Source organism: Coprococcus hominis (ex Arizal et al. 2022), from assembly GCF_040094675.1.
GTDB classification, from domain to species: Bacteria; Bacillota; Clostridia; order Lachnospirales; family Lachnospiraceae; genus Coprococcus_C; species Coprococcus_C hominis.
In genome coordinates this window covers 115,343-160,987 of sequence record NZ_JBBNHG010000024.1, presented here as the reverse complement: position 1 = coordinate 160,987, position 45,645 = coordinate 115,343, and the positions used below count along the sequence as shown (strand labels likewise).

43 protein-coding genes and 1 riboswitch (1 of these 44 running past the window's edge) are annotated in these 45,645 nt (G+C 45.1%); of the genes, 40 read left to right on the top strand and 3 right to left on the bottom strand.

Features of this window, described 5'->3' with window-relative positions; translation table 11 throughout:
• The first annotated feature begins 100 nt into the window (after positions 1 to 100).
• Together AAAT93_RS03225 and AAAT93_RS03220 are read left to right on the top strand one after the other, a co-directional pair.
• Complete coding sequence (locus AAAT93_RS03225) at positions 101 to 733, top strand: hypothetical protein (protein ID WP_055264414.1); 633 nt, start codon at positions 101 to 103, stop codon at positions 731 to 733.
• A gap of 258 nt (positions 734 to 991) precedes the next feature.
• Positions 992 to 1,618: a DUF3879 family protein gene (locus AAAT93_RS03220; protein ID WP_008115691.1), complete on the top strand. Its 627-nt coding sequence runs from the start codon at positions 992 to 994 to the stop codon at positions 1,616 to 1,618.
• A gap of 370 nt (positions 1,619 to 1,988) precedes the next feature.
• On the opposite strand, the gene AAAT93_RS03215 is transcribed toward AAAT93_RS03220, so the two are convergent.
• Positions 1,989 to 2,228, bottom strand: a complete 240-nt coding sequence (locus AAAT93_RS03215; protein WP_008115692.1) for a DUF6061 family protein — start codon at positions 2,226 to 2,228, stop codon at positions 1,989 to 1,991.
• A gap of 325 nt (positions 2,229 to 2,553) precedes the next feature.
• On the opposite strand from AAAT93_RS03215, the gene AAAT93_RS03210 reads away from it, so the two are divergent.
• The 16 genes from AAAT93_RS03210 (at position 2,554) to AAAT93_RS03135 (ending at position 19,371) form a co-directional block, all read left to right on the top strand.
• Complete coding sequence (locus AAAT93_RS03210; RefSeq protein WP_012740435.1) at positions 2,554 to 3,177, top strand: class I SAM-dependent methyltransferase; 624 nt, start codon at positions 2,554 to 2,556, stop codon at positions 3,175 to 3,177.
• 150 nt (positions 3,178 to 3,327) lie between these two features.
• Positions 3,328 to 3,522 carry a hypothetical protein gene (locus AAAT93_RS03205; RefSeq protein ID WP_177980690.1) on the top strand — a complete coding sequence of 65 codons (195 nt, stop codon included), beginning with the start codon at positions 3,328 to 3,330 and terminating at the stop codon, positions 3,520 to 3,522.
• 101 nt (positions 3,523 to 3,623) lie between these two features.
• Positions 3,624 to 3,788, top strand: a complete 165-nt coding sequence (locus AAAT93_RS03200) for a hypothetical protein (RefSeq protein ID WP_177980689.1) — start codon at positions 3,624 to 3,626, stop codon at positions 3,786 to 3,788.
• A 185-nt stretch (positions 3,789 to 3,973) separates the two neighbouring features.
• Entirely contained in the window at positions 3,974 to 4,384 is a 411-nt protein-coding gene (locus AAAT93_RS03195) for a helix-turn-helix domain-containing protein (RefSeq protein ID WP_177980688.1), read from the top strand.
• Positions 4,385 to 4,468: 84 nt separating this feature from the next.
• Positions 4,469 to 4,954, top strand: coding sequence for a phage integrase N-terminal SAM-like domain-containing protein (locus AAAT93_RS03190; protein ID WP_227572710.1), 486 nt, complete (start codon positions 4,469 to 4,471; stop codon positions 4,952 to 4,954).
• A gap of 53 nt (positions 4,955 to 5,007) precedes the next feature.
• Positions 5,008 to 5,310 (top strand): type II toxin-antitoxin system RelB/DinJ family antitoxin, encoded by a 303-nt coding sequence (locus tag AAAT93_RS03185; protein WP_177981672.1) that lies wholly within the window; start codon positions 5,008 to 5,010, stop codon positions 5,308 to 5,310.
• The gene (locus tag AAAT93_RS03180) at positions 5,310 to 5,630 is read left to right on the top strand and encodes a type II toxin-antitoxin system RelE/ParE family toxin (protein ID WP_021984425.1); all 321 of its coding nucleotides are present in this window, start codon (positions 5,310 to 5,312) and stop codon (positions 5,628 to 5,630) included. The genes AAAT93_RS03185 and AAAT93_RS03180 overlap by 1 nt, the downstream gene beginning before the upstream one ends.
• Before the next feature lie 37 nt (positions 5,631 to 5,667).
• Positions 5,668 to 5,985, top strand: a complete 318-nt coding sequence (locus tag AAAT93_RS03175; RefSeq protein WP_021984426.1) for a hypothetical protein — start codon at positions 5,668 to 5,670, stop codon at positions 5,983 to 5,985.
• 184 nt (positions 5,986 to 6,169) lie between these two features.
• A complete protein-coding gene (locus AAAT93_RS03170; protein WP_227572712.1) occupies positions 6,170 to 9,235 on the top strand; it encodes a tetratricopeptide repeat protein in 3,066 nt (1,021 codons plus the stop codon).
• An 86-nt stretch (positions 9,236 to 9,321) separates the two neighbouring features.
• Positions 9,322 to 9,536, top strand: a riboswitch (cobalamin riboswitch).
• A 165-nt stretch (positions 9,537 to 9,701) separates the two neighbouring features.
• Positions 9,702 to 10,751 carry a sirohydrochlorin cobaltochelatase gene (locus AAAT93_RS03165; protein WP_227572714.1) on the top strand — a complete coding sequence of 350 codons (1,050 nt, stop codon included), beginning with the start codon at positions 9,702 to 9,704 and terminating at the stop codon, positions 10,749 to 10,751.
• Positions 10,752 to 10,778: 27 nt separating this feature from the next.
• Positions 10,779 to 11,699, top strand: coding sequence for a hypothetical protein (locus AAAT93_RS03160; protein ID WP_227572716.1), 921 nt, complete (start codon positions 10,779 to 10,781; stop codon positions 11,697 to 11,699).
• Between the two features lie 11 nt (positions 11,700 to 11,710).
• Complete coding sequence (locus AAAT93_RS03155; protein ID WP_420315029.1) at positions 11,711 to 12,910, top strand: ABC transporter substrate-binding protein; 1,200 nt, start codon at positions 11,711 to 11,713, stop codon at positions 12,908 to 12,910.
• Positions 12,911 to 12,970: 60 nt separating this feature from the next.
• The gene (locus AAAT93_RS03150) at positions 12,971 to 13,999 is read left to right on the top strand and encodes a FecCD family ABC transporter permease (protein WP_227572719.1); all 1,029 of its coding nucleotides are present in this window, start codon (positions 12,971 to 12,973) and stop codon (positions 13,997 to 13,999) included.
• The gene (locus AAAT93_RS03145) at positions 13,983 to 15,101 is read left to right on the top strand and encodes an ABC transporter ATP-binding protein (protein ID WP_227572721.1); all 1,119 of its coding nucleotides are present in this window, start codon (positions 13,983 to 13,985) and stop codon (positions 15,099 to 15,101) included. Before AAAT93_RS03150 ends, AAAT93_RS03145 begins: the two co-directional genes overlap by 17 nt.
• A 63-nt stretch (positions 15,102 to 15,164) precedes the next feature.
• Positions 15,165 to 16,760 carry a peptide chain release factor 3 gene (locus tag AAAT93_RS03140; protein ID WP_021984433.1) on the top strand — a complete coding sequence of 532 codons (1,596 nt, stop codon included), beginning with the start codon at positions 15,165 to 15,167 and terminating at the stop codon, positions 16,758 to 16,760.
• 79 nt (positions 16,761 to 16,839) lie between these two features.
• Positions 16,840 to 19,371 (top strand): tubulin-like doman-containing protein, encoded by a 2,532-nt coding sequence (locus AAAT93_RS03135; RefSeq protein WP_227572722.1) that lies wholly within the window; start codon positions 16,840 to 16,842, stop codon positions 19,369 to 19,371.
• A gap of 39 nt (positions 19,372 to 19,410) precedes the next feature.
• Here AAAT93_RS03135 and AAAT93_RS03130 read toward each other — a convergent pair whose 3' ends face one another.
• On the bottom strand, positions 19,411 to 20,769 hold the full coding sequence (locus tag AAAT93_RS03130; RefSeq protein ID WP_227572723.1) for an MATE family efflux transporter: 1,359 nt from the start codon (positions 20,767 to 20,769) through the stop codon (positions 19,411 to 19,413).
• A gap of 193 nt (positions 20,770 to 20,962) precedes the next feature.
• On the opposite strand from AAAT93_RS03130, the gene AAAT93_RS03125 reads away from it, so the two are divergent.
• The 19 genes from AAAT93_RS03125 (at position 20,963) to hemW (ending at position 39,035) form a co-directional block, all read left to right on the top strand.
• Positions 20,963 to 21,568, top strand: a complete 606-nt coding sequence (locus AAAT93_RS03125) for a viroplasmin family protein (RefSeq protein WP_227572724.1) — start codon at positions 20,963 to 20,965, stop codon at positions 21,566 to 21,568.
• Positions 21,569 to 21,615: 47 nt separating this feature from the next.
• Positions 21,616 to 22,533, top strand: coding sequence for an acetyl-CoA carboxylase, carboxyltransferase subunit beta (accD, locus tag AAAT93_RS03120; RefSeq protein ID WP_021984437.1), 918 nt, complete (start codon positions 21,616 to 21,618; stop codon positions 22,531 to 22,533).
• A gap of 2 nt (positions 22,534 to 22,535) precedes the next feature.
• On the top strand, positions 22,536 to 23,477 hold the full coding sequence (locus tag AAAT93_RS03115) for an acetyl-CoA carboxylase carboxyltransferase subunit alpha (protein WP_021984438.1): 942 nt from the start codon (positions 22,536 to 22,538) through the stop codon (positions 23,475 to 23,477).
• Positions 23,478 to 23,524: 47 nt separating this feature from the next.
• Positions 23,525 to 24,466 carry a beta-ketoacyl-ACP synthase III gene (locus tag AAAT93_RS03110; RefSeq protein WP_118373358.1) on the top strand — a complete coding sequence of 314 codons (942 nt, stop codon included), beginning with the start codon at positions 23,525 to 23,527 and terminating at the stop codon, positions 24,464 to 24,466.
• Between the two features lie 93 nt (positions 24,467 to 24,559).
• A complete protein-coding gene (locus tag AAAT93_RS03105) occupies positions 24,560 to 25,495 on the top strand; it encodes a DUF561 domain-containing protein (protein ID WP_227572725.1) in 936 nt (311 codons plus the stop codon).
• A gap of 70 nt (positions 25,496 to 25,565) precedes the next feature.
• On the top strand, positions 25,566 to 26,510 hold the full coding sequence (gene fabD, locus AAAT93_RS03100) for an ACP S-malonyltransferase (protein ID WP_118544924.1): 945 nt from the start codon (positions 25,566 to 25,568) through the stop codon (positions 26,508 to 26,510).
• A 15-nt stretch (positions 26,511 to 26,525) separates the two neighbouring features.
• Entirely contained in the window at positions 26,526 to 27,269 is a 744-nt protein-coding gene (fabG, locus tag AAAT93_RS03095; protein ID WP_118544925.1) for a 3-oxoacyl-[acyl-carrier-protein] reductase, read from the top strand.
• A gap of 10 nt (positions 27,270 to 27,279) precedes the next feature.
• Positions 27,280 to 28,518, top strand: coding sequence for a beta-ketoacyl-ACP synthase II (fabF, locus tag AAAT93_RS03090; RefSeq protein ID WP_021984443.1), 1,239 nt, complete (start codon positions 27,280 to 27,282; stop codon positions 28,516 to 28,518).
• 23 nt (positions 28,519 to 28,541) lie between these two features.
• Positions 28,542 to 28,970, top strand: a complete 429-nt coding sequence (gene fabZ / locus AAAT93_RS03085) for a 3-hydroxyacyl-ACP dehydratase FabZ (protein WP_021984444.1) — start codon at positions 28,542 to 28,544, stop codon at positions 28,968 to 28,970.
• Positions 28,971 to 29,031: 61 nt separating this feature from the next.
• Positions 29,032 to 29,859, top strand: a complete 828-nt coding sequence (thiD, locus tag AAAT93_RS03080) for a bifunctional hydroxymethylpyrimidine kinase/phosphomethylpyrimidine kinase (protein ID WP_021984445.1) — start codon at positions 29,032 to 29,034, stop codon at positions 29,857 to 29,859.
• Entirely contained in the window at positions 29,826 to 31,250 is a 1,425-nt protein-coding gene (gene thiE, locus AAAT93_RS03075) for a thiamine phosphate synthase (protein ID WP_331682209.1), read from the top strand. Before thiD ends, thiE begins: the two co-directional genes overlap by 34 nt.
• Positions 31,250 to 31,450: a DUF6472 family protein gene (locus AAAT93_RS03070; RefSeq protein WP_021984447.1), complete on the top strand. Its 201-nt coding sequence runs from the start codon at positions 31,250 to 31,252 to the stop codon at positions 31,448 to 31,450. Before thiE ends, AAAT93_RS03070 begins: the two co-directional genes overlap by 1 nt.
• Before the next feature lie 14 nt (positions 31,451 to 31,464).
• Entirely contained in the window at positions 31,465 to 31,980 is a 516-nt protein-coding gene (locus tag AAAT93_RS03065) for a shikimate kinase (RefSeq protein WP_021984448.1), read from the top strand.
• 58 nt (positions 31,981 to 32,038) lie between these two features.
• Positions 32,039 to 33,310 (top strand): GH25 family lysozyme, encoded by a 1,272-nt coding sequence (locus AAAT93_RS03060; protein ID WP_227572728.1) that lies wholly within the window; start codon positions 32,039 to 32,041, stop codon positions 33,308 to 33,310.
• Complete coding sequence (locus AAAT93_RS03055; RefSeq protein WP_227572729.1) at positions 33,268 to 33,771, top strand: hypothetical protein; 504 nt, start codon at positions 33,268 to 33,270, stop codon at positions 33,769 to 33,771. Before AAAT93_RS03060 ends, AAAT93_RS03055 begins: the two co-directional genes overlap by 43 nt.
• Before the next feature lie 56 nt (positions 33,772 to 33,827).
• Positions 33,828 to 34,715 (top strand): GPR endopeptidase, encoded by an 888-nt coding sequence (gene gpr / locus AAAT93_RS03050; RefSeq protein ID WP_021984450.1) that lies wholly within the window; start codon positions 33,828 to 33,830, stop codon positions 34,713 to 34,715.
• A 43-nt stretch (positions 34,716 to 34,758) separates the two neighbouring features.
• Positions 34,759 to 35,907 (top strand): stage II sporulation protein P, encoded by a 1,149-nt coding sequence (locus tag AAAT93_RS03045; protein WP_021984451.1) that lies wholly within the window; start codon positions 34,759 to 34,761, stop codon positions 35,905 to 35,907.
• A gap of 104 nt (positions 35,908 to 36,011) precedes the next feature.
• On the top strand, positions 36,012 to 37,826 hold the full coding sequence (lepA, locus tag AAAT93_RS03040) for a translation elongation factor 4 (protein WP_118544928.1): 1,815 nt from the start codon (positions 36,012 to 36,014) through the stop codon (positions 37,824 to 37,826).
• A 9-nt stretch (positions 37,827 to 37,835) separates the two neighbouring features.
• Entirely contained in the window at positions 37,836 to 39,035 is a 1,200-nt protein-coding gene (hemW, locus tag AAAT93_RS03035; protein WP_227572731.1) for a radical SAM family heme chaperone HemW, read from the top strand.
• 105 nt (positions 39,036 to 39,140) lie between these two features.
• Here hemW and AAAT93_RS03030 read toward each other — a convergent pair whose 3' ends face one another.
• The gene (locus AAAT93_RS03030; RefSeq protein ID WP_118236459.1) at positions 39,141 to 43,367 is read right to left on the bottom strand and encodes a 2-hydroxyacyl-CoA dehydratase; all 4,227 of its coding nucleotides are present in this window, start codon (positions 43,365 to 43,367) and stop codon (positions 39,141 to 39,143) included.
• A 159-nt stretch (positions 43,368 to 43,526) separates the two neighbouring features.
• Here AAAT93_RS03030 and AAAT93_RS03025 point away from each other — a divergent pair, with 159 nt between their 5' ends.
• The 3 genes from AAAT93_RS03025 to AAAT93_RS03015 all read left to right on the top strand — a co-directional run.
• The gene (locus tag AAAT93_RS03025; RefSeq protein ID WP_181985487.1) at positions 43,527 to 43,874 is read left to right on the top strand and encodes a LysM peptidoglycan-binding domain-containing protein; all 348 of its coding nucleotides are present in this window, start codon (positions 43,527 to 43,529) and stop codon (positions 43,872 to 43,874) included.
• Positions 43,875 to 44,030: 156 nt separating this feature from the next.
• Positions 44,031 to 44,930 (top strand): hypothetical protein, encoded by a 900-nt coding sequence (locus AAAT93_RS03020; protein WP_227572732.1) that lies wholly within the window; start codon positions 44,031 to 44,033, stop codon positions 44,928 to 44,930.
• Positions 44,931 to 44,942: 12 nt separating this feature from the next.
• Positions 44,943 to 45,645: the 5' portion of a hypothetical protein gene (locus AAAT93_RS03015; protein ID WP_196019762.1), read on the top strand. Its footprint extends 701 nt past the window's final position; 703 of the gene's 1,404 nt are visible here — the first part of the coding sequence; its start codon is at positions 44,943 to 44,945; its stop codon lies beyond the right edge, outside the window.

The following is a 45,645-nucleotide window of genomic DNA, read 5'->3' as shown; positions in this document are numbered from 1 at the left end:
GGATTGCTCTTTTTGTTTGCAAACTCCCTAAAATAAAGGTTTTAGAACAAAAAAGAGGTAGTCTTTTGACACTACCCTTGATTGAAAGAGAGGTATTCGTATGAACGCAAAGAAATTTTCTGACGCTATGAGCGAGCTTGATACAAAATATGTTGATGAAGCACTCAACTACAAAACGAAAATGAAAAAGCCTATATGGATAAAGTGGGGAATTATGGCAGCCTGTCTTTGCCTTATAATTTGCGTAGTTACAATTCCGCGTTTACTTAATGGCTCTAATCCCCCTATTTCTGGAGATTTGGCTCCTATGGTTTATGTAAATAACAAGTTGTATCAATATACGGATAGTCAACTCGATTTTACAGATAAAGAAAGCCAGTTCACTTATTTAGGGGAAATCGAAAGCAAAGTTAGCTCATCGCAAGAGCCAAAAGAGAATTTCCAAGCCAATGACGATATTGTAGGTGCTAAAGTATATCAATATGAAAATAATATTGTGGTTTTAATTGATGGTAAATATTTCTTATATAGTCATATGGAAGATGCTGAAAATGAAACGGTTGAATTTGAAGGACAGTTATTTAACAAATCGGACTTATCCGAAGAAACCCTTGAATGGCTTGAGTGGTATAATTCGATACCGCCAGAAAAACAACTTGCTGTCAATTCAATTCCAGCCGAGCTATATACTGATGACGGTGTTGGAACGGTTGACGCAGACCAAGAAAAATAATTTTGATTGACACCCACAAGGGACAGCCGAGATTGAGGATGGAAAGAAGAAAATCCGCCAGTTTGAGAACTTGGAAAAGAGGTTGCGTCAAAAGTTATCCAAAGAGGAACGAAGAACACGCAACAACCACCTGTATAATCAAGAGGGCACTTAACAGTGAAACTTATTTCTTGGAGATTTATGACGATATATACTATATAGCATTGAGTTAATTCTAAACGGATTTTGAATTTATTTACAAGGAGGTTTTATATGTCAATGAATATCAGCGGATTAGGCAATACCTATAATGGTATCAACACAAATAGTAAACAATATAAGGCTTTGAAAGAAAAAGGCTGGTTATCTGGTATTATGCAAAATGAAGCCATGATGTCAGCAGAAGAAAGATTGATATATGAAACATTCGGTGGAAGAGATACCATTATTAAGAATCTGATGAAGCAATTTGATTCGGATGGCGATTTACTGAATGCAAATGGAGTGGCGGGAATGGATGTTACCGGAAAAGGTACATCATGGCAGCAGCTCACGAGTGTATCCGAGGAATATCGTCAAAAGATGTTTGATAATGTGAAGAGGGAATTTATTAAGGAAAACGGTATTTCAAATGGTGATACAACTAAGCGTTCAGATATTTTTAAGGATTATCAGTTAAGCGTAAGTAAAGACAAACGTTTAAGTGGTACATGGACTTTAGAGCAATACGAAGGACAGTATAGAGCTGCTATGTATGCAGCAGTGAAATCGGCTAATCCAAATTGGAAGCCGGGACAAAAGTTTGATACAAGCATTCTTGATAACGTTACAAGAGAATCAGTGGAATCTACGCTTGTCAAAAATGGTAATAGGTTAGTTCGCAATTCTATTGATGTATCAGTATAGAATACAACATCTTTGGTGCTAGAGATACGGTCAAATAAGCTGCTCCATCATGGGAAAAGTATAAAATTAGGAGCTTTAGATAATATCACAAGGGAAAAGTTTTCAAAAACTTCTGGTAACTCTTTGAAATACATATCATATCAATAGATACGATAATATAAATTATGTTTGTATTTGTTGATAACAGGTTTATATCGGAAAAATTGTAAATTTATTTTCTATGTGAATTTTCATTTTTGTAGGGCTGGCATTAGACCAGCCCTTGATTTCATTATAATAGATAAAAAGATATTGAATATATATGCACGGTAAAAAGACGATTCTCAATAAATGAGATTGGGAAAAAGTAACCTTAGTGCTGTTGAAAAAATCACCATAGTTCTAATGAATCTTCTGCATCTACCCATATCTGCATTGTTTCATCAAGATATAATTTTGCATATTCAAGCGGTTTATCAATGGCAAGTGCGTTCAATGCACAGTCTGATCCGGGTGTGGTTTTTAAATCCTTTTCGGCTTCCCAACAGTCAATGCGGAGCATATAACCAGCAGAAGTATAAATATCAATGCTGTTTCTGTGTGGATTGTATTCTGCAAATATTGTTCTCATCGTATAGAATCTCCTTATCATTCAATCAGTCATTTGTTACAAAAATCAGAAGCATTTCAATCAGTTCACCATGTCACTTTTATTTTGTGTTATACTGTTTTATAGATTTTTCTTGCCCTTGTATTTGCCCTTATCAGAGTTCGTAAACGCTGACGGGACGATATAACACAAGGGAAACAATAAGGGAAAGCTCACCTGCGATAAATCCAGTGTTTTCAAGGGTTTGCAGAGAATTTAATAACAAAATATAACAGTTATTAAATTCCCTAAAACAGGTGAAATCTCAATCGGGATTTGTATTATTGAATAAAATGGAGATTTTGATATGAAAGACAAGGCAAACAAGGGTTATTGGCAACGACTTGCAAAAATATATGCACCTTTGATGGAGTCAGATAAGAAATTTTATAATGCAATCTGCGGATATATTAGAGATTATCTCAAATCTGATATGAATGTATTAGAATTAGCTTGTGGAACAGGGCAGCTATCTTTCCCATTGTCTGATTGTACTAATAGCTGGACGGCAACCGATTTTTCGGAAAATATGATTAAGCAAGCGAAAAGGAGAGGTACAACAGAAAAACTTAGTTTTTGCGTAGCCGATGCAACGGCACTTTCATATGAGAATGAAAATTTTGATTGTGTAGTAATTTCAAATGCACTGCACATTATGCCAGAGCCTGAAAAAGCAATGCAGGAAATTCGTAGAGTATTAAAAAAAGATGGTATTTTGTACGCACCAACCTTCTTATGGGCAGAGAAAAAATCAAGTGGTTTACGAAAGCGATTGATGTCTATTACAGGATTTAAAGCATATAAAGAATGGAACAAGGAAAATTTTTGTGAGTTTATTACGGATTATGGCTTTACAGTCGTCAAAGTGAATTTGGTGGATGGCGGTTTAGCTCCTGTTGGAGTTTTGATTGCGAAAAAAACTAATTATTAAATTCCAGTTTCTGTTGCTTAAATAATGGGAATATGGCGTAAAGCAAGGGACGCAACTTAAGGTTGCGTAAATGCAAAAGTAGGTTGGTGGAAGGAAAACATAAATTGAGCTATAATATTTCCTCATAAAGATGAGCCAGAGTATGTTTTATTGGAAATTGACAAAGTGACTTTTTGGGGAGAACACACAACAATACTTGGTTGGTATGAAACATTAGAAAATATTGAAAAAGAAATTAGAGAGATAGCGGGAGCCATTAACAATGGCGATGGTGCATATAGTCTTAAATATAATGCGGAGATAGAACTGGGTGGATTCTTTGGCTCGTCCAAGATAAAGAAATAAGAATGTTATTATGAAAAGCCGTATGCGAGAAAGTCGCACGTACGGTTTTGTGCGGGGCTAGTGTCGTGAGGCACTGGTCTACTCGACTGCGGAGGATGATTATGAGTAGCAAGGAAATTTTTATTATGGCAATAATATTGCTTGTTTCATCGCCAGCTTGGTTTTTAGCAGAACATACTGCGCTGGCTATTATATGGCTATGTGCCGGAGTTGCAGACTTAATCATTGCATTAGTAAAACGCAACAAAGAGAAGAAAAGTAAGTAAAATTCAGCTTGTTGAGAGATTGGAAAGAAGCGTAAGCTTTGAATTTTCCAAATTGTTTAATACATTTTTGAACTGAAAAACTTGATTGAAACCGTTGGTTGACAAATTTCCAAGCATAGGTGGTGGTAATGCAACCTAAAATATTGCTATGATTTTGTCAAGTCAAAAGGAAAGGAGAACTGACAATGAATATAGCAGACAGAATACAATATTTACGAAAACAAAAAGGATATTCGCAGGAGGAACTTGCTGATAAGGTTGGCGTATCAAGACAGGCAGTATCAAAATGGGAAAGTGAACAAACCACACCCGATTTAGAAAAAGTAATCGCTATGAGCGAACTTTTTGAAGTCACAACGGATTATATTCTTAAAGGAATAGAACCAGTATCAACAACGAATAGAAAGACTGTTAAGACGTTGTACTTAGGGTTTGTTTTAATATTTGCAACCATAGCAGGAATATGGTCTTTTGCTGCAAACCGATTTGATTATGATGAAATTATTATGATTATTTTAGCAGGCGGCGTAGTTGGTTTAGGAACGGCTCTAATTGTTCAGGTAATCGGCAGTATAGTTTCAAACAAGAAACAATAATAAAAGTGAAACTTTCAGTAATACGCTCTGTTGAAGTGTTGATTTTTCTACGATATACTCCTACAAAAAAAGGAGTGTTTCATTATGGGAAAGGAAATCTATAACATTATCAATGATATGGCAGAGGTATTGAATGCATCGCAGATGCAGAAACTACAGGAAGTGTTGGTTAATCGTTTGTCGGAAAATCGTGTGCCTGATTATTTACAAACTCGTAATGAGAAATTCCTGGATATGTTTCTAACGGCTAAACATTTAGAAGGCTGTTCGGATAAGACGATATGTTATTATAGGTGTAATATCCAGAGAATGTTGGAAACAGTAGATGTTCCGGTTATAAAAATATCTACAGAAATGCTACGAAAGTACCTGTTAGAGTATCAATCGATTAATAATTGTGGAAAGGTTACTATAGATAATGTTCGCAGGAGCCTTTCCACATTTTTTTCATGGTTAGAGGAGGAAGATTATATTATTAAAAGCCCGATGAAGAGAATCCATAAGGTAAAAACGGCGGTTGTGGTTAATCAAAACAATGTGAAGCTATCGCATCGAAAGTATATTTCATAGATTGATTTGTAACGCAAAAAGCGTTACAATAAAGAAAAATGGAGGTGTATTCTATGGGAAAAACAGCAACATTAAATTTGAGAGTAAATCCAGATGTAAAAGAAAATGCAGAAAGTGTACTAGAGCAATTAGGGATACCGATGGCTACTGCGATAGATATGTATTTAAAACAAATATCATTAGTAGGAGGAATTCCCTTTTCTGTTGTATTGCCAAAAGCAGCTAGTTCAGTAAATGCAGATATGATGTCTGTTACGCAGATTCATCAAAAGTTAGAAAAAGGATATGCAGATATAGAAAAAGGAAATGTTGAGGATGCAGCTAGTGCTTTTGCGGCATTTAGAGAGAGGCATTAATGAAGCAATATAAAGTAGAGATTACAGAAGAAGCTTTGCAGGATATGGAAGATATATACAATTATATTGCTATAGATTTGCTGGCTTCTGAAAATGCAATGGGACAATATGATCGTATTGCGGATGAAATACTTACATTAGACACTTTCCCGGAACGATTTAGGATTATGGATTCGGAGCCGGAAAAGAGAATGGAGTTGCGTAGAATGCTCGTTGATAATTATTCAGTGATTTACACAATTTGTGACGAAAGAGTAATTGTAACGGATGTTTTATACACGGCATCTGATATAGAAGCACGTTTGAGAGGCGAGATATAAAAGCTCGTGTTTATTTGAAGTTGAAGGAGGAACAAGTATGGAAGGCAAGATGACAAAAATTGAAAAAATAATGGCTATTTGTTCATTGTTAATCCTAATCACTGCGATTATTGTAAGAGGTGTTATAGGAGTTAATGATTCAGGAGTTTTAGTTATTCTCTCTTTTACAGGACTCCTTATGTGGTTAATTTTTCTGATATGTGCTTTTTTTCCATCAGACTGGAGGATGACTGAAAAACAAAAGGCTAAAATCATGAATCGAGTGGAATATCAAAATAAATATAGGAGAACTCTTATTATTATTGACACGATTTTAGCAGTAATTTTTGCTGTTATGATAATGACATTAGGATAGGTGAGAATTTCAGTTTGCAACTCAGTAATAACAAAAGCAGACCGTGTCCATGAGCACAGCAGTAGCTAGTTTTATTGCAGCCAAACGATTAGAAGGATATGGTTGCGGATGATGGTATGTTATATGAGACAACGAAAAAGTAGCAAATCGATGTAGAATGAAGAAAGGTACAAGGGCAGGGGTTATGAACATATGGACAATACTTGGAATCGGTCAGACAGACGATAAGGGTGCAATCAAGCAGGCGTATCGTGAGCGGTTAAAATCTGTGAATCCGGAGGAGGATGCAGATGGTTTCATGGAGCTTCGGAATGCCTATGAGGAGGCGATTGCAAGCTGTGAAAGGCAGGAGGCGTTGCCGGAGGATATGGATGACGAAGCTTCGGAAGGCTTACAGCCGCCGAGGACGGAGCTTACCGATAAATTAGAACAACTATACAACGATTATCCGAACCGTATCCGTGTGGATGCGTGGAGAGAGCTTTTTCGTGAGGATGCATTTGTATCGCTTGACACAGAGGCAGAAGCATTAGAGGAGCTGCTTGTATTCATGATGGGTCATTACCGGATGCCGGATGCGGTTTTTCGTGAGATTGTGGACCGGTTTGATATCGCCCTGCGCAAAGAAGATCTGCTGGTGAAATTCCCGGAGGATTATATTTCTTATATTCTTGGGGTAGCGGCGCGGAAACAGGACGGCTTTGCTTATGAATATCTGACCGGAGATTATACATATGCCGATGATTATATTGAGCAGTATATGAAGATTGAGCGGATGGACAAGCAAGACGAGCCGACACCAGAGAACCGGACAGCACTCCACAAGGAATTAGAACGACTGAAACAACTTCCTCTTACACATCCACATGGTGATGTGCTGGAGATCTATGTGCAGATGCGGGATACGCATTTGCAGGAAAAGGATGTGGAACAACCACTACCAAGGGCGGAAGCAGAGGCTGTATATGAGACACTTTTAAGCAGGATCGATGCGAAACTTGCGCGGTATCCGAAGGATGAGATGACGCAGTTTATCAAGAGTGAGATGCTGTACCGCCTGGAACGATATGAGGAGGCGAAGCAGGTCGCAGAGGAGATCCTTGCGGAGAATCCGGATTATGAAGACGCGCAGTATTGCTTAGGAGATATTTATTATGCGATGGGGGACCTGGAGAAAGCAAAGGATATCTTTGAGGAGCTGATGCACAACAATTATGGGGATATGGCGTACCTTACCCGGCTGCAGCAGGTAAATGAAGCAATCATTGACAAATGGAAGCAGGATGTGGCAGAGCATCCGGACGATCATCAGAAAAAGTTAGATCTGGCATGGTGCTATTATCAGAATCAGCGGGAGCCGGAAGCGTTGGAGGTGTTCGATACATTTGAACCGGAGGGCGATGAGATCTTCTTCTATTGTAATGCGAAGGGCAGATGTTATCTGGCAACCGGACAGACGGAGAAGGCACTGCCATTGTTCTTAAGATGGAAGAAGGCAATTGAGGATATACAGCCGGAAGAAGGCGGCTATACAGAGGAACAGAACAAGCGCAGAAAGCGGTATCCGTATGCACATACACTGATCGCAAGCTGTTACTATAACCTGAAAGAGTACGAGAAAGCGAAGGAATATATACAGCTTCCGGTCGAGACGGAGCATGAGGAGCAGATCACCGGACTGATCCTGAATCTCCGGATTCTCTATGAATTGCAGGAGTATGGCAACTGTATGAAGGCGTGCGATGCGATGTTAGAGCATATTGATTATGAATCTATGGTCTATGAGGATGAATACTGGGCGCATTGCTACCGGGCAAAATGCTGTTATATGTTAGATTACCTACAGGAATGTATCTATTCGGCGGAGAAGGCGATACGGATCTATCCATATGGTGTGGAGCCGTACATACAGGAGATACTGACCTTCCAGCAGGCAGAGCAGTACGAAGATGCCGAAAATGTAATGGCACAGTACCGGGAGTTCCGTCCGGAGAGCGATGCGATGGATTATTATGAGGCATTAAACCTTCGTGCACAGGAAAAATCAGAGGAAGCGTTGAAGCTTTTAGAGAAAGTAGAAGCAAATTATAAGGCGGATGAATCCGATCTGCCAAATTATGAAGATCTGTTGTTAGAGCTGGCAGATCTCTATGATGAAGCAAACCGAAATGAGGAGTCCATTGCGGTTTATAAGAAGGTTGCGTCTATCAATCCGAAAAATCCAGATGTGTTTGGATATCTGGGATATATGTATCGGAAGGTTCATGAGACGGATCTTGCAATCAAGGCGTACGAAGATCAGATCTGTGTACGACCGCATGCAGCATATTATACGAATCTTGGATTTATCTACTGGGAGCGGCGGGATTACGAGAAAGCGTTAGAGAATTTTGAACAATCACTGGCAATCGCGCCGGAGCGGTCAGACCGGGATATCCGTAGAAAGACAGAGGTCATCCGCTTTAAATCCCGTGTGCTGCTCTGCCTGAACCGGATTACAGAAGGGTGTCAGATTCTGTTGGATGCAATTCATAAATACGGAGATGACATGGATCCGCAGCTTCGTATCGAGGCAGGTCTCGCACTCACACGAGCAGACCGCTATCCGGAGGCAGAACAGCTGCTGGAAAGCTATGCAGAGGAAGGCACGGATGAAAGTCTGCGGTTTGACTGCGCGAGTCTTCTGATGGAGCTTGCCGGGGAAGAGGACGATACGCTGATGATGGATCAGATGTATCAGCTCGGTATAAAGTTAAAGCCGGATAATACAAGCATTTACAGCAAGTACGGCAGAGTGCTTATCATGAGTGGCAGATATGCGGATGCAGTCGATGCATACAAAAAGGCAGTCAACTTAAATAAAGAAACCAATTATTATGGGGAACTGTTGCAGGCACTCTATCTGCGGGATGGAGAGATCAAGTCCGAGTATGCAGAGTATTTAAGTAAAGCAGTGATACCGGAGGAAGACCGGAAGACACCGCTTGATTATATCAAGCTTGCAAGATACTGCCGGGTGATCGGTGATTATGCAGATGCGGAGAAATATTTGAAACAGGCGGTTTCGATGAAGGTTTGTTCAAGCTGTGGGTATCATGGCTGCGAGGAAGGTTATTATGAACTTGGAATCCTGTATGAGGTGATGGGAGAGCGGAAGATGGCCATTGAAGCCTATGAGAAAGCCATCGAGGCGCATGGACACTGTTATGTCTATGAGAAACGGCTGCAGGATCTGCTTGAAAATAGCTAAAAGATATGAATAATATAGCTTAAAGGTATCACGCACATGAAATTTGTACTTGTACATTTCGTGTGCGTGTGTTATTATTGCGACGAATTGAATTCATAATATACGGTGCCGTGGAGCTTTTTTTGTTTGAAAAGCAGACATGTGTTAAAAGGGAAGCAGGTGGAAGTCCTGCACGATCTCGTCACTGTAAGCCGGGAGTATACATTCGATATCGGAAGATAACCACTGGCCGCAAGGCTGGGAAGGGGAATGTGTATGAGGATCGGTAAGTCAGGAAACCTGCCGTGTATTGGTACAGGAAAAATTTCCAGATCACGAGTAATTGGTCGTACCGTTGTAGATTAAGTTCTATGGCCTGTTGCTCCGTCAGTTTGTGATTTCGCTGGCGGCTTTTTTTCTGTGCGTCTGAATTGATTCTTAACAAGTGACTGGATAAAAAACAAAAGGAAAGAGGTACAGAAAGAAAATGAAGAAATCGAAATTAAGCGTAGCACTTCTTACAGCATGCATGGCAGCAACTCTGCTTGCAGGATGTGGAGACAAGAAGACAGAGACAACTGAGGCAACCACAGAAGCAACCACAGAGGCTGCAACAGAAGCAGCAACAACCACAGAGGCAACGGTTGCAGACGCAACTGCATCTGAGGCAGATGCAGATGAAGATGAGAATTATGAGACAGGAGATGCATCATTGGATAATGTTCGTAATCAGGATGAAATTGGTGACAACGAGTTGCTTGTTGTAAGTTTTGGTACAAGCTTTAACGACAGCCGTCGTCTGACGATCGGTGCAATCGAGGATAAGCTTGATGAAGAATTCGGTAAAGATTATTCCGTCAGAAGAGGCTTTACAAGCCAGATCATCATTGATCATGTAAAGAGAAGAGATGGCATTGCCATTGATAATATGGCAGAAGCACTTGACCGTGCGGTTGATAACGGAGTCAAAAATCTTGTAATCCAGCCGACACATCTGATGAATGGTCTGGAATATACAGATGTTGTAAATGAAGTAGGCGATTATGCAGATGCGTTTGATCAGGTTGTAATCGGTGATCCGCTTCTTACAAGTGATGAGGACTTCGATGAGGTTGTGAAGGCTATCACAGATGCAACAGCTGAGTATGATGATGGTGAGACAGCCATCTGCTTCATGGGACATGGTACAGAGGCAGACAGCAACGAAGTATACCAGAAGATGCAGGATAAGCTGACAGACGCCGGCTTTGAGAACTATTTCGTAGGTACGGTTGAGGCAACTCCTTCTGTGGATGATGTACTTGCGAAGGTACAGGCAGGCGATTACAAGAAGGTTGTTCTTGAGCCTTTGATGATCGTAGCCGGTGACCATGCAAACAACGATATGGCTGGTGATGAGGAAGGTTCTTGGAAGACAACATTCGAGGATGCAGGTTATGATGTAACATGTCTCGTTCGTGGTCTTGGTGAGCTTCCGGCAATTCAGGATATCTTTGTAAAGCATGCACAGGCAGCTATTGACAAATTAAACAAATAATAGAATAAAAAACGCGAGGAATGAATCGTGAAGAAATGGAATGTAAGTCTTGCAGCAGGCGTGGTACTTGCCTGCCTGCTTGCAGGATGCGGAAAAAATGATACAACAACACAGGAGACAACTGCCGCGGCTACGACGGAAGCCGTGACAACAGAGCAGGCAACCGAAGCAGATGCACAGATTGCAACCGGTTCGGATCTGGCATCGGCAAGTGACGTGGTAGAGGATTGGATGGTTCCGATTCCGGCAGAGAATGTCGCAGATGGTGAATATGACATCGAGGTTGATTCAAGTTCTTCGATGTTCAACATTACTGCCTGCAAGCTCACGGTAGCAGACGGCAAGATGACCGCCGTTATGACGATGGGAGGAAAAGGCTATCGGTATCTGTATATGGGTACCGGCGAAGAGGCGGTTGCTGCAGATGAGTCAGAGTATATCCCATATGTAGAGGATGCAGATGGTGCGCATACATTTACAGTTCCTGTGGATGCGCTGGATGAGGGCATTGCTTGTGCCGCATTCAGCAACAAAAAAGAAAAATGGTATGAGCGGACGCTGGTATTCCGTTCCGATTCACTTCCGGCTGATGCCATAGATAATCCGTCGATGAAAACGGCAGAGGATTTAGGAATCGCCGATGGTGAATATACGGTTGAGGTAACCCTGTCCGGAGGCTCCGGCCGTGCAACGGTGGAAAGCCCGACGAAAATCAAGGTGGAAAATGGAATCGCGACTGCAACGATTATCATGAGTTCTTCAAACTATGATTATGTGATTGTCGGTGAGGAGAAGTATCTGCCGGTCAATACGGAAGGAAATTCTACATTTGAGATTCCGGTTACCGGATTTGACTACAATATGCCGATTTCAGCGGATACGACGGCGATGAGTACGCCACATGAGATCGACTATACATTATATTTTGATTCTAAAACAATAAAGTAAGGGTGTTGAATTTGAGACGAGGAAGAAGAATTCTTTTTTTACTCCTGTTCGCCCTGTTATGTACGTTCCCCTGTGCTTGTGCAACACAGGGGAATGTTGCATATACAGAGGATGCAGGAACAAAAGAAAAAGTGACAGATGCATCTGCATCGGATGCAGATATCCGCTGGGATAACTTGAAAATAGAAAATAGTATGGATTTAAGCTATGCGACACAGTTTTCCGTGGATTATTATACGGGAGGGTATAAACTTATTTCCGTTTCTGATATCGGTGATTACCTGCTTGTGCCGGATGGGAAGAATGTACCGGAGGGACTTCCTTCGGATATTACAGTGATTGATGGAACACCGAAGCACGCATATCTGGCTGCAACGTCCGGCATGGACTTCATTGTGAAGATTGGACGTCTTAACAACCTTTCCTTCTCAGGCACGAAGGAAGATGGCTGGTATATCCCGGAGGCAAAGCAGGCGATGCAGGCACAGACACTTGCCTACGCCGGCAAATACAATGCGCCGGATGTGGAGCAGATGCTTGCCGGGGATTGTGATCTTGCTATCGAGTCGACGATGATCCTGCACAATCCGGAGGTAAAAGAGCAGTTAGAGACTTGTGGAATCCCAGTGATCGTGGAACATTCAAGCTATGAGACAGATCCGCTTGGCAGGTTGGAATGGGTGAAATTCTATGGCGCGTTGTTCGATGCGGAGGATGCTGCAGAGCAGTTGTTTGCGTCAGAGACGGCGAAGACCGCAGACGTTTTGAACGAGGCACCGACCGGAAAGACCGTTGCATTTTTTTATGTGACGACAAACGGTGGTGTCAATGTACGTAAGTCCGGTGATTATGTATCGAAGATGATCGAACTCGCCGGAGGAACCTGTATTACCTTTGATGATTCGGACGAGGAAAATGCGCTTTCAACTATGACAATCCAGATGGAGACATTCTATGAGCAGGCGAAGGATGCAGACTATATCATATACAACAGCACAATTGACAGTGAGCTTACGAGCGTATCAGAGCTTTTGCAGAAGAACGCGCTATTTGCGGATTTTAAAGCCGTTAAGGAAGGGCATGTGTACGGAACCGGAAAAAATATGTTTCAGGAGACGACCGGATATGGTACGATGATCGCGGATATGCATGCGATATTTACCGGACAGGAGATAAAGAGCGATTATTTTTATAAGCTGACAGAGGAATAAGCGGAATCGTGAAATCGGTGCATGGAACATGTACTATATGAATTGTGAAATGGAATAAAGATGAAGACAAAAAAGACGCGAATCATAATTACATATATCGTATTATTTACGCTGCTGCTTGGTGCAATTCTGCTATCACTTTATATCGGCAGTGTATCGATCGCCCCGCGGCAGGTATTCTCCGTATTAACCGGACACGGAACCGATGCGAAAGCGATGCAGATTATTCTTTCCATCCGTCTGCCGCGTGTGCTTGCGGCAGCAATCTTAGGAGGTGCACTTGCGGTATCGGGATTTTTGCTGCAGACATTTTTTAGAAATCCGATTGCAGGTCCGTTTGTGCTCGGAATCTCTTCCGGGGCGAAGCTGGTTGTTGCACTTGCGATGATCGTAGGTGTCTCACATGGTATTACAATGAGTTCGTGGTTTATGATCGCGATGGCATTGATCGGATCGCTCCTTTCGATGCTTTTCGTATTGGCGGTATCAAAGAAGGTGCAGGAAATGTCTATGCTGGTTGTATGTGGCGTGATGATCGGTTATATCTGTTCGGCAATCACGGATATTGCTGTGACCTTTGCAGATGATTCGAATATCGTGAATCTGCATAACTGGTCGCTTGGAAGCTTCGCCGGAATATCCATGGCGCATGTAAAGATCATGACAATTGTTGTTGTAGTGGCGGTGGCTGGTTCTTTTCTGCTATCTAAGCCGATCGGGGCATATCAGATGGGAGAAAGCTATGCGCAAAATGTCGGTGTATCGATCCGCCCGCTTCGTGTGATGCTGATTTTATTATCCAGTTTATTATCCGCCTGTGTGACGGCATTTGCGGGACCAATCTCATTTGTCGGAATCGCGGTGCCGCATCTTGTAAAGAGTATGGTAAAAACGACAAAGCCAATCGTGATGATACCGGTCAGCTTTCTTGGCGGTGGTGTGTTCTGCGTGCTCTGTGATTTGCTGGCACGGACAATCTTTGCTCCGGTCGAGCTTTCCATCAGCTCTGTGACAGCGGTATTTTTAGCACCGGTTGTAATTTACATGATGGTGAAGGAGAGGGGGCGCAGACATGGCTATGCACAGTGATGATGATTATATGGTTACGGAAGAGGCGAGTGTAGGCTATCAGAAGCGGACGCTCATAGACCATGTGAATCTTCATGTGAAAAAAGGAGAGATTCTTACCCTGATCGGACCAAACGGCGTGGGCAAATCGACGATTCTGAAAAGTATCATCCGGCAGTTATCCCTGATTGCAGGAACAGTCAGCATTGATGGGAAAGAGTTGTCTTCTTATGCACCGAAGGAGCTGGCGAAGAAGATGGCAATCGTGATGACAGAGCGGATTCATCCGGAACGATATACCTGTTATGATGTCGTGGCGACCGGTCGGTATCCGTATACCGGGAAGATGGGGATGCTGCAAAAAGAAGATGAAGAAAAAATCGAAGAAGCGATGCGGCAGGTGCAGGTGGAAGCGCTTCGGGATCAGGATTTTGAGAGGATCAGCGATGGACAGCGCCAGCGTGTGATGCTGGCGAGAGCAATCTGCCAGGAGCCGGAGATTTTAGTGCTAGATGAACCAACCTCGTATCTGGATATCCGCTATAAGACGGATTTCCTGTGGCTGTTGCGGTCGCTTGCAAGAAAACGGCAGATGGCAGTTGTGATGTCCCTGCACGAGATTGATCTGGCACAGAAGATCTCAGATCAGGTTGTCTGTGTGAAGGAACATCGTGTCGATCGGGTCGGCACGCCGGAAGAGGTGATGACGACCGAATATATACAGGAACTCTATGCGATGCAGGATGGCGTCTATGATGCGGCGTATGGTAGTGTGGAATTTCCGAAGCCAACCGGGGATGTCCATACCTTTGTGATCGGTGGAGGTGGATACGGAATCCCGCTATACCGGAAACTGCAGCGGCAGGGTATCCCATGTGCAGCGGGGATTTTACCTGTGCATGACCGGGAGTATCCGGTTGCGAAGGCGCTCTGTGAGAAGGTACTGGAAATCCCGGCCTTTACAATGCCGGAGGATACGATGCTTGCGCAGGCAAAGGCATTGATCGATGCCTGTGAGACGGTATATTGTCCATGTATGGAGTTCGGTGTGTGCAATTCGTACAATCAGGAGCTGTATTTTTATGCAAAAAAGCAAAATAAGTTGAAAAATCTTTCAGAATAGACTTTGAAAGCCATCTCTAAAATGCTATAATAACATGAAGTGAGTTTAAAGGTGGAGGAACAGATGGGAGCATCATTAGAAGAAGAGATTAAGAAGAGAAGAACATTTGCGATCATATCCCACCCGGATGCCGGTAAGACGACTTTGACAGAGAAGTTTCTGCTCTATGGAGGTGCGATCAATACAGCCGGTTCGGTAAAGGGAAAAGCAAATTCCAAATACGCAGTTTCCGATTGGATGGAGATTGAGAAGGAGAGAGGTATTTCCGTTACCTCATCCGTGTTGCAGTTTAATTATGACGGATATTGTATCAATATTCTGGATACACCGGGACATCAGGATTTCTCGGAGGATACCTATCGTACTTTGATGGCGGCAGATTCCGCGGTCATGGTAATCGACGCATCAAAGGGTGTAGAGGCGCAGACAATCAAGCTGTTTAAGGTTTGTGTGATGCGCCATATTCCGATTTTTACATTTATCAACAAGATGGATCTTGAAGCAAGAGATTCGTTTGAGCTTTTGGATGAGATCGAGAATGTCCTTGGAATCCGGACATGTCCGATCAACTGGCCAATCGGTGCAGGAAAGCGTTTCAAGGGTGTTTATGACCGGGATACAAAGAAAGTATCGATGTTTCAGGCAGTGTCTGTTGGCGGTGCGAAGTCGGCGGCAGAGACAGATTACGATGTGACAGATCCGGCGCTAAAAGATGCTGTCGGCGATGAACTTTATGCACAGCTGATGGACGAGATCGAGCTTCTGGATGGTGCGAGCGATGAGTTTGATCAGGAGCTGGTGGACAAGGGTGAGTTATCTCCGGTGTTCTTCGGTTCCGCACTGACGACATTCGGTGTGCAGACATTTCTGGAGCATTTCCTGAAGATGACACAGAGTCCACTTCCACGTATGTCGGATGCAGGTCTGATTGACCCAATCACAGAACCATTCTCCGGTTTTGTGTTCAAGATTCAGGCGAACATGAACAAGGCACATCACGATCGTATCGCGTTTATGCGGATCAGCTCCGGTAAGTTCGATGCGACCAAGGAAGTCTATCATGTGCAGAGTGGCAGAAAGCTTCGCTTATCCCAGCCACAGCAGATCATGGCACAGGATCGTAAGGTTATTGATGAGGCGTATGCCGGTGATGTCATCGGTGTATTCGATCCGGGTATTTTCTCTATCGGAGATACGTTATGTACGCCGGGAAAGAAATTCCAGTACGAGGGAATCCCGACCTTTGCACCGGAACATTTCTGCAGACTGGTTCACTTGGATTCGATGAAACGTAAGCAGTTTATCAAGGGTGTTACACAGATTGCACAGGAAGGTGCGATCCAGATGTTCCAGGATTATACACTTGGAATGTCCGAGATTATTGTCGGTGTGGTTGGTGTGCTGCAGTTTGACGTATTAAAATACAGACTGGAAAATGAATATGGATGTGACATCCGCTTAGAGCCGCTTCCATATAATTATATCCGATGGGTAAAGGATCCTTCCACAGATCTGAATAAGCTGTCGAGAATCAGCGACTGCAAGAAGGTGAAGGATATGAAGGACAATCCGCTTTTGCTGTTTGCAAATGAATGGTCTATCCGCCTGATGCTGGAGCATAACGAGGGACTGGAATTAGAAGAATTCCGCAAGAACTAGAGAATCAATGAATTGTGAATCCGGGGTTTAAAGTTGTATCAATATTGGGAGAAGCGTTGATATAAAAGGAGAAGGTAACATGATTTTAATTGACACACAAAAAGAGGAATTTACAAAGTTAAAAGACATTCGTATCTTCGAGAAGCTGGATAATGAGCAGCGCTATAATGGTGATCTGCTTGTCATCGGACTTGGCGGCATGGGTAGTCAGGTTGTCTGCGATATGAAGGGGATGCTGATGGGAGAGATTACACCGGACGATAACATCCAATATCTGATGGTGGATTCCGATATCCCGGCCATGGAGAATATGATTGAGGCAAGCCGGGATGGTATCGGTCTGAATGCAACGGAGATTATCAGTATCTATCGCCCGAATCTGGAAAATCTTCTGGTAAGAGGCATCAAGGAGAATCCGGTGCATCCGAATCTTGCGAATTGGATGCGTGAGGACTTCCCACAGATCAACATTGATACGGATGGAGCCAAGGGCAACCGTCAGATTGGACGATTGATGTTTTCAAATGCATACGAGGATATGCGTGTTTTGCTGTTTGATAAGCTTGAGGAGGCACATACCCGTTCGAAGTCAGGCAAGCTCGATATCATTATCGTGTCGGGCGTCGCTGGCGGTACAAGTGGTGGTATCCTGACAGATCTTACCTATAATATCCGAGCCTACATCCGTTCTAAGAAGTGGAATGATGTGCGTGTGGGTGCCTGCCTGCTGATGCCAGATGTGCTTTACAGCAAGCGTGAGATCGTATCCAATCCGGATCTGCTTGCAAACTTAAATGCAAATGGCTATGCAACCTTGAAGGAAGTCGATTATTATATGCGGCTTACAAGTAAGGACAAGGATGAACGCTATATATTTGAGAGCACGACACACAAGCTTACAATCCGTGAGAATATATTTGATGCCTGTCTGCTGATATCCGGCAAGAAGGACGAGCAGGGCTATATTCCAGATGGCGTAATATATAGTGATGTGGCATATTTCCTGACGAAGCTCGCTTCTGTCAAGCATGTCGGACAGGGTGGCGATGGCGAGAAGGGAAAATTGCTGCGTGATGTATTCTTTGACGGAGAAGACCGCGGCTATTATAAGATTATCAACGAATCCGATTATAAGATCCCAATCAAACAGATTGAGAATATCTGTGAGTATGAGATTTTTGTAGAGGCGTATAAAAAGCTGCATGAGCTTGCAGAGGATGATCCGCAGGCGAAGGAGTCAAGACAGAAGGTGTTTGGTGAACTTGATGCTTTTCTGACCGGACAACCGGGGGATGAGATCAAGCTTTCAGTAAATGGAATCATCCCAATCAGGCAGTTCGAGAAACCGGTTTATAAAATGATCAAGAAAAATCAGGATGGCCTGCGCGAGAATATGGGACGCCAGCTTGCTTCCATGAAAGACCGCATTCCGATTATGATCAAGTCTTTGAAGAATCACGTACTTGATACGTTAAATGCGGAACTCGAGTGGTTTATGCAGAAGAAAGGCCCGTATGCGGTGATGGATATTATTGGCTGCGGTGGTATCGGAAGTAGCGAGAAAGACCGTGGCATGATTGCAGATATCGAACGGCTTTCCGGACTCATGAAACAGTACCAGCCAACCGGTGAATACAGTCGTATTATTGAGTCGATCAAGGACATTGTAGCGAAACGATTCTTCACATTCCCATCGGCGAAGCGTGAGACAGAGAACGGATATTATGATGCATGTGTCAAAGAATGTCTGACTCTGCAGCGGAATATGCTGATCGAAGGTATGAGTGATCAGGATATGTTTGGAGATATTACCCGGTTCCTGCGGGCGAAGGCAGAGCGACTCGAAGAGCTGTATGCACAGTTTAACGAGGATCTGAAGAATGCGGTGGAGGATCTCGCAGCAAATGGAAAGCGGATTACCGGATTCCTGTTAAAGGATGCAAAGCAGCAGGAGTACCTGCCGTCTGATTACATCACACAGGATCGTGTCGATGAGTTGTACAAGGGTATCGTAAAGCTGCTCGCGGACAATGAATCAAACATTGATAATGGACGTATCGTACCTGTAAAACAGGAGATGGAGCGGGTATATAAGAACATTCTGATCGGTGTCGGTATGTATGCACCAGAGAAGATGATCTCCGTTGCATTTGCAGATAAGCGTCCGACATTGGCAGAGCTTAACATGATGTTTGTGTCTCCGACAAATGAGACGCGTGCAGAGATCATGGATCGGGCTGCAAAGGCATTTGTCGAAGGTGCCAGTGAGAAGACAGCGAAGAAGAAGCTGTGTATCTTAAAGCCTGGATTTAAGGTAAATATCACGAATCATAAGTATATTTCCCTTCCGGCGATCATGCCGTTCTTCAGTGAGGCGGTAACGAAGCTTCTGACAGCACCACCGTATAAGGAAGACCGTAACAATATCTCTCTGAATACCGGTGATGTGGCAATTTCCGTAGACGATATGTACATCGGAGTTCCGCTTTCGATGATGGCTTGTATCGACGATATGCGGAAGGCATATGAGGTAGTTCCGGACAGTTATCTTGGATTACATATTGATGAAGTGAATAAAGATATGAAGACGGAGTTTCCGGGTGTTGCATAAGAAAAAAGATGCTGCAAGAAATTGCAGCATCTTTTTTCTTTATTCTATTGATGATTTCTTCGGAAAATATTTTTTGCAGGTTATCACGAACAGGATGATTGCAAGTGCGGTTGCAAGGTAATCCGTGACCGGTTGTGCCAATGCAAGCAGTCTGGCGGAATCCGTTGTTGCGTTGATGATAAACAAGATTGGTAAGTATAAAAGTCCCTGCCGGCTGATCGACAAAATCAGGGAAGGAAGTGCGGCACCTGTGGACTGGATTGCGTTGATAAATACAAATAACTGTCCAAGGATCGGACCGGATAAAATGTAAATACGGGAAAACTGAAATCCAAAATCGTAAGCATCGGCATCCTCCAGAAAAGCACTGACCAATCCGTCTGCACCAAAGTAACAGACACAGGTCATGATTGCACTTAACACGAATGCAAGTAAAATGGAAAATTTCAATACAGCAAAATACCGTTTCCGGTTTCCGGCACCGAAGCAGTAGCCAAGCAACGGCTGGATTCCGGTTCCAAGTCCGATCAACAGCATGACAACGATCATGTTAACCTTCATGGCGACACCGAGTCCGGCAACTGCCATGTCTCCATAGTGAGCCATCAGATTATTGATGAAGATATTGCTGACACTCATAAGCACGCTGTTCAGTGATGCCGGGATACCAATGGCAAATACGGAACCCGCAATTTTGTCTCCGGCTTTGTAATCCTGTAATCGAATCGATAACTGTGATTTTTTTGACAGAAGATGCGATACATAAAAGACCGCGGATAAAATATTTCCGATGACGGTTGCAATCGCGGCACCGGCAACATTCCAGCCGAGAAGCAAGATCATGACCGGATCTAAGATTACGTTTGCCATATTTCCGATGATCATACCGGACATTGCGGTTTTTGCGCGCCCCTCGGAACGGATGATGTTACTGAATGCATTGCTTAATATCAGAAATGGAATTCCGATGGCGACGATCCGGAGATACTGCGTTGCATAGTCTATTGTATCCTGACTTGCACCGATTGCTTTGCAGACAGGTTCTGCAAAAATTACAGTTAAGATCATGGATATAATTCCTACAGCCAGCCCGGTCCAGAAGCAGAACGCGGAGGCATGCTTTGCGCGTTCTTCCTGACCTTCCCCAAGCATACGGGAGATAAAGGACGTTCCGCCGATACCGAATAACATACCGACGGCCATAAATAACAGGAAAGCTGGGGTTGCGACCGACACAGCAGCAACCATCAGTGCATTTTTTGTCTGTCCAATAAAAAATGTATCAGCGAGATTATAGATCAGAACCATAATCATGCTGATGATCGAAGGGATGACATTGCTTAACACGGCTTTTGGAACCGGAGCATCCCTGAAAATTTCAGTTGTATTCTGTTGCATAATCGTTCTCCTTATTGTTTGTAATCATTTTAATATACAAATATATATGCTAACATATGAATAAGTGAGATTCAATGAAAAGATCGGATTTGTGCACTTTTTTTCGTGCAAAGTAAAAAAGAAGTGCATTTGTTATGAAAATGTACTATAATATAAAAGACTGTGAATAACTATAGGTCAGAAAGGCAATGAAATGGCAAAGAAATTTTATGCTGTGAAAAGAGGTGTTCGACCGGGAGTATATGAAACATGGTCTGCCTGCGAACCGCTTGTGAAAGGGTTTCCGGGAGCGATATACAAGAGCTTTCCGACGAGACAGGAGGCGGAGGCATTTGTAGGCGGAGAATGTGTGACGGAAGAATCAAAGCATACCGATGAGAATATCGTATATGCGTTTGTGGATGGTTCTTACAACAGTGCCACACAGGTGTATGGGTATGGTGGATTTTTGATGGATCATGGCGAGAGGTATGTTCTGCAGGGACATGGCGATGATCCGGAGATGGCATCCATGCGCAACGTAGCAGGTGAGATACTGGGCGCGATGGCGGCAGTGAAGCTTGCAGTGGAAAAAGGATTACCAGAATTGGCGATTTATTATGATTATCTTGGAATCGAGATGTGGGCAACCGGAGGTTGGAAGCGGAACAAGACTGGAACGATTGCATATTATGACTATATGCAGCAGGTGCGGGACAAGCTCCGTGTCACATTTATAAAGGTAAAAGGGCATTCCGGTGTGGAAGGCAACGAGGAGGCAGACCGCCTTGCGAAAGAGGCAGTCGGCATCACCGGATAGCGTACGCGAGAAATTAAATTTAAGATAAAGAAAAGTGGAGATGAAAGATGAAATTTCAGGTGAGTAATTTATTTCGGAAGAAAGAAGAACCAGTGGAAAATAATGCGGTAGAGACAGCAGAAGCACAGGTGGCAGGGGAAGCACCAAAGGCAGAACCAGCCACAGAGCAGACGGCAGCTGCCGCAGAGGAAGAAGTGACAGTTTGTCCAAAATGTAAGCAGGAATTCAAGAAGTCTGCAATCAAGGACAACTACAATGTATGTATTGCATGCGGATACCATTATGTGGTTTCTGCAGAGAAGCGGGTACGCCTGTTGGTAGATCCGGGTACATTCAAGCCACTTCGCTGTAAGGTTGCATTCTCCAATCCATTGGATATGCCGGAGTACGAGGAGAAGATCGAACGCCTGCAGGAAAAAACAGGGCTCGAAGAGGCTGTCTATACCGGCGTTGGCAAGATCGACGGAAACGAGGCAGTCATTGCAGTCATGAGCAGCAAGTTCCTGATGGGAAGTATGGGTATGGCTGTTGGTGAGAAGGTTACAAATGCAGTGGAATATGCAGACAAGAAACATCTTCCACTTATTATATTTACCGCAAGTGGCGGTGCGCGTATGCAGGAGGGTATTTTATCTCTGATGCAGATGGCGAAGACAAGTGCAGCGATTGAGAAGTTCAGTGAGCATGGTGGATTGTACATTTCCTACTTGACACATCCGACAACCGGTGGTGTTACCGCCAGCTTCGCAACATTAGGCGATATTACACTGGCAGAGCCGGATGCTTTGATCGGATTTGCAGGACCGCGTGTAATCGAGCAGACAATCGGACAGAAGCTTCCAGATGGATTCCAGCGTTCGGAGTTCCAGATGGCACATGGCTTTGTCGATCAGATTGTGCCGAGAGATAAGATGCGGGAAGTCATCTCCCATATTTTACGTTTACATGCGAAGAAAGGAAGATAATCATGATTAAAGAGATAGATGAGAGAATTGCGGAAATCGATAAAGAGATTGAAGAGATCATGGCGAGTGATCTGGTAGATGAGGCAAAGGTATATGTCCTGAAGCGGGAACGTCATGACCTGATACATATGTGTAAGAATCTGAACAGCCATGATAAGGTATATCTGGCTCGTCACAAGAAGCGTCCGAAGATCACAGAGTATGTCGATGCGATCTTTGACGATTTCTTTGAGCAAAAAGGGGACGCGCTTGGTAAGGAGGATGCAAGTATCTATGGAGGTATTGCAACCTATCATGGAATCCCTGTGACGGTGATCGGACACCGTAAGGGAAACGATCTGGCAGAGAATCTGAAATGTAATTTCGGTATGCCGGGACCGGAGGGTTACCGGAAAGCACTGCGTCTGATGAAGCAGGCAGAGAAGTTCGGCAGACCGATCATTACATTTATTGATACACCGGGTGCATATCCGGGATTGGAAGCAGAGAACAACGGACAGGGTAGTGCCATCGCGGTAAACCTTGCGAAGATGAGTGCTTTGAAGGTGCCTGTAATCGCCGTTGTAACTGGAGAGGGAAGCTCCGGCGGTGCACTTGCCATCGGCGTGGCAAACAGTGTGCTGATGCTTGAGAATGCCGTGTATTCCATCCTTTCACCAGAGGGCTATGCGTCCATTCTGTGGAAGGATTCTTCGCGGAGCGAGGAAGCAGCGGAGATGATGAAACTGACTGCACAGGATCTGAAGGAGTTCGGTGTGATCGATGATATCATTCCTGAGCCAATCGGCGGTGCACATCTGAATCATAAGGTTGTATTTAAGGCAACTGACCGCGCGATCAAGAAGGAGCTTGACAAATACATCAAGATGAACCCGGATGAAGTTGCAAAGCATCGTTATAAGAAATTCAGAACGATCGATAATAAATACCTGCATGTGATCTAAGATGGCTGTGCAGGAAGAGAGTGACAGAGAGTAAGAGGAAAGATAAGATGAAAGAGGGCTTACATATTGTAGGTATGGGGCATTATGCTCCGGAACACGTAGTGACAAATGATGATTTAAGCAAGATTGTAGACACAAATGACGAGTGGATCTCCAGCCGTACCGGTATTCGCAGAAGACATTTTATTACAGAAGAGAAGAATCAGGATATGGCGATTGCCGCAGCGAAGATGGCAATCGAGGATGCAGGCATCGACAAAACTGAGATCGGCGTTGTGATCGTAGCAACGATCCGCCCGGATCATATGACACCATCGGTCGCATGTATGGTTCAGAAAGAATTGGAGCTTCCACAGGATATTCCTTGTTTCGATATCAATGCAGCCTGCTCCGGATTCATGTATGGTGTACAGATCGCAAGAGGCATGCTGTTACAGAGCGACAAGAAATATGGCGTGGTTATCGGTAGTGAGACATTGTCCAAGATTCTGGATATGAATGACAGAAGTACCTGTATCCTGTTTGGTGATGGTGCAGGTGCCGCAGTCGTAGAGCTTTCTGATACACACCGCTATTTCAGCATCCTTGGTGCAAAGGGCGATGATGTTGTACTGGAATGTAGCAACGAAGATCTGCAGCCACGTCACGTCAGCATGCTTGGCAGTGAAGTGTTCAAGTTTGCGGTAAGTACTGTTCCGAAGACAGTTATGCAGCTTCTGGAGAAGGCTGGTGTGACAGCCGATGATATTGATCTGTATGTCTGCCATCAGGCAAATAAGCGTATCATTGAGTCCGTGGCAAAGAAATGTAAACAGAGCATGGACAAGTTCTATATCAATCTGGATGAGTATGGAAATACAAGTTCTGCAAGTATTCCAATCGCACTTTCTGAGATGAACCAGAAGGGCATGATCAAACCGGGCATGAAGCTTATTTGTGTAGGATTCGGCGGCGGTCTGACATGGGGCGGCGCATATCTGGAATTCTGATAAATTTGTATCAGATCAATTATTGAAGCTACTGTGTTTATGAGTAGCATAATTATGAAATAGAAATTTGGGCATAGTGTGAGGAGGATAAAGATGAGATTAAATGAATTCCTTGGAATCAAGTATCCGATTATTCAGGGTGGAATGGCGAATATCGCACTTGGCGAGTTTGCAGCCGCTGTCAGCAATGCCGGTGGACTGGGACTGATCGCATCCGGCGGATTTGACGCAGAGCGTATCCGTGAGGAGATCAAGAAGTGCCGTGCTTTGACCGATAAGCCATTTGGTGTAAACCTGATGCTGATGAATCCGGATGTCGACAATATCGCAAAGATGTTGGTGGAAGAGAGGGTTGATGTAATCACAACCGGAGCCGGAAGCCCGGAGAAATATGTGGCTGACTGGAAGGCAGTTGGCACAAAGGTTATCCCGGTTGTCAGTGGTGTTGCTCTCGCAAAGCGTATGGAGCGTATGGGTGTGGATGCCCTGATCGCAGAAGGCGGCGAGAGTGGCGGACATGTCGGTGAGATGACAACGATGACACTTGTACCGATGGTTGTCGATGCAGTTAATATCCCGGTTATCGCAGCCGGTGGTATCGCAGACGGCAGAGGGATGGTTGCAGCATTTGCACTTGGCGCAATCGGCGTACAGATCGGAACGGTATTACTTGCCAGTGAAGAATGTCCGATCCATATCAATTATAAAGAAGCAGTCATCAAGGCGAAGGATAACGGTACAGCAGTGACTGGCAGATCCAGTGGTGCTCCGGTGCGGGTAATCAAAAACCAGATGGCACGTGAGTATCTGAAGATGGAAGGCAAGGGTGTTCCAAGAGAAGAGTTAGAGCAGCTTACACTTGGTTCTCTCCGCAAGGCTGTCTTAGATGGCGATACAAAGAACGGTTCTCTGATGGCTGGTCAGGTCTGTGGTCTTGTAAAGGAGATCAAGCCGGTGGCAGAGATCTTGAAGGGCTTGTATGAGGATTCCCTTGCAGAGCTTGCAAAGCTGAACAGTGAGGGCATTTAGATAAGATAAGGCACGCGAATGCGTGACGGCATAAATTGATAGAATAATCATAGATAAGCAGGAGGAAATTATGAAGATCGGTTTTTTATACGCTGGACAGGGTGCACAGCATGTCGGAATGGGAAAAGATCTCTATGAGGCATATCCAGAGTTCCGCGAGGTATTTGACAATGTAAAGCTTGATTTTGACGTGAAGGAATGTTGTTTCGATGGTCCAATCGAGAAGCTTGGACAGACAAGATACACACAGCCATGTATGGTTGCCTTTGCGGTTGGTGTGACAAAGATTCTTGCAGCAAAGGGCATCGTACCGGAGATCGCAGCCGGACTTTCGCTCGGTGAGTATTCCGCACTCTATGCGGCAGGTGTATTCGAGGAGCAGCAGGTCATCGACCTTGTTGCATACCGTGGTAAATCCATGGAAGAGGCAGTGACAGGCAGAGACACTGGTATGATCGCAGTTATGAATCTTGACCGTGAGACGATCAAGGCATGCTGTAAGCAGGCAGAGGAAGAATTTGCAGACAGCGAGTTCCATATCGCAGAGGTTGCAAATTATAATACACCAGTTCAGGTGACTGTATCTGGTGATACACCGGTTATCACAAGAGCCGGAGAGCTGATGATGGAGAAGGGCGCAAGAAGAATCGTGCCTGTTGCAGTCAGCGGACCATTCCATACATCTCTGATGAAGCCGGCTGGTGACAAGCTTGCAGAGCGTTTCAAGACCGAGCATTTCGGTGAGATGAAGTTCCCTGTTCTGTTCAATGCAACCGGTAAGGAGCTTGCAGCAGATAAGACAATTCCTCAGATGCTTGAGACACAGGTACAGAGCAGCGTATATTTTGAAGATTCTATCAAGTACATGATCGAGCAGGGCGTTGATACCTTTATCGAGGTTGGTCCGGGTAAGACACTTTCCGGATTCGTAAAGAAGATCGACCGCAGCTTTGCTACTTATTCAGTAGAAGATATCGATTCATTAAATATATTATTAGAAGCACTTGGAAAGTAAATTTGGAGGGAATCTATGACATTAGAGAATAAAACAGCCATTGTCACAGGCGGAAGCCGTGGAATCGGTCGTGCAATCTGTGTTGCGCTTGCAGAGGCAGGTGCCAATGTCGTAACCTGTTATGCACATGGCGCAGCTGGTGCCGAAGAGACAGTAAAGCTGTGTGAGGCATATGGTGTGAAGGCATCCGCCATTCGGGCAGATGTTGCAAAAAATGAAGATGTACAGGCACTCGTGACAAAGGTAAAGGAAGAGTACGGAAGCATTGATATTCTTGTCAACAATGCAGGTATCACGAAGGATAACCTGATGCTGAAGATGACGGAGGAAGATTTCGAGCAGGTCATTGACACGAACTTAAAGGGTGCATTTCTGTGTATCAAGCATGTATCAAAGATCATGCTCAAGCAGAAGCGTGGACACATTATCAACATCAGCAGCGTGGTCGGTGTTCGTGGAAATGCCGGACAGGTCAATTATGCATCCAGCAAGGCAGGCTTGATCGGTATGACAAAGTCTGTTGCGAAGGAAATCGGTTCCCGTGGCATTACCGTGAATGCGGTGGCACCGGGATTTATTGAGACAGATATGACAGCAAAGCTGCCTGAGGCTGTTGTGGAAGAGAACTTAAAGAGTATTCCGATGAAGAAGCTTGGCAAGGTCGAAGATGTTGCAAATCTTGTCCGTTTTCTGGCAAGTGATGATGCAAGTTATATTACCGGTCAGGTCATCTGTGTAGATGGCGGTATGGCAATGTAGGAGGGAAAAAATGAGCAGAAGAGTTGTGATTACAGGTTTAGGAACTGTAAACCCTTTGGGAAATAACGTAGAGACAACATGGGATAATGTAAAAAAAGGTGTCTGCGGAATTGATGAGATTACAAGAATTGATACGACGAACCATGCAGTGAAGCTTGCCGGAGAGGTAAAGAATCTGGATGTAACAGCCGTAATCGACAAGAAGGATGCCAGACGTATGGACCGCTACGCACAGTATGCAGTTGTTGCAGCTGACGAGGCATTTAAGCAGAGTGGACTGGATATGGAGAAGGAAGATGCGGAACGCTGTGGAGTCATCTTCTCCAGCGGTATCGGCGGCATGGAAGTCACAGAGAAGAACTATCAGACTGGCGAGAGACGTGGTTTTGACAAGATCTCCCCATTCTATATTCCGATGACAATCGCAAACATGGGTGCCGGAAATATCGCAATCCGTTTTGGATTTAAAGGTATCTGTACCTGCGTTGTAACGGCCTGTGCATCCGGCAATAATGCAGTTGGTGACAGCTTCCATTATATTCGTGATGGATATGCAGATGTCATGATCTGTGGTGGTTCTGAGGCAGCAATCACGGATATGGCAATCGGTGGATTTACAGCGATGCAGGCATTGAATACAACAACGGATAAGAATCGTGCTTCGATTCCATTTGATAAGGAGCGTGCCGGTTTCGTCATGGGTGAAGGTGCCGGTGCACTTGTATTAGAAGAGTATGAGCATGCGAAGGCGCGAGGTGCGGAAATCCTCGGCGAGGTTGTAGGATACGGTGCAACCTGTGATGCATACCATATCACAGCCCCATGTCCGGATGGAGCAGGTGGAGCAGCCTGTATGGCAATGGCAGTGAAGGATGCCGGTATCAAGCCGGAGCAGGTTGGTTATATCAACGCACATGGTACATCCACACACTTAAATGATGCAGGCGAGACAATGGCGATCAAGACAACATTTGGTGAGCATGCATACAAGCTGATGGTTAGCTCTACAAAGTCTATGACCGGACATCTGCTCGGTGGTAGTGGTGCCGTAGAAGCTGTAATCACAGCACTTGCATTGCATGATGGATTTATTCCTGCAACGATCAACTATCAGGTGCCAGATGAAGAGTGTGATCTGGATATCGTTCCAAATGAAGGAAGAAATGTACAGGTAGAGTATGCGCTTTCCAACTCCCTTGGATTTGGTGGACACAACGCAAGTATTCTGCTGAAGAAGTTTGAAGCGTAGATTGCAGGACGAAGGAGAAGAAGATGGAATTAAATTCAAATCAGATACAGGAGATTTTGCCACATCGTTATCCGTTTCAGTTAGTTGACCGAATCACAGATTTTGAACCTGGCAAATGGGCGAAGGGTGTGAAATGTGTATCCGTGAATGAGATGCAGTTTCTGGGACATTTTCCAACACAGCATGTCATGCCGGGCGTACTCGTGATCGAGGCGCTCGCACAGGTTGGTGCGATTGCAATTTTGTCCGAGGAAGAGCACAAAGGAAAGACTGCATTTTTCGGTGGCATCAAGAATGCGAGATTCAAGAAGCAGATCACGCCGGGCGATGTGATTGAGATGGAATGCGAGATCACAGACCAGAAGGGACCAATCGGTTCTGGAAAGGCTGTCGCAAAGGTAGATGGAAAAGTTGCTGTAACGGCAGAACTTACATTTGTCGTAGGCGCATAAATCGTGTATAATAATAGGGCTGTCATTGACAGCTCTATTTTTTGAGGAGTTAAACAAATAGATGGATGAGAAGAAATTAACCAATCGAAGCCTTGCTCCGGTGCTTTCTATTGCAGGTTCGGATAGCTCCGGTGGTGCGGGCATACAGGCAGATCTGAAGACGATGCTCGCGAATGACTGCTATGGTATGTCAGCCATTACAGCTCTAACTGCACAAAACACGATGGGAGTTACCGGTATTATGGATGTGACACCGGAATTTCTGCGGAAGCAGATTGACGCAGTGTTTTTGGATATTCCGCCAAAAGCTGTGAAGATTGGCATGGTATCCGATAAAGCCTTGATAAATACAATCGCGGAAGCACTTGAAGACTGGCATGCGGAAAATATAGTTGTGGATCCGGTGATGGTTGCGACAAGCGGGAGCCGGTTGTTAAAGGAAGATGCGATTTCCTGTCTGACAGAGATGCTTCTTCCACTTGCGACACTGATCACGCCGAATATCCCGGAGGCAGAGCTGCTTACCGGAATGACGATTCAGTCCAAAACGGATATGGAACAGGCGGGAAGATGCCTGTATGACAGATTTCATTCCCAGGTGCTGATTAAGGGCGGACATGCGATTGAGGATGCCAGCGATGTATTGGTTGGAACCGAAGTGATCTGGTTCCACGGTTCCCGTATCGACAATCCGAATACACATGGTACCGGATGTACTTTATCCTCTGCGATTGCGTGTGGACTGGCAAAAGGATATTCGGTTGCGCAGAGTATCAGCTATGCCAAAAGTTATCTTAGTGGCGCACTTTCGTCAGGTCTTGATCTCGGCAGAGGGAGTGGGCCAATCGACCATGGATGGCAGATACAGGAAAACGTCAGATCTTTATAACGATTTTTACGGGAAAATGGCGTGAGAGTAAAAGAGAAAAGTCAGGTAAAAATCTGGAGATTAAACAGAAAATGAAGATAAATAAAGAACAGTTACAGGTCTATGCTGTAACAGATAGAAAATCAGTAAATAAGAAACGATACGCAACCCTGATAGATGCGGTGGAAGCGGCAATTAAGGGTGGTGCGACGATCGTGCAGCTGCGGGAAAAAGAGCTTTCCGAAGGTGCATTTCTTGCAGAGGCAAAGGAAATCAAAAAGCTGACGGGAAGATATGGCATACCGCTTATCATCAACGATAATGTGGCACTGGCAAAAGCCTGTCACGCAGATGGCGTACACTTAGGACAGGGCGACATGCAGGTGGAAGAAGCGCGTGCTATCCTTGGGGATGCAGCGATCATCGGTGTATCCGCCCACAATGTAGAGGAAGCTCTGCTTGCGGAAAAACAGGGTGCTGATTACCTTGGTTCCGGATCTGCCTTTGTGACGACGACCAAGCAGGATGTAACAGCACTCCCTCTGAAGACGCTGCGGGAGATTTGCCATGCTGTGCAGATTCCGGTTGTGGCAATCGGGGGTGTCAGTGCGGAGAATATCAATCAGTTAGTTGGTTGCGATGTGGCAGGTGTCGCGGTGGTATCTGCGATCTTTGCGCAGGACGAAATTGAGACAGCCACGAAGAAGCTTACGGCTCAGGTGAAGGATATGCTTGCAAAGACAGAAACGTTTGATGCATTATATCAGAAACTGATGCCACTCTTACAGGGTAAAAAGGGCGTGCTTTTCGATATGGATGGAACACTGATTGACAGTATGCCGATGTGGCGGACACTGGATGTGGAATATATCGGCAGGTACGGCATCCATCCGGACATGGAGTTTCACCATCAGGTGGCGACGATGACACTCATTCAGGCGGCGAACTTCATCAAAGAACAGTTTGACATCCCGAAGACTTCGGAGGAGATCTTCAATGATTTCCAGAATATGGTGATCGAGGAATACCGGAATACGATTCCGCTGAAGCCATATGCCCGCGAGCTTGTAAAGTGGATGAAACGGGATGGCTATAAGGTGGCGGTTGCAACGGCAAACGAGATTCATTTAAGTGAGATGGTACTAGAACGGACCGGGCTTATGGCGGATGTTGATACGATCGTCAGCTGTACGATGGCGGGGGCGAGCAAGGAATCATCGGCCGTATATGAGCTTGCCTGTGCGAATATGCGGATTACTCCAGTGGAATGTGTGATTTTTGAAGACAGCTTACGTGCGATGTATACAGCGAAGAAAGCCGGATTTGTGACGGTTGCGGTTTATGATGATGTGGCAAAGGACAGCTGGGAAGAGATCTGCCGGATTACAGACGAACAGGTGGTGCTTGAATAATGGAGAAAAAGAAAAAAACAGAGATACAGACAAGCTGCGATACATGTGCGTATCTGATCTATGATGAGGAATATGAGGAATACGTCTGTGACGTGAGTATGGACGAGGATGAGATCGCCCGGTTGTACGGGGACAGCCATTATAGTTGTCCGTATTATAAGAACGGCGATGAGTATCGGGTTGTAAGGCATCAGATGTAGGAAAGGAAAAACAGATGAAGAAAAATATAGTATTGATCGGTATGCCGGGAAGTGGAAAAAGCACGATCGGCGTATTGCTCGCAAAGGCAATCAATTATCAGTTTATCGACGGTGATCTGCTGATCCAGCGACAAGAAAAAAAGACATTGGTCGATATTATCAACGAGAAGGGTATCGATGCATTTCTTGCGATTGAGAATCAGGTGCTCCGGGAGATCAACACGGAAGCATCCGTGATTGCGACTGGCGGCAGTGCGATTTTCTCGGAAGAAGCGATGAAGCATTTAGGCGAACAGGGACTGATCGTGTATCTCGATGTAAGCTGTGAGGAGATTATCCGTCGCGTGAATAATATCTCGACGCGTGGTATCGCAATGAAGCCTGGAAAGACATTAGCAGATTTGTACGAGGAGCGCAAACCATATTATGAGAAATATGCGCAGCTCACGATTCCATGTGATGGGAAGACGATGGAGCAGTGCGTACAGGCGATTGCGCTTGCGGTAGACAACCCGGTGCGGATGTGCTAAAATAAGGTTGTATTTTTGATAAATGAAAGCAAAAAAATGATAAAGGAGTTGTGCTTTTATGAAGTTACGTAAGAAATTCAACAAAGTAACGGCATGGATACTGACGTGTATTTTGTTCTTCACGATGGCATTTTCGATTACATCGGAAGCATATGGAGAAGGCTATACACATGCAAAGCAGTTTAAAAACTGTCATATTTATAATGGTATTGATGTATCTACCTGGAACAAACAGATTGACTGGAATGCAGTTAAAGCCTCCGGGATTGATTTTGCATTTATCAAGGTCGGCGGACGAGGCTGGGGTTCAGCAGGAACCTTATACCATGATTCCCGTGCACTGGAGAACCTGAAAGGTGCGAAGGCGGCAGGCATCAAGATAGGAGTTTATTTCTTCTCGCAGGCAATCACAGAGAAGGAAGCCGCAGAGGAAGCACAGTATACGATCAACTATCTTCATACATATGGCATCTCAATCGATCTTCCGATTGCGATGGACTTTGAGTATGCCAGTGATTCTCCGACCGGAGGCAGACTGAGAACGGCGAACCTGACAAGGGAACAGGCGACGAATGTCTGTCTGGCATTCTGCAGCTACGTGGCAACAAGAGGCTATACACCAATGGTGTATGCAAACAAGTCAATGCTTACCAACGATATGAATGCATCTACGATCGCCAGCAGATATCCAATCTGGCTGGCACAGTATAAATCAACTGCGACTTATACAGGTGCATATTCATACTGGCAGTATACAAACTCCGGAATGGTTCCAGGCATTGAAGGCCGCGTTGATATGAACTTCTATTATTCGACAGATGGAAGTTTTTCTTCGAAGATCAACATTCCGGTACCAACCGGGGAGACTGCTCCAGCGGATGCAAAAATCGTCTATGCAACACATATTCAGACATATGGCTGGGAAAAAGAGGAAACGTATGATGGTGGTATCAGTGGTACGGTTGGACAGGCAAAACGGCTTGAGGCAATCAAGATTCGGAACAATACCGGCATCGAGGGAAGCGTTGAGTATCAGGTACATTGCCAGTCATTCGGATGGATGGACTGGACGATGGATGGCGATATTGCAGGTCTGACAGGGCTTGCAAAGCGATTAGAGGCAATTCGGATTCGGTTGACGGGACAGCTGGCAGAGCAATACGATGTCTATTACCGTGTGCAGTGCCAGACCTATGGCTGGTTAGACTGGGCGAAGAACGGACAGACTGCAGGTTCGCCGGATTCCGCTTATATTCGATCCAGATTAAGCTTGTTGAAAAAGGCGGCATGGCACCGGGCAACACTTCAAAGGTGTATGTGTCTCCGTTGATTGGATATAACACACATGTACAGACATACGGCTGGACCGGTACCGTTTTTGATGGTACGACAGGCGGTACAACCGGACATGCAAAACGTTTGGAATCAATTTCTATCACGAACTTGACAGAGACGTCTGGAAATGTCGTATATCGTGTGCATGGACAGACCTATGGCTGGCAGGGCTGGCGTCAGAATGGCGCGCAGGCAGGCTCGATTGGACAGGCAAAGCGTCTGGAGGCAATCCAGATTAAGTTGACCGGAGCACTGGCAGAGAAATATGATGTATATTACCGGGTACATTGCCAGACATACGGCTGGATGGGCTGGGCGAAAAATGGCGATCCGGCAGGTACAACCGGACATGCAAAGCGTTTAGAGGCAATCCAGATCGTATTGAGAGCGAAAGGAACTGGTGCACCGAGTGCATCCAGTCAGCCGGCGTATGTCGGTGGTGCAGTGCCACAGTAATTACATAAAATTAGAAAAACAGGAAATACTACTCCGAAAAAGGAGTAGTATTTTTTATGCTTGAAAATTATGTACGAACCGACCTTGCCTTGGAGTTAAAGGAAGATATCTCCGAGAAAAATGATATTGCTGGTGTCCGGGTGGAAACCTATGAGGATTCTGAATACGGACTGACCAAGACACACATCCGTGTGCTCGATCAGACAGGGGCAGAGATCCTCGGAAAACCGATCGGAAATTATATAACTTTGGAGAGTTCAAAGCTTTGTTCGGAGGATGAGAATATCCATATGCCATTTGTACTGGCGCTGCACGATGTCTTAAAAGAATTGCTTCATGGGGCAGACCATATTCTGGTGATTGGTCTTGGAAACCGAAATATCACGCCGGATGCACTTGGACCAAGTGTTGTCGATCATCTCTATATCACAAGACATCTACTTCGGGAAGGTGTTGTGAAACATTCTATGGAAATCTCTGCACTCTGCCCTGGTGTTATGGCGCAGACTGGAATTGAGACGAGTACGATCATACAATCCCTGTGCAGGGAGATCAATCCTGATGTTGTGATTTGTATCGATGCACTTGCAGCGAGAGAGGCGGAACGGTTAAATACGACAATACAGGTGTGCGATACTGGAATTACACCGGGGGCTGGTGTTGGAAACCGCAGATTATCATTGAATGAAGAGACGCTGGGGGTTCCCGTGATTGCGGTTGGTGTACCGACTGTGATTTCAATGCCAGCAATGATCAGTCATGCGATGGAGGGACTGTTGGAAAAATTACCGGTATCGGTCCTTCGGCAATATGAGAAAGAAATTGTTGAATTTATCCAGACGCCGACGGTATCCTCCATGTTTGTAACACCGAAAAATATTGATGAGCTGATCGGTCGTGTCAGCTTTACAATCTCAGAGGCAATCAACCGTTTTCTAACATAATACCGGTGGCTCTGCATATATTTAAGGTATGGAGAGAAATTGGGTGAAAATTATATTGACGTGTCTGGTATGTGCATTATGTCTGGGTGTACTGGTACGGCTGGATGTTACAATGCTATCCGGTCAGGCACAGGCGTTCTTCCAAGAGACTGTGGCGCCTGTCCTGCATGTGGATACGACCGGTTCGAAGCTTCGGAATCTGTTTGTTCCGGTGCTTGCGGATTCGGAGGTGGATACGACCGGAAACCGGTGGGATAAGGTCGCCGTTTCGACCGGCATGGATACCGAGACGGCTTTTTCGTGTGAGACCGGAAGCGAAGAAACGGAAACGACGACCGAAGCGGTGACAGTCGCTTCCGATGGAGATGCGGAGACTGCAGAAACTATGGTGCAACCGCTTTCCATCCCAGCGGGTATTACATATTCGATGGAACAGTTAAATAATTATGATTTCCTGGTCGGAAACTGTTATACAATCGATAGTTCTACGAATGTTACCGCGGAGGAGCTGGCTGCGGATACGCTGTTATCAAAAGATCTGCATATTGATCCCGCTTCGGGGGAGTATAAAGTCCTGATTTATCATACACATGGCAGTGAAACGTTTGCGGACAGCCGTCCGGGTGTGATCGAGGATACTGTGATCGGACTGGGGGATGAGCTTACACGCATTCTGGAGGAGGATTATGGCATTCCGGTTTATCATGACCGTACTGTCTATGATGTGGTGGATGGAGTAGAGGATCGAAGCCTGGCGTATGATTATGCAAGTGATGGTATAGATGCGATCCTGCAGCAGTATCCGTCGATTGAGGTGGTATTGGATATTCATCGGGATGGCGTCCGGGAGGATGTGCGGCTTGTACGGGACATCGATGGTGTGCCGACTGCGCAGATCATGTTTTTAAATGGCATGAGCCGGACAAATGAGAATGGGGAGATTGATTATCTGTACAATCCATACCGGCAGGAGAATCTGGCATTCAGTCTGCAGATGCATCTGGCAGGAAAAGAATTGTATGGGGATCTGATGCGTCGCATCTATGTGCGGGGGTACTGTTTTAACTTAAATAAAATGCCGCGTTCATCCCTGATTGAAGTTGGGGCACAGACCAATACGGTTGCTGAGGCGAAAAACGCAATGGTGCCACTTGGCGCAATTCTCTATAAAGTGCTGATTGCACAAGAGTAGGAAAGTGTGGTATACTTTTGACAACTAAGAGCGTACTGATATACGCGGGTCATCATGCGTTTTGTGGTGACAGGAAATCGGAAATTATGAGGTTGTAAAAGTATATGGCACATTTGGATAAAAGTAAAATACGAAATTTCTGTATCATTGCACATATCGATCATGGCAAATCAACATTGGCGGACCGGATCATTGAGAAGACCGGACTACTCACAAGCCGTGAGATGCAGAATCAGGTGTTAGACAATATGGATCTTGAGCGGGAGCGAGGCATTACGATCAAGGCACAGGCTGTGCGTATTGTCTACAAGGCAGAGGATGGAGAGGAATATATCTTCAATCTGATCGACACGCCGGGACATGTGGATTTTAACTATGAGGTATCCCGGAGTCTGGCAGCCTGTGAGGGTGCAATCCTGATCGTCGATGCGGCGCAGGGAATTGAAGCACAGACACTGGCAAACTGTTATCTGGCAGTAGATCATAATCTGGAGATCATGCCGGTCATCAATAAAATTGACCTGCCATCCGCAGATCCGGATCGTGTTGTAGCGGAGATTGAGGATGTGATCGGAATCGAGGCACACGATGCTCCTCGGATCTCCGCAAAAAATGGTACGAATATTGAGGAAGTATTGGAACAGATCGTGACAAAGATACCAGCACCACAGGGCGATGCAGATGCACCACTCAAGGCACTGATTTTTGACAGCTTATATGATGCCTATAAGGGCGTTATCATTTTCTGCCGTGTGTTTGACGGTACAGTGAAAAAAGGAACGAATATCCGTATGATGGCAACCGAAGCAGAGGCAGAGGTTGTACAGGTCGGAATTTTCGGAGCTGGACAGTTTATCCCATGCGATGAACTTTCAGCCGGTATGGTTGGATACATTACTGCCAGTCTGAAGAATGTAAAGGATACGACGGTTGGTGATACCGTCACGGATGCGGACAACCCATGTGCAGAGGCGTTGCCAGGTTATAAGAAAGTAAATCCGATGGTTTACTGTGGATTGTATCCGGCGGATGGTGCGAAATATCCGGATTTGAGAGATGCTTTGGAGAAGTTGCAGTTAAACGATGCATCGTTAAGCTATGAGCCGGAGACTTCCATTGCACTCGGCTTTGGTTTCCGTTGTGGATTCCTTGGTTTGCTTCATTTGGAGATCATTCAGGAGCGTTTAGAGCGCGAATACAATCTGGATCTGGTGACAACAGCACCGGGCGTTATCTACCGTGTGCATAAGACAGACGGTGAGGTAATGGAGCTGACGAATCCATCAAACCTGCCGGACCCTTCGACGATCGAATATATGGAGGAGCCATTTGTCAGTGCGGAGATCATGGTGACAACAGAATATGTCGGTGCGATCATGCAGCTTTGTCAGGAACGCCGTGGTGTCTACAAGAGCATGGAATATATGGAGACGACACGTGCGCTCTTAAAATACGATCTGCCACTGAATGAGATCATCTACGATTTCTTTGATGCGTTAAAGTCCAGATCGCGCGGATATGCATCATTTGACTATGAGATGAAGGGCTATGTCCGTTCCGATCTTGTCAAGCTGGATATCCTGATCAATAAAGAAGAAGTCGATGCACTTTCCTTTATCCTGCACAAGGATACTGCTTATGAGCGTGGCAGAAAGATGTGTGAGAAGTTAAAAGAGGAGATTCCAAGACAGCTCTTCGAGATTCCAATTCAGGCAGCCATCGGTTCCAAGGTTATTGCCAGAGAGACGGTCAAGGCGATGCGTAAAGATGTGCTTGCAAAATGCTACGGTGGAGATATTTCGCGTAAGAGAAAGCTCTTGGAGAAGCAGAAGGAAGGAAAGAAGCGTATGCGTCAGGTCGGAAACGTAGAGATTCCACAGAAGGCGTTTATGAGTGTACTGAAGTTAGATGAGGAGTAGGAAAAACGAATGAAAAAATATGTGAGCTTATATGTTCATATACCGTTTTGCGTCGTAAAATGCAAATACTGTGATTTCCTGTCGTTTGATGGGGAAAGCTATGGAACGATGCTTCGCTATGTTGATTGCCTGTGTCAGGAGATCAAGATGTATGCGCCAATCGTTGCAGACTACGGGGTGCGCAGTATCTTTATCGGGGGTGGAACACCATCCCTGTTAGATGAATCCCTGATCACAAATATCATGGCATTTATCCGCCGGTATTTCCATGTGGAGAAGAATGCTGAGGTGACGATCGAGGCGAACCCGGGGACGTTGCGCCATCAGAAGTTAAATGGCTATAAGGCGGCAGGTATTAACCGGATCAGCATCGGGTTACAGTCTTGCGATGATGATATGTTAAAGAAACTGGGAAGAATTCATAATTTTGACCAGTTTGTGGCAAGCTACAATGCAGCGAGACGCGCGGGATTCCAGAATATTAACATTGATATTATGTCCGGGCTTCCGGGGCAGACGATTCATACCTATGTCGATACGTTGTCCCGTGTAATTGAGTTTGGACCAGAGCATATATCTGCATATTCCTTGAGTATCGAGGAGGGTACGCCGTTTGCAAAAGATCCGCAGATCTTAAGTGAACTGCCACCGGAGATGGTGGATCGCCGGATGTATGAGATTACGAAACAGCTTCTGGCGGCACACGGTTATGACCGTTACGAATTTTCCAATTATGCAAAGCCGGGATATGAGTGCAAGCATAACATGGTTTACTGGACGGGCGGCGAGTATATCGGCTTTGGTATTGGCGCATCCTCGTATTTCCAGGGGAAACGGTTCAACAACATGCGTGATATCTTCAAATATATTGAGCTGATGGAAAACCTGTCTGACAAGTTTGTAGAGGCAGATAATATGGAGCTTCTGTATAACGATACGACGCGGACATTGCGTGAGAATGTGACGAATATCTACATAGATGCACGGATGGAGGAATTCATGTTCCTTGGTCTGCGGATGACCTGTGGCGTGAGCCGGGAGGACTTCAAGGAACGATTCAATAAAGATATCTATGAGGTATATGGAAGCGTCCTGAATAAATATATCGGAGAAGGCTTCATGGCAAGCGAAGGTGACCGGATCTATCTGACAGATGCCGGGATAGATGTCAGCAATGTGATTCTGGCAGATTTCCTGCTGGATTCTTAATTGAATCGGGAAGAGGAGAGAATCATTTTTCCTTTGGAAGTTTCATTTGCATAGCAATAAAAAAGAAACGATTTTCAATTTGAAAACCGTTTCTTTTTTGTTGCTTTATTTGTTATCGTTTTCTTCCATGTTCTTTCTTGCCGTTGCAAGCATCAGCTTGATACGGTTTACCTGATTGACTTCAGAAGCACCCGGATCATAGTCGATTGCGACGATGTTGGCATCCGGATATGCATGACGCAGGGATTTGATAACACCCTTACCGACAATGTGGTTTGGAAGACAGGCAAATGGCTGGCAGCATACAATGTTGCTGGCACCACTCTTTATAAGCTCAATCATCTCACCGGTCAGAAACCAGCCTTCACCGGTCTGGTTACCGATGGATACAATCGGGCGGGCATATTCTGCCAAGGTCTTAATATGTACAGGTGGATGGAACCGCTTACTCTTCTTTAAGGCACTGACTACCGGGTGGCGCAGAGCTTCGAGTGCAGCGATACCGAGGTTACCGTTTCTTGCAGATTTCTTCGTCTTGCCAAGATATTCGTATTTGTAATTGTTGTTGTAGAAGCAGTACTGGAAGAAGTCCAGCAGATCCGGCATAACCGCTTCGGCTCCTTCTGCCTCCAGAAGCTCTACCAAGTGGTTGTTGGCAGATGGGAGGAACTTAACAAGAATCTCGCCAACGATACCAACACGTGGCTTCTTTATATTTTCATTCAAAGGCACGTTGTCGAAGTCTTTGACGATATCATGTACCAGTTTACTGAATCCGCGACCGCCATTTTCCATGCAACGGATGGCTGCATGTTCCCATTTGCGGTGCAGCTTATTGACAGATCCCTTTACCTTCTCGTATGGACGAGTCTGGTAGACAACGCGCATGAACAGATCTCCGATTGCGAGCGCCTGCATCGCGCATTTGACCGTCTTCATATTCCATACGAAACCGGAGTTATTCTCAAAGCCCTGTACGGAGAGGGCAATCACCGGAATCTGTGGGTAGCCGGCCTTTGCAAGTGCACGACGGATAAAGCCAACGTAGTTTGTTGCACGGCAGCCACCGCCGGTCTGTGTCATAATAAGTGCCAGTTTATTGATGTCATATTTGCCGGATGTGATGGCATGCATCATCTGACCTACAACGATCAAAGAAGGATAGCAGGCATCGTTGTTTACATATTTTAAGCCGGTATCAATGACTTCTTTTGTTGCATCCGGAAGAATCTCAATATTTAATCCCATATGGCGCATCGCCGGAGCCAATACATTGAAATGAATTGGGGAGAGCTGTGGTACCAATACAGTATAATCCTTCATATCTGTTGTGAATTCTACACGGTTATAATTACTTGGCATCGGGCATGGTGTAAAATTATGCTTTCTTCTGACATTGACTGCACTGATCAGCGAACGGATACGGATACGTGCCGCACCTAAGTTGCTGACTTCATCAATCTTTAATACGGTATAGATCTTACCGGAGTTTGTCAGGATATCGTTGACACAGTCGGTCGTAACGGCATCCAGACCACAGCCGAAGGAATTTAACTGGATCAGCTCCAGATTCCTGCTTGATTTGACGTAGTTTGCAGCCTTGTACAGACGGGAGTGGTACATCCACTGATCGGATACGATCAAAGGACGCTCTACTTTGCCAAGATGTGCAACAGAGTCTTCTGTTAAAACAGCGATATCATACGAGTTAATAAGCTCCGGAAGTCCGTGGTTGATCTCCGGATCCAGATGGTATGGACGACCGGCAAGCACGATACCGAGTTTATCGGTCTTCTCCAGATAAGCGATCGTCTCTTCACCCTTTTTCTGAATGTCCGCTTTGACTGCATCTGCCTCTGCATAAGCAGCCTCAACCGCTTCGTTTATTTCTTCCTTTGTGACGTTTGTATATTTCGAGAATTCACGCAGCAGACGATCCTTTAGTGCATCTTTATTATCAAGTGCAAGGAACGGACGGATGTAGGTGACATCCGGTGCGGAAACCTCTTCCATGTTGTTCTTGATATTCTCTGCGTAGCTTGTGACAATCGGGCAGTTGTAGTGGTTGTTTGCATCCGGTGTCTCGTTACGCTCGTAAGGAATACAAGGATAGAAAATTGTCTTGATTCCCTGCTTCAACAGCCACATAACATGACCATGCGAGATCTTTGCTGGATAACATTCCGACTCACTTGGGATAGACTCGATACCAAGGGTATAGATGTCTCTCGATGATTTCGGAGAGAGCAGTACCCGGTAGCCGAGCTTGGTCAGAAATGTAAACCAGAACGGATAGTTCTCATACATATTCAGGACACGTGGAATACCGATGATGCCACGGTACGCTTCGCTTTCGGTCAGTGGCTCGTAGGAGAACAAACGATTAAATTTGTATTCAAATAAGTTCGGCATGTTGTGCTGGTTTTTCTTTAAACCAAGACCGCGTTCACAACGGTTACCCGTGATGAACTGTCTTCCGCCTGTGAAACGGTTGATTGTAAGGAGACAGTTGTTCGTACATCCCTTACAACGCGCCATCTTCGTCTCGTAGGTGAGTGCTTCCATTGCTTCCTTGGAGAGCATGGTCGTCTGGTCACCTTCCTCGTAACGGTCTCTCGCAATCAGGGCTGCACCGAAGGCTCCCATGATACCGGCGATGTCCGGACGGATTGCTTCCCTGCCGGAGATAAGCTCGAAGCTTCGAAGAACCGCATCGTTATAGAAGGTTCCGCCCTGTACGACGATATTTTTGCCAAGTGACTTCGGATCGGTCAGCTTGATTACCTTCAAAAGGGCGTTCTTAATAACGGAATAAGCAAGACCTGCAGAGATATCTGCGACGCTTGCGCCTTCCTTCTGTGCCTGTTTTACTTTGGAATTCATAAATACAGTACAACGGCTTCCGAGATCAATCGGGCTTTCGGCAAAAAGCGCGATTTTCGCGAAATCCTTCACATCATAATTTAATGACTTGGCAAATGTCTCGATGAAAGAGCCACAGCCGGAGGAACATGCTTCGTTCAGCATGACATTGTCGACGACTTCATTCTTGATCTTAATACATTTCATATCCTGACCACCAATATCTAAGATACAGTCTACGTCCGGATCAAAGAATGCAGCGGCAGTGTAGTGGGCGATTGTTTCTACCTCACCATAGTCGAGCATGAGAGCAGACTTAATTAAGGCTTCTCCATATCCGGTAGAGCAGCCGGCTACAATCTCCACGCCATCCGGGAGTTTTGTATAGATATCTTTCATGGCACGCAGGGTTGTCCGAAGAGGACTACCATCGTTGCTGCTGTAAAAATCATAGAGCAGACTGCCATCCTCGGCAACCAGTGCGACTTTTGTTGTTGTGGAACCGGCGTCGACACCGAGGAAACATTTCCCCTTGTAGGTGGCAAGGTCGGAACGTAATACTTTATTTTTCTCCTGCTTTTTGATGAAAGCGTCGTAGTCTTCCTGCGATGCAAACAGCGGTGGAAGACGGTCTACATCCACAGCAATCTTAAGGTCGGCTGTGAGCTTTCCGCTGATCTCATCCAATGTATAGTGTGTCTCTTCCTTTGCCTGAAGTGCTGCACCGACAGCCGCGAACAGATGCGAATGTCCCGGTGCGATAATATGCTCCGGCGTCAGGTTCAGTGTCCGCACGAACGCTTCCTTGAGCTGGTCGAGGAAGTGGAGAGGACCACCTAAAAATGCAACATTTCCCTTGATTGGCTTACCACAGGCAAGACCACTGATCGTCTGGTTGACAACCGCCTGGAAGATAGATGCTGCAAGGTTTGGCTTCGTTGCACCTTCGTTGATGAGTGGCTGGATATCAGTCTTTGCGAATACACCACAACGTGCTGCAATCGGGTAGATTGTGTCATAGTCCTTCGCGTATGTATTCAGTCCGGAAGCGTCTGTCTGGAGCAGGGATGCCATCTGGTCGATAAAGGAACCGGTACCGCCGGCACATACACCGTTCATACGCTGTTCCACACCGTTTGTAAAATAGATGATCTTGGCATCCTCGCCGCCAAGCTCGATCGCAACATCCGTCTGTGGAGCATAGTCAGTCAGAGCTTCTGATACACAGACAACCTCCTGCTCAAACGGAATCCCGATGACCTGTGCCAATGCAAGTCCACCGGAACCGGTGATCGTAGGAGCAACTTCAACATTTCCAAGCTCCTTGCTGGCATGTTCTACAAGCTCCTTTAATGTCTCTTTGATATTTGCAAAGTGACGCTTGTATTCCGAAAATAATATGTTATGTTCTTCGTCAATCACAGCAACCTTGACTGTGGTCGAACCAATATCGATTCCTAATCTCTTCATTTAATAATTACCTCTTTTACTATTTCCCATTTCATATTTCTGTATTTTTCGACATCTGACATTATATAGGAAAGAATCATGAATTTCAACAGAAAAATTGTGAACATTTTCTTCCTATTAAGAATAAAATAATCAGAAATGAGTATGGAGATATGCGCTATGGAGCATGAATGCAAGGGAACCGTACACAAAGTCGTTGCCGGAGATACGCTGTACAAATTATCAAAAATGTATGGTGTCCGCCTGATTGATATCCTGAAAGAGAATCCATATGTCAATGTCTATAATCTGCAGCCAGGAGATGAAATCTGTATTCCGACAGAGGTGTATGAGGAAGAAGAGAGGCGTTATTATACGGCGAAGGTTGGAGAGACACTAGGAAGCTTAGTCGGGGAATTTGATACGGATATTGCGGATCTGATGCAGTATAACCGGGAGCTTTACGATCTGCGGGTGCCACTTGGAACAATCATCCGGATTCCGCCGGAGAAAGAAAAACAGTCATAGAAACAGATTGGTGAAAATGGGATAGAAGTGTATGAGAAAAGTGATTGCCACAGACGGAGAATCCGCGCGTGGCGATTGCTTTTTTTATGTATATAGGGTATAATATCGAATTGATATGCAAAGTGAAAGTGAGGAAAATTTAATTTGAGTTTTTTTGTGAAGTTAGAGAAAAAATTTGGTAAATTTGCAATTCGAAATCTCCCGATCAAGATCGCAGTTGTGATGGCAATCTCATATATATTATGGGCGTTTGTACCATCATTTGCATACAAGCTTGTTTTTTCCCCGTATGCGATTATGGAACAGCACCAGTTCTGGAGGCTATTCACATGGGTATTTTCACCACCGGGAGATCTGGATTTTGTTGGGATACTGATGATCTTTATTTTGGTTCTGTTTGGACAGCAGATTGAACAGGCAATGGGAACGTTTATGTTTAATCTGTATATATTGGGGGCATGGTTCTGGAATACAGTGATTATGCTTGGTATCAGTATCTATTACTATGCGTCCGGTTCCATTCTTGGAATGATGGATGTGGGAATTCTGGCAATGTATTTCTTTGACTATGGGTTGTTTTTGGCATTTGCACTGATGTATTCGGATGCGCGTGTGCTGTTTATGTTCTTCATTCCGATCCGCGCGGTCTGGATTGCGGTCATTGATATGGGGCTGATGGCATTTGAGTTTATGCGGACAACCGCGTTGAACCGTGGTTCCATCATTGCGTATCTGGTGAATTTCTTCATCTTTTACCTGATCATGGGACGGGGTGTTGGCATGCGGAGCTCGAACAGCAAGGCGGCAGCGAAACGAAGGAAACGGGATTACGACCGTCGTGTGGAGAATCTGTCCCGCCAGGTAAATGGGGAGGCAGACCGGCGTCACAAGGCACAGCAGATGGGATATCCATCGAACATCACGAAGCACAAATGTGCAATCTGTGGAAGAACGGAGCGGGATGGCGATGATCTGGAGTTTCGGTTCTGCTCAAAATGTAACGGAAATTATGAGTATTGTAACGAACATTTATTTACGCATGAGCATGTGAAATAGGAGACTGATATAATGATAGCAACATGTAAGAAATTAGTGACAGATATACAGAGAGACAAAGACTTAGACAAGAAACTTCCAGAATATGCAGAACTGCTTGGAAGACAGTATAACTGCTATGCGACTGTAAAAGGAAGCATGAATTATTACACGATGAAGGAAGTCTGTGATGAGCAGGATGACAAGAACACGGATGTCTGCAAATATTTTGCACTTCTGACAGGCTTGTTAGACCGTCATCTGGTTAAGCGCGAGGCAGTGGACGAAGATTCTATGGAAGCAATCGCACAGCTTCGTAGCAATGTAGAATATAAGATGCATATTCTGACCGCTTACACGGATGCATATGAGATTTATGAGTATGTGTTAAACCGTGTGGAGGCTGCCGTGCGTGATGAAGTGGCACCGGTTGATGCAAAAGGGCTTTCTGAGAAGATGTTTGCCTATGTATTTGCAGAGAATGATACGGTTGTTATAAACAGTAAATTACAGCTTCTGATGGCGCAGCTTCCGGTTCGTATGACGAAGAATAAGTTTTATGATATTGTCAATTCAACACTCAATATCTATGAGGAGGGCGAGACAACCTCTGTGGATGAGTTTGTTGATATGCTGCGCAGTGCAGTGCTTTTGAAGAAGCCAAAGGGATTTGAGACGGAGTATCCATTTTTATATCATGTTTATACCGATCTTGCAGAGGCTGATTATGCGGCAC

Excerpts from the sequence above, each read along its gene's own strand:
- AAAT93_RS03225 (WP_055264414.1), top strand. The coding sequence starts at position 101 with ATGAACGCAAAGAAATTTTCTGACGCTATGAGCGAGCTTGATACAAAA.
- AAAT93_RS03220 (WP_008115691.1), top strand. The coding sequence starts at position 992 with ATGAATATCAGCGGATTAGGCAATACCTATAATGGTATCAACACAAAT.
- AAAT93_RS03215 (WP_008115692.1), bottom strand. The coding sequence starts at position 2,228 with ATGAGAACAATATTTGCAGAATACAATCCACACAGAAACAGCATTGAT.
- AAAT93_RS03210 (WP_012740435.1), top strand. The coding sequence starts at position 2,554 with ATGAAAGACAAGGCAAACAAGGGTTATTGGCAACGACTTGCAAAAATA.
- AAAT93_RS03200 (WP_177980689.1), top strand. The coding sequence starts at position 3,624 with ATGAGTAGCAAGGAAATTTTTATTATGGCAATAATATTGCTTGTTTCA.
- AAAT93_RS03195 (WP_177980688.1), top strand. The coding sequence starts at position 3,974 with ATGAATATAGCAGACAGAATACAATATTTACGAAAACAAAAAGGATAT.
- AAAT93_RS03190 (WP_227572710.1), top strand. The coding sequence starts at position 4,469 with ATGGGAAAGGAAATCTATAACATTATCAATGATATGGCAGAGGTATTG.
- AAAT93_RS03185 (WP_177981672.1), top strand. The coding sequence starts at position 5,008 with ATGGGAAAAACAGCAACATTAAATTTGAGAGTAAATCCAGATGTAAAA.
- AAAT93_RS03180 (WP_021984425.1), top strand. The coding sequence starts at position 5,310 with ATGAAGCAATATAAAGTAGAGATTACAGAAGAAGCTTTGCAGGATATG.
- AAAT93_RS03175 (WP_021984426.1), top strand. The coding sequence starts at position 5,668 with ATGGAAGGCAAGATGACAAAAATTGAAAAAATAATGGCTATTTGTTCA.
- AAAT93_RS03170 (WP_227572712.1), top strand. The coding sequence starts at position 6,170 with ATGAACATATGGACAATACTTGGAATCGGTCAGACAGACGATAAGGGT.
- AAAT93_RS03165 (WP_227572714.1), top strand. The coding sequence starts at position 9,702 with ATGAAGAAATCGAAATTAAGCGTAGCACTTCTTACAGCATGCATGGCA.
- AAAT93_RS03150 (WP_227572719.1), top strand. The coding sequence starts at position 12,971 with ATGAAGACAAAAAAGACGCGAATCATAATTACATATATCGTATTATTT.
- AAAT93_RS03145 (WP_227572721.1), top strand. The coding sequence starts at position 13,983 with ATGGCTATGCACAGTGATGATGATTATATGGTTACGGAAGAGGCGAGT.
- AAAT93_RS03140 (WP_021984433.1), top strand. The coding sequence starts at position 15,165 with ATGGGAGCATCATTAGAAGAAGAGATTAAGAAGAGAAGAACATTTGCG.
- AAAT93_RS03135 (WP_227572722.1), top strand. The coding sequence starts at position 16,840 with ATGATTTTAATTGACACACAAAAAGAGGAATTTACAAAGTTAAAAGAC.
- AAAT93_RS03130 (WP_227572723.1), bottom strand. The coding sequence starts at position 20,769 with ATGCAACAGAATACAACTGAAATTTTCAGGGATGCTCCGGTTCCAAAA.
- AAAT93_RS03125 (WP_227572724.1), top strand. The coding sequence starts at position 20,963 with ATGGCAAAGAAATTTTATGCTGTGAAAAGAGGTGTTCGACCGGGAGTA.
- accD (WP_021984437.1), top strand. The coding sequence starts at position 21,616 with ATGAAATTTCAGGTGAGTAATTTATTTCGGAAGAAAGAAGAACCAGTG.
- AAAT93_RS03115 (WP_021984438.1), top strand. The coding sequence starts at position 22,536 with ATGATTAAAGAGATAGATGAGAGAATTGCGGAAATCGATAAAGAGATT.
- AAAT93_RS03110 (WP_118373358.1), top strand. The coding sequence starts at position 23,525 with ATGAAAGAGGGCTTACATATTGTAGGTATGGGGCATTATGCTCCGGAA.
- AAAT93_RS03105 (WP_227572725.1), top strand. The coding sequence starts at position 24,560 with ATGAGATTAAATGAATTCCTTGGAATCAAGTATCCGATTATTCAGGGT.
- fabD (WP_118544924.1), top strand. The coding sequence starts at position 25,566 with ATGAAGATCGGTTTTTTATACGCTGGACAGGGTGCACAGCATGTCGGA.
- fabG (WP_118544925.1), top strand. The coding sequence starts at position 26,526 with ATGACATTAGAGAATAAAACAGCCATTGTCACAGGCGGAAGCCGTGGA.
- fabF (WP_021984443.1), top strand. The coding sequence starts at position 27,280 with ATGAGCAGAAGAGTTGTGATTACAGGTTTAGGAACTGTAAACCCTTTG.
- fabZ (WP_021984444.1), top strand. The coding sequence starts at position 28,542 with ATGGAATTAAATTCAAATCAGATACAGGAGATTTTGCCACATCGTTAT.
- thiD (WP_021984445.1), top strand. The coding sequence starts at position 29,032 with ATGGATGAGAAGAAATTAACCAATCGAAGCCTTGCTCCGGTGCTTTCT.
- thiE (WP_331682209.1), top strand. The coding sequence starts at position 29,826 with ATGGCAGATACAGGAAAACGTCAGATCTTTATAACGATTTTTACGGGA.
- AAAT93_RS03070 (WP_021984447.1), top strand. The coding sequence starts at position 31,250 with ATGGAGAAAAAGAAAAAAACAGAGATACAGACAAGCTGCGATACATGT.
- AAAT93_RS03065 (WP_021984448.1), top strand. The coding sequence starts at position 31,465 with ATGAAGAAAAATATAGTATTGATCGGTATGCCGGGAAGTGGAAAAAGC.
- AAAT93_RS03060 (WP_227572728.1), top strand. The coding sequence starts at position 32,039 with ATGAAGTTACGTAAGAAATTCAACAAAGTAACGGCATGGATACTGACG.
- AAAT93_RS03055 (WP_227572729.1), top strand. The coding sequence starts at position 33,268 with ATGGCACCGGGCAACACTTCAAAGGTGTATGTGTCTCCGTTGATTGGA.
- gpr (WP_021984450.1), top strand. The coding sequence starts at position 33,828 with ATGCTTGAAAATTATGTACGAACCGACCTTGCCTTGGAGTTAAAGGAA.
- lepA (WP_118544928.1), top strand. The coding sequence starts at position 36,012 with ATGGCACATTTGGATAAAAGTAAAATACGAAATTTCTGTATCATTGCA.
- hemW (WP_227572731.1), top strand. The coding sequence starts at position 37,836 with ATGAAAAAATATGTGAGCTTATATGTTCATATACCGTTTTGCGTCGTA.
- AAAT93_RS03030 (WP_118236459.1), bottom strand. The coding sequence starts at position 43,367 with ATGAAGAGATTAGGAATCGATATTGGTTCGACCACAGTCAAGGTTGCT.
- AAAT93_RS03025 (WP_181985487.1), top strand. The coding sequence starts at position 43,527 with ATGGAGCATGAATGCAAGGGAACCGTACACAAAGTCGTTGCCGGAGAT.